Consider the following 57,671-nt stretch of genomic DNA (forward strand, 5'->3'; position numbering starts at 1 on the left):
GCAACTGCTCGAGCCGGGCGATCCGCACGAGGGCCATTTCGACAAGCGTGCGCGTTTGTGTGCTTTGCTTCATCCGGACGAGAGACTGATCTAGGATCTGCGCTGCAGCCAATAGAGTATCGAGTCCGAGCGCTTCGCCGAGGCGAGCCATCTCGGCGGCATCGCTGGCTTCGGTTGTCAAAAACAAATCGGGCGAACAACCGAGATGCGCCGCCATCGCGTCGCGCAAGTAACCAAGCAACTGCTCGGCCAATTGTCCCGCATCGACTCCTTCGCGAATCGCCGTGTCGAGCAACGTCAGCGCTGTTGCCGCGTCGCGATTGGCCAGCGCGCCGGCGATCGCCGCGAGGCGTCCGGCTTGGGCCGTGCCAAGCAACCGATGCACGTCGGCTGCGGTAAGTGCTTTGCCGCTGAACGAAAGGAGCTGTTCGAGCAGCGACTGGCTGTCGCGCATCGAACCGTTGGCGCGTCGCGCCAAGATCTGCAGGGCCTGCGGCTCTGCCGACACGCCTTCCTGCGTGCAGATGTGGGCAAGTCGCTCGACGATGGCCTGCGATTGCAACGGCGCGAAGTCGAAGCGCTGGCAGCGCGACAGTACCGTGATCGGGATCTTGTCGGCTTCGGTGGTGCAGAAGATGAACTTCACATGCTCGGGCGGTTCCTCGAGCGTTTTCAGCAGCGCGTTGAACGCCTGCATCGTGAGCATGTGAACTTCGTCGATGATGTAGATCTTGTACCGCGCCCGGCTCGGCCGAACGTTGACGTTCGATCGCAACTGGCGGATTTCATCGATGCCGCGATTACTCGCGCCGTCGATTTCAATCACATCCACATCGCTTCCCGCCGCGATTCCCTGGCAAATGTCGCACTCGCCACAGGGCTCTGTCGTCGGACCTTTGACGCAATCGAGGGCCTTGGCGAAAATCCGCGCGGTGCTGGTTTTGCCGACTCCGCGAGCGCCGGTGAACAGATAAGCATGGCCAACGCGGTTCGTATGAATCGCCGTTCCCAGCGCCTGCGAGACCTGTGGCTGGCCGACGAGTTGCTGAAAGTCCTGCGGGCGATAGCGACGAGCAACGACGACGTAATTGCCAGCATCGGCGGCGCTAGAGTCGCCTGCCGGATCGTCAGGAAGCAGAGCCATACGCGCCTCGGGCGAGAGAGAAAGAGATCAAGGGGTTAGAGATGAAGCAGAGCCCGGCAGACTGAACGCCGCATTTCCCTAGTCCCTAACCTCTAGCCCCTTCATCCCTTCCAAGCCGCTGCCAGAAAGAGGCCCCCGCACAAGAGTACGTCGCTTATGGCTGCTCCAATTACGGCCTGACCAGGTTCACGCTTCCCCCTCGCGAGGGCCCCTTTCGGGCAGAGGCCCCTCCTTGCTGGTGTTTTCCAACCGTCGTTGGAATGGCCAGCAAGGGAAGCACTCATTTGTAGGCGAACTGGCCCCTTTCAGCAATCGGGCATCGCAGTCGGCGAACCGCTCCGCGGTCGATGAATCGCAACTAGGACAACCGCCGCACCATCGATCGCCGCGGGGTCGACGCTGCGCTCGCGTCGCTATGATCCTGCTGCCAGGCAGACAGAATTTGCAGCAGCGCTTGTTCGTGCAGACTTAACGGCGTGCTGGAGTCACTGGCAGCAGGATCGTGCGCGTGCAACACAACCTTGCTGCTCTCACCGCCGAAGATTTGATCGAGGGCATCGATATTGGCTGCGATGACAACTGCCGGGGCCGTGGGAGCAACATAAACAAAGTCATCGCCGCCCTGCGCGTCGATCGCCACGCCGGTCGCGGCGAAGTCGCCCAAGTGCTGATTGCCGACGCGGACGCGAAGCCGGCCATCGGGCAAGTGACCTACGATGATCCGATCGTTCGCCGCGCTGCCCGTGATGAGAAGTTGCTCGCCAACCAACTGAGCGATGTTCGTCGTCACTGGAGTGGCGACCGAACGGATCGTCACACGGCCGTCGATCGGATCATTGGCGGCGTCGGTGGGCGCGGGGATCAGCGTGAGAAAACCTTCGTTGAGTTGCGTCGACCGCTGGCGCGAGGTAGCCGCCAGATTGATCGCTGAAGCGCCGGGTCGCGCGGCTGCTTTCACCGTGGCTTGCAGTTGGGCGAGTTCTCCGCGGAAGGTCCCCTCGAGTGGTTTCAACCCGGCTAGCGACAGATCGATCCGCCCGGCCAGTGGATTGATGTGCGACGACAGCAGCCAGCCGCGGCTGGCAACCAACTTGCCAAGCGCTGCCTCGGTAATTTCAAGAACCGACGGATCGTAGTAAATGACCAGATCCGCCGAAGCCAAGCCGTTGCCGGTCAGATTCACAATACTATCGATATCGACCGGAATGATGAGCGATTCGCCCGGTGATGCGACGAGGTTCTGCGGAATGCTTAGCTTCGGATCGGGCCCGCCCTGCAAGAACGAACCGGTCGGCAGCGGCGTGGGAACCTCGGCCACAGGAATAGAAACGGCGAGCTGCAACATTAGCGACACATCTTGCGAGGTGATGTCGCCGTTGCCAGTGATATCGCCAAGGATCAAGGGGTCGAGCAATTTGAATTGTTCCAAGCCGCTATCGATGCCGACGGAAAGGCGCGCGAGGTACGACGCATCCTGACCGGTGTAATCGCCGTTGCCGCTCACATCGGCAAAGTACGCAACCAGTTGCACGCCATCGTCATCAATCGCAGCCACCGCGCCGGCGTTGAGCGAGATGTTCGCAATGTCGAGCACTTGCTTCGTTCGATAGGGAGCCGTCGCCGGCACATCGGCTTGCAGATCTACAAACCGAGTTGTCCCTGCCGTGAGCGGCGTGGGGCTGTTGAACTGAATCAGCGCGATGCCCGCCGTGGTCGTATCGAGATTCACCGTCGCACCAACAGGCAAACCCGGAGCAACCGTGGCAGCGGAAATATTGAGGAGCGTGGGATCGTAATGCACTTCAAATGTCGCCGAGGTGATCCCACCGCCGTTGCTGAACGAGAGCGGAATGCCGGTCGTGCCGCTCGCTGGCAGATTCACCGGCTGACCCGGACCGCGTGAAAAATTCGGCACAGTGATCGTCACTGCGCTCGCCGGAGCGGCAGCCACCGTGACGCCGTACACAAAGTCGCCGCCGGCCAGGCCGTCACCATCGCCATCAAGCAACTCTCCAGTCGCGTCATGAAAACCGTTTGCCGCACTCCGCAGCGTCAGCGTGTAATTATCCGCTGGCAATCGACCCGTTGTCGAAACAAACGTCAGCCGCTGCAAACCAGGATCGACCACAAGTGAACCACGAATCACGCCGCTACTCGCCCCTTGAATCACCACATCGGCAGCACCAAAGCGATTCCCTTGCACGTCGTACAGATTGAGTACACTCGGATCGATGGGCTGGCTCAAGTGCACCACGCCGCCGGTTGTCGTCGGCAGAAACGCCAACACCTGCAGCGACTGCGGCGGCGAAACATCGATCGTGAACGTCTGCGTTTCGCTCGTGTCGACACCGCCGAGCGCAGTTCCACCGTTATCGTGCAACCGCAGGGTGACCGTTGCCGAGCCGTACTGCCCCAGTGCCGGAGTGAACGTTAGCGTCCCATTGGCTGCCATGGCTGGCAGTACAGAGAACAATTCAGGCTTCGTGTTTCCCGTGATCTGAAAATCGACCACCTGCGCACTCTCATTGGCGCCCGGCGAAATCGACGTAGCCCAACCCGGCCGCGTTTGCGCAAACGCACTTGTCACGCTGATGTCGGATCCTTTGACAAAGCTCGGTGCATCATTGACGGCGGCGACTGTGATGGTGAACTTCGTCGCATTCGTACTATCGTCGAGCGTGCCGAACACGCCATCGAGTCCGGCATCGCGCACGGTGACATCAATGGTCGACGTGCCATTCCGATTCGGTTCGGGCGTGAACGTTAACGTTCCGGTCGTGGCTGGCGATGCGTAGCTAATCGCCGGATTGGCAATCAGCGTGGTATTGTTCGAAGTCGCCGTTACTTGCAGCGCCTGCGGCGTGATGCCTCCCGACGTGATGCCACTCAAGTTGATCGTCGTAGCCGCGGCATCCTCATTCACCGTTTGATCGGCGAGGATATTGATCGTCGGTCTGTTATTGATGGTGATTTCGACATCGTTGCCATCACCGCCGACATAACTGATCGTGGCTGCCATGCCCGAAGTCAAGAAGTTACCCGTGATTGCAGCGCCTTCGGGCAATACGGTTCCCACGGGCAATGAGCTGCCGAAGCCCGCTGTGAAGAAACCATCAATGGGGTCATTGCCATCGTTTTGCATCAGGATGTATTTGCCGGAAGCAGAAATCGCGAAGCCAGTGCTCCTGATCAGGTCCAAACGCGGATAAACGCCCGCCGAACCAAGCGTAATACTGCCGTTGACGGTCAGCGAGGTGTTGGTGCCTGCGGCAAAAGACGAAGTCAATTTGGCTCCTCCGTTGATCGCCAGTGCAGGCAATCCTGGCCGATTGATTGTCAGCGTTGCATCGAGCGCACCGCCGGAGTTCACGGTCAGCTGATGGTGAATGGTGCCGCTGCCATAGAGCGATGCCGTTGCTTCGACGGTGGTGGGGCTTTTGATCGAACCGTTGATTTGCAGGTAGCCTTCGCGTACGGTCGTCGGCCCATCATAAAGATTGATACCGTTCAGAACGACGGCAGAGCCTCCCGTCTTCTGCAAACCATACGCAAAATTCCCGTCGTCAATGACGCCTCCCACGATAATGGTCCCCATTGGACCACCCATGCTGGCGTCGCCTTCAAGCGTGATCGGTCCATTGAACCTCATCGCGCCCGTGATTGAATTCACGCTCAGCGCCGCATCGGTCAGATAACCCATACCGCTCAGTCGCAAAGGCTCCGACGCAATCGCGACGGAAGTGTTATTCAATCGCAACGAACCACCAGGGAGCACGCGTGTGTAAGCGGTAGAAGACCCTAGCGAGGTGCTGAGCTGAGCGACCAGCACTCCCCCTTCAATTCGTGTGACGGTCTTCAAATCGCTAAGACCACTGATGAGCAGCGTGCTGCCGCCGCGCTTCACGATTTCGAACAAGCCAAGGTTGTAGCTGTTGATGTCGCCCAAATAGGACTTGAGATCATAGGTCCCCGTTTCGCCAGCGATAGTTAGCCGCGGCAACGTCCCTCCTTCGTCCCCCAGATAGCTGGCGATCCTGCTGCCAAGGTCGCCAGCAATGCTGTACACCGTGTCCTGATAGTTGAACGCCAGACCCAGCGTGGCATTCTGCCCAAGATACAAAGAGGTGGTGTCGCTGATCGAATTCGACGCCATCAGTTGAAACACGCCTGAAACCAGGAAAGCCACTCCACCAGCCGATATCCCGAGAGAGCCCGTCGTCATCGAATAGGTTGAAGTGAAATAGACCGAACCAGCCGTCTGTGCATTGAAATAGCTGGCGAGAACCGAGATGGGCGCCGCCTGGCTGCCGATGTTGCCGCTCTCTGCCAAAACCGTGACTGTGTTGGCAGACAGCCCACCGTTCCCCACAATCGCTCCTGTTCCTGTCACGCTGGCGGTCAATAAGGATGTGTTACTTTGGGTCGCCTGCAGGTTGAATCCAAATCCGTTCAAGCCAAAGTTCTTGTTCGTTCCGGGCGACAATTTGATGTTGGCTTTGGAATTGTTCGTATTTGTGACGGTGGCGCCCAGCGTAATGTCGCCGGAATTGCTATCGCCAATTTGGAACGTGCCTGTCGAGACCGCACTCAATTCAGCCGGCCAAATTCCCAACCACTGATCGGGCGAGTCGGCGACACCAAGGTTAATGCGAAACCCGGGAGTGAGCGGCCTGACGACGACCATGCCGGTCTGGCCGGTAGAAATGTTGTTGTTGGTATTCAAGCTCATCGAATCGGCAATCAATTCGATTCCCACCGGAACGTTGGCCGAACCCAAGACACCGCCCGACGCGATAGCGATGCCGAAGTTGCTAGTCGATTTCGTGGCGACGCTTCCAGTCACTCGTACTGTGTTGAATAAGGATTGCGCATAGCCTGTGAACTCAACGCCCATGGAGCCGGATGTTCCAGCGCCACCGGTTCCGTTAAGCATGAGCAAGCCCCTAGTCGACATGCCGCCGAGCAGAATTCCGCTGTTGCCAGATGTGAAGCTGCCCGCACCGCCGCCGGTGCCGGTAATGGTGATTGTCCCCGTCAATGCAGTGACATTGGCAGCAGACAAACGCACGCCGACATTGCGCTGGCCAGATAAGGTGCCGGTTTGATTGCCGCCCGTGCCTGTAATGCTGATCGACGCGTTGCTCACCGCGACAACAGCGCCGCCCGACACACTCACTCCCTCGTTCGTGCCGCTTGCCGAACCCACACCGCCACCCCAGCCTCGCAGCACGATATCACCGCCGCTGGAAGTAACTACTCCCGCGTTGTAGATGCCGGTGTTATCTGATGTCGTCGCCGCTGCGTTGGTCGCTCCCCAACCTTCGACTGTCACACCAGCCAGTCCTCCGGCAGTGATCGTCGCGTTGTTCGTGAGCACAACTCCCCGCGATGATCGCCCCGCGGAACCCGCTCCCGCCATTCCTTGCACCAGCACCGGCCCGCCCCCGGAAGTGACCTTGGCCTGGCTGTTGATCAACACGCCCTCACCGGCTCCGCTGGCCACCGCAGCTCCATTGCCAACAACGGTCACACTGCCGGTTCCCCCCGCAGTGATTTCGGCTTGCGAATTTAGATACACGCCCGCGTTGCTGATCGAAGTGCTGCGACCACCGCCGGTGCCCGCTACCGAAACCGCGCCGCCCCCTGAAGTGATGCGCGAGCCGGAATCGGACAGGTACACGCCGTAGTTAGTGTTGCCCGAGTTGCTGTCGAGATAGTCTCCCTTGCCCATGACGGTGGTAGTTCCCAATCCGCCGGCTGCAATCGTTCCGCCCCCTGTGACCCACACGCCAAAGTTATTGGCAGTCGCCGCGCCGCCGCCACCGCGACCTTCGACGCGCACTTTGCCACCCGCCGAAGCAATACGTGCGAGCGGGCCATTCAAAGCCACACCTACCTTGGTTGGAGCCTCGGCATTGCCCCCCACACCCAGGACATTCACATCGCCGCTGCCACTCGCCGCAATCTCGCCTCCCATCGACAAGATCACGCCGTGATAACCATTACCACCATTACCAGTGACGGTGAGCGAACCATCAACCGAACTAATCCGCGAACCGATGCTTTCCACGCGCACGCCATCGTTGGTGCTGCCGGCTTGGGTTGTCATGCCGCCGCCCGTGCCGTTGATGGTTACCGCGCCGCTGCCGCCGGTAATCGAGCCACCGGCATTGACCATCACACCCACGTTGTAGCCGCTGCCAGTCGATGTTCGACCACCACCCAAACCCGTGACATTCAGCGTGCCGGTCGCGGCTGCAATGCGGGCATTGGCCCCTATCACCAGCACACCGTAATTGAAACTGCTAAATGGCTGCTCGCCTCCCTTGCCGTAAATGGACACGTTCCCGCGCCCTGTCGATTGCAACACCGCGTTGCCGGCCAGCGACACACCGGCCCCAATCGAATTTCCGCCAGTCGTTTCATTGGCAGACAGCAGCAGATTGCCGTCGACCGTGCTGAGCCCAGACGCCGTCAAAAATTCAATCTGCGACAGTGTGGTCAGACTTGCACTCCCGCTGCCATCGAGGGCCAGCTTGATTCCATTTTCGAAGCGAATCCGGTTCTTGGCGAAACCACTCAAATTGCGATCGGTGGCAAAAGTTGTCCCGCCGTTGAAGGTAATCGTTTGCAGCAGATCGCCACTCGCTCCCAAAGTTAGGTTCGCGCCGAATTGCGGCAGCGTACCGACCGTCAGCGCATCTCCCGTCACGTTGGGATCGATGGCCAAGGTGGTGCTCGGGCTGCGAAATGTCGTGGAGACAAAGGTCGCACTAACCGAATTCAACACCAACAGATTATTGTCATCATCGCCATCGTCCTTGAGTTCCAGCGAGTTCGCGCCCGTTGGCATCTTGAACGTCGAGGTTGTCGCCGTGCCGGTATTTGTCAGCGACTCGAGCGCGGTGTAACTCACCGCGCCGAAGTTCTCCAGCTGAACGCTTCCTCCCTCGGCGCTGGTGTAATCGTAGAGAGCCGCGCCTTGATCGCCGCCGAACAAAAGCAAGCTGTCGTTCTCTGCCGACTCGCCCGCGTCGTAGCTCAGTCCCAAATTCGGCACCACGTCGCCGCTGGCCAGGTCAAGCGTCAACGTATCGCCGCCACCGCCGAGATTAACCGCCAAGTTATTGAACAGACTCGCCGGCGCGCGCAGCGTGAGATCGCCATTTTCGAGCGACATGCCAGCTGGCGCAGGCGTGATGAATTGCTCGGCCGCATCGGTGATCAAGAAATCGTTGCCGTCACGAACGATCGTTAGCGCGTTGTTCACGCCCAGTGCCGATGCATCCGAGATGGTCAGCACACCAGCGAGATTGAACGCGCTGAGCGTGGCCAGCATCTGCCGTTGCTCAAGCTCTTCCAGGCGAATGCGCCGTCGTCGCTGCGCAGCAGCCGGCCGCTTCCAAAGACGGGAGAATGATAAGGACATCGGGTGGGCGGTGGCGGCTGAGATGGGGAGATCGAAAGCTTACAGAAAAGCCATCTTGCCCCTCAGAATAGTCACAATCGCCCCAAGCCACAACGGAAATGCGGCTGCAGTGATGCAGTCTTCACAAACCGACGAAGCAATGATTTTTCGGCAGAAAAATGCGTTTTTTACCGACGTTCAGTCTTTGAGCTTGAATAGCCGCTTCAGCGCATCGAGCAAGCCGTGCGGCGCTCCATGTTGGGCTTCGTCACGGAGCGATTCCAGCGGCGGGTGGAGGAGCTTGTTCACCAGGCGATCGAAGGCCTGGCGGATTTCGCTCTCGGTTTTGGGATCAAGTTTGCCGAGCTTGTTGAGGAGGCGGGCCAGTTCGTCGGCTTTCACTTCGTCGGCGCGGAGTTTCAAACGGCGAATCGTTGGCGCTGTTGCTCGGTGATTCAGATCGGTCATGAACCGTTGCGTTTCATCCTCAATGATTCGCTCGGCTTGAGGCCATTCCTTTTCGCGCTCGCGACGGTTGCGAGCGCACGCTTCCTGTAGATCGTCCACGGCGTACAGATACACTCCCTGAAGCTTGCTGATGTCCGGATCGAAGTCGCGAGGAATCGCGAGATCGAGCACCAGCAACGGTCGTTGGTAACGGGCTTCGACAATTGGCTTGAAATTGGCGACCGTCAGAATCGGTTCCGTGGCGCCGGTCGCGCTCACCACCAGATCGGCTTCGGCGAGCAACTTGTGGAGGGACTCCCACTTCTCGGCCCGACCGGTCATCCGCTGCGCGAGTTCCTCGGCGCGGCTGAAGTTGCGATTGCAGATCGAAATCTTCTTTACGCCGGCGTCGATCAAGTAGCGGAGCGTTTCTTCGCCCATCTCGCCCGCGCCGATGACGAGCACGTGCTTGTCATCGAACCGCTCGAAGAACTGACTGGCAAAATCACCGACGGCCACGCTGGGAATGCTCACGCGGCGCTGCTGAATGGTCGTCTCGGTCGCCACGCGCTTGGCCACCTTCAGCGCGGCTTGGAAGGCAGCGTTGGTGAGTGGGCCAACGGTGCTGGTCGCCGTGGCGAGTTCGTAGGCTTGCTTCACTTGCGCGAGGATTTGCGCTTCGCCGACGACCATGCTGTCGAGGCTCGCGGCGACGGTGAACAGATGGCGGACAAAATCTTCGCCAGTTCGTTCAAACAGATCGTTGAAGACCTCAATCGGATCGAGGCCGTGGAACTCCGCCAGGAACGACACCATATCGTGATGACTGGGGCACTCGGCGGGGGTTTCGCTGGCGACGTAGAGTTCGACGCGGTTGCAAGTGCTCAGCAACACCGCTTCGGCCGCGGGATATCGTTCGCGGAGGCGTTGCAGCGCGAGGGCAGCTTGGATTTTGTCGAAAGCCAGCCGTTCGCGCACTTCCAAAGAAGCGGTGTGATGGCTGCAACCGATCATTTGCAGCTTCATGGCGACGCCCCTGCATTCGGGGCCGCGACTGCCGCGTTGGATGCCTGCTTGGGCGCGTGCTGCGAAGCGCCGGTCGCGAGCATGATTAGCACGATGGCGAGGAAGGCAAAATTCGCCACGGTCAAATAAGCAACTTTGCGCCCTTGTTGCGCGGGCTTGTAAGTCCATTCAAAGATCGTCGCCGCCAGCAGCCAGGCCACGAGCACGCCGGAAGAGATCACCACCGGATCGGTCCACGGCACGAAACCTTTACCCGCCGTGCGAATCAAGTTCATCACAATGCCCGCGCCCATGCCGAGCAGAATGAGCAGTAGTGAGTGCAGCAGCATGTGCTTGTTGGCCTCTTGCAGCCATTCGAGCGAGGGCAGACGCAGCAGCGTGTTCGGCTGCATTTTGTGTTTCAAGCGATACGATTGCACGAGATACATCACGCCGGCGACAAATCCGAAAGAGACGACAACCACTCCCAGCATCAGCAGCACACCGTGCGCGAGGCCCCAGAGTTGTAGCGCCTGATCGCGGCGAAAGGCTTGTGCATTTTGCAACGAATAACCCAAACCGATCAGAGCGAGTACTAGCGGCAGCATGAACAGCCCGACCGGCGAGTTCGGCCGGCGAATCGCCCAGCCGAGATACAAAAACGTGAGAATCCAGGCGGCCAGCAGCGACCAGTCGTACCAACTCGACAGCGGCACGCCGGTGGCCAGCCCCGCTTCGGTCCGATGCCACAGATGAACCGTGTGGGCAAACAGCCCGGCAATCGTAAAACCAAGTATCAAAAAGAACCGCACCGGCATGCGAAAGAACAGCCGCGTCACTTCCATCGCCAGCGCGACGGCGTAACTAGCCGTGAAACAAACGATGGTGATGCCGGAGAGCATGGATAGGTGGGGAGGGTTATGGATCGTAGTACGAAGCCATGCTTCGTACCCGTGGGCAAGTGGAGACGGCAATGAGCAAGGAGGCTGATCTTATTGTTGGACGTCACTCGATCCGCTCGAACGAAGCAGGGCTTCGTTCTTACGCGATCCCGCCATCGGCATCCTACTCGTCGGCCTTCTCGTCCTTCTCTTCTAGATTGTACTCGACGAGCTTGCTCCGCAGCGTATTTCGGTTGATGCCGAGGCGATTGGCGGCCTTGGTTTGCACGCTATTGCAGAGCTGCATAACCTGCACAATCAGCTCTTTCTCCACGCGGTTGACGATCTTCTCGTGCAAATGATGCTCGTCCGTGCCGAGCTGGTTTACTCCCTGCTGCACCACTTCGTAAACGAGCGTGTCGAGATCGACACCTCGAATTTTGCCGCCGCGGCGTTCACGCTTGCCCAGCACCGTTTCCGGCAGCAGCTCGACCGTCAGTTCATCGCCATCCGCCATCGCCACGGCCCGCTCGACGTAGTTTTGCAGCTCGCGAACGTTCCCTGGCCAGTGATAATCCTGCAATGCTTCGATGGCTTGCGGCTGAATATGTACGACGTGCTTTTCATTCCGCTCGCTATAGATCCGCAGGAAATGCGCGATCAGCGAAGGGACATCCTCGCGGCGCATGCGGAGCGGCGGGATGACGATCGGCACCACGTTGAGCCGCCAGTACAAGTCCTCGCGAAACCGCTCGGACTCCACCGCTTCGTACAGATTGACGTTGCTTGCCGCGACGATGCGGGTGTCGACGCGAATGGTCGCCGTATCGCCCACGCGCTCGAACTCACGCTCTTGCAGCACGCGCAACAGCTTCACTTGCAGGAACAGGCTAGTGCTGTTGATTTCGTCGAGAAAGATCGTGCCGGTATGAGCCGCTTCGAAACGGCCGGTGCGGTTGTTCACGGCGCCGGTGAATGCGCCGCGCACGTGGCCGAAGAGTTCGCTCTCGAGCAGGCTCTCGCTCAGTGCGCCGCAGTTGACGCGGACGAACGGGCCACTCGAGCGACTGCTGAGGCGATGGATCGCCGTGGCGATCATTTCCTTACCGGTGCCGGTTTCGCCCATCAGCAACACCGAAGCGTTGGTCCGCGCGACTTTGCGCGTAAGCTGATAGACGGCTTCCATCGCCGGGCTGGCCCCGATCAGACCCGGAATCGGCGGGCCGGTATCCGGTGTGGGTTGCAGGCGATTGGGGTACATGGATCCTTCCAGCGCGAGTTGTCGCTGCGAGCCGCATTGGTTGCGAGAACGCAGTAGGAGCTCGCAACCTTCACTCAGGGTTTGGCGGGGGCGGATGTGGGAACAGCGGGACGGCGCGACTCGAGTGCATCGAGCACGCCGGAGAGAACGGCCTGCGTTTCGGAATCGAGATTTTCGCTGGCGTTGTAGCGAGCGTACTGATCAAGGATCTGTTGTTTCGTCAAGCCAATGCCGCGACTCTTGATCGCCACTTGCAGGCCTGCGAGGGCGGCCTGACGATCCGACAGCGGTCGCAACACCTGACTAGCCACATCGACGAGCGCGGTTTGCGCTTTCGGCGAAGCGATCATGCCGAGAACCTCGGCGGCCGGCGCGAGGAGCGTTGGGTTGTTCAACGCGGCGATGAGTGCGGGTTCGGTGCGCAACACGCCGTAGCGATTAAGTGTGTCTTTGTCGCTCGCCAACGTTTTGAGAGCAGCCAGCGCGGCCCGGCCGTTGGCAAGGCGTTCTTCACGCGAGGTCCAATCGCGACCTGCTCGCTTGCGAACTTCGCCGGTCAGGAACGAAACGGTCTCGGCATTGTGTGGCCGTGGCGCAACGTAGGTCCGGCTGTCATTGGCCAGTAGCACGGCGACGTCGTCGACACTGCGCGAACGGATCTTGCCGACGGGATCGCGATAGTTGCGGTCGTGAATGATCTTCGGCACGTCGGCGACCGTGTCGGTGCCTACGATCACGCCGATCGGGAGCAGCGCGGTGCGACGATCACGCCGCAGCAGCTGCACCATTTCGGTAACGGGCAAATCGAGCACGTCGCTGACGAGAATGAATTCATAATCGGTGCCGTTGGTCGCTTTGCGAAACGCGTCATGGCTGCCGACGGCGATCTCGGCCAGGTAACCTTGATCGGCGAGCAGGCCGGCAATCGTCTGGGCATAATCGCCGCGGCCATCGATGACGAGCGCGCGATCGACACCCGCCGTGCGAACCGCATCGCCGAGGACTTCGACGACGTGACTCGAACCGGGAAAAGCCTTCTGTGGCTGATACTTCACAATGGCGAGCGCCGCTGCATTCCGCACCCGGCGATCGGCATGCGTGAGCGCGGTCGACAGCACGCTCATGTACGGGCTGTCCTCACTCAACAACTTGGCATCGCCCGTCAGGCTGAGAATCTCGGTCGCGCCGATGGCAGCTGCATGCATCTTTTGCGTCATCGCCAGCGACAGCACATCGACAACCATGTCGGGCCCGGCTTCTTTGGCGAGCACAACGACCGGCGAAGTTGGTGCGAGAGGCCGGCCTTGTCCGCCGATTGCTTTGGCAAACTCCAGCTGATGCAACAGCCGCAGCCGTTGATACTCCGGGTTCTTAGCATTGATCTTCACCAGGTCAGTAGCCAGCCGCGCGTACAACTGACGCAGCGCGTCCTGCAACGGCAATGTGCTCGCTTTGGGAGCCTTGGAAGCATCGTCCCACTGCCAAACGATAGTGTTGTTATCGGCATCGACCGTGAACGGTTGCTGGCCGTCCTTCAATTGTTCAAATTGCCGCAGTAGATAGAGTTCGCTCTCATGCAGCTTCGGCACGCCACCCATGATCTTGGTCAGAGCGCGGCGAGCAGCGGCTTGCAATGGCGGAGAGGCTTCCGGCGCAAGAGCCGGCGCCAAGAGATGACGAACCGCATCGCGTGAACGGAGTTCACCGAGGACATTGGCTGCAATGATTTGCTGCGCCTCCGGCGCCGCAGCAAGCGTGCCGAGGAGCGGCGCGGTGGTTGTATCCGCGAGATCGATGAGCGCCGCATAGAGTCGCTGATGTTCAGCACTGCGGGCCGGATCGGCAATGGCTTGCAAAACAGGCCCCACGAGGTTGGGACCTGCTTGCTCGAGTTTCGTAAGAGCCGTCGAAGCGGCTTCGAAGTTTGTATCGCTGACAGCTTTCACCAGCGCTGCTAGACGGGCGGGGTCTTCGGAGGCTTTCTTGGCCGCGGTCAAAACTTGCGTTGAGACCTGAGCCCCTTCGGGCTGCAGCTTTTCATTGCTGCCGAGATCGACAAAGAACGCGCTGCCATAAGTTGCCGGCAGAGCGGCGAGTTGATCATCAGGAAATTTACCGGCGACGAACTTCTCAAGATACTTTTTGCACTCGTCAGGACGGCCGAAGTTGAGCACCGATTGCGCGGCGCCAATGATCTGTAGCGCAGTGGTGGGATTCGATTCGCGAATCTGCTGGATGACGATCGATTCTGCGCGGCGGATTTCGTCGGGAGCAACTGGCGGCGCGCCTGGCTTGCGCGGCCCAGCCGGTGGTGCTCCACCCGCGCCGAAAGGATCACCGCCGCCCATCGGTGGCTGTGCGGCTGCGTGCGCGAGCAACAATGCGGTCACCAGCAAGGTGCCGAGCAGCTTCAAGGTCAGCGATCGAGCGAAAGACATGGTCATGGCGAGAGCGAACCCAAGGCCGGGGAAATCGTGCGCGGCAATGGTTCTAGCGTAGTTACTCCGAGTCGTAAGTTCCAAGGTTTCAAAGGCTTTTCGGCCCGCCTTTAGCCGAGCGGCAGGCCTTCCTGCCCATACAATATGCCCCGCCAACGTTCGATCTGACGGCGCACTTCGACCGGCGCGGTCGAACCGTAACTCTTAAAGGCCTCGACGGCGTTTTTCACACCTAAAATCGAGCGCACATTTTCATCGAGATCGGGATGCGCGGCTTGTAGGGCTTCGAGCGGCAATTCCGCCAATGACACGCCCCGCTGCATCGCATCCTTCACCAGCGCACCGACCAAGTGATGAGCCGTGCGCTGGGCGATCCCCTTCTGAAAGATCAGATATTCCATCAGCGTGGTTGCATCGAGGTAGCCCTTCTCGAGCTTTTCGGCGATGCCTTCGCGATTGAGCGTTGCTCCGGCAACCAGCGGCGCGGCGAGTTCCAGGCAGAGTTCGACCGTCTCGAACGAATCGAACAGCGGCGGTTTGTCTTCTTGCAAGTCGCGGTTGTAGGCGAGTGGCAGGCCTTTGATCAGCACCAGCAGGTGCTGCAGATGGCCGATCACGCGGGCGCTCTTGCCGCGAGTGAGTTCGAGCACGTCGGGATTGATCTTCTGCGGCATGATCGACGAGCCAGTGCAGAACTGGTGCGGCAACTTGAGGAAATTGAATTCCACCGTCGACCACAGAATCCACTCCTCGGCCCACGTGCTGAGATGCGCGGCGATGAGCGACAGGACAAACGCCGACTCCACGACGAAGTCGCGATCGCTGCTCACATCGAGGCTGTTGGCAGCGACCTCTGCAAATTGCAGCCGCTCGGCGACGTCATGGCGATCGATCGGCAGGGTCGTTCCCGCAAGGGCAGCCACGCCGAGAGAGCAAACATTGGTTCGTCGGCGGCAATCTCGCACCCGGCCCCGATCGCGCTCGAGTTTTTCGCAATAAGCCAGCCAGTAGTGCGGCGCGAGAACCGGCTGAGCGCGCTGCAAATGCGTGTACCCCGGCAGGATGACATCGGCATCGGCTTCGCAGCGTTCGAAAAAGGCCCGCTGCAGATTGAGCAGCCCAGCATCGATTCGGTCGAGGGCATCGCGGACCCACAGGCGGATATCGGTCGCGACCTGGTCGTTTCGACTGCGGCCCGTGTGCAGCTTTCGCCCGACATCGCCGAGCCGCTCGATCAGCGCGCTCTCGATGTGCATATGAATGTCTTCGAGGGCGATGTTGAACGGGAAGATGTCGTTCTCGATCTCCTTGCCGATCTGCTTCAGCGTGACGCTGATCTGTTCGCACTCTTCAGCCGTGAGAATGCCGACCTTGGCCAGCATTTGGGCGTGAGCGATCGAGCCCTGGATATCGTGCGCGTAGAGGCGGCGGTCGAAGCTAATGCTTTCGGTAAAGCGTTCCACCCGGCGGTCCGTCGCCTGCGAAAAGACCCCGCTACGGGAAGGAGTTGCCAATCGACGACCTTTTACTTGGCCGACGCTGCCAGCGTCGGTCTGGATTTTTGGTTTGGTGAAATCGCTGTTGGCTGCAGCGGACGAACCGGCAAGTCATGCTAGAAACGGCCTGCCGGGTTGTCAATCAACGATTGACGAACAGAGCTTAAAGAATAGGCACGCCATCGCGTCGCAAGGTTCGCGGGCACTGCGACTAGCTCCGTCTCGCCCACCCAATCGAGGCAGGCGGCAATGAATGTCACGCTCGACCAGCTGTCAGCTTTAGAAGCTGACAGCCAGGCGAATTCATCGCTTGCCTTAATGCGGGCATCCGCGGGCGAATGTCAGGCAAGTGAATTACTCTGGCCGGATTAGTGTCCGACCTCCACCGTCGATTCGTCAATGTCCTTCGGCGGATGGAAGAAGAACAACAGCAGCAACGCGGCCACAATCGCAGCCCCCGAGGGAAAGAGAAGGAGCGGGTTGTACTGAATCGTCTGGATAGCGTTGCCCGCTTTGTCGACGACAGGCACCGTGTACATACTCTGCAGCGCCGGCCAAACGTAGCGCGAGGCGATTGGCCCCATGCCGAGAATCAAAAAGTTGAACAACCCCTGAGCGCTGGTGCGAGCGTCCTTCGGAAACACGGCATCGACAAAGATGTAGAGTGTGGCGAAGAAGAACGCATAGCACACACCGTGGACGATATTCACGGCAACGGCGACGTAGGGATTGGGAATCATAGCAAAGACCGCAAACCGCAACGCGTGACCGAGCACGCCGATGACCATCGTGTACCGCCAGCCGAGCGACTTCAGCACGTAGCCGAGAATCGCCATCGTAAGAATTTCGGAAATCTGTCCGACGGTCATGGCCGGCTGAATCCAGTTCGACGGCACGCCGACTTTTTCCAGATACGTAAAGCCATAAAAGAAAAAGCCGTCATGCACCGTGGCATCGATAAAGGTCACGATGAACAGCACGAACAAGAACGGATGCCGCAGCAGCTTCATCGCTTCGAGCCAGGCGAGCGAGCTATCGTTGCTCTTGAGAGGATCGCTCCCCTTGCCGGTTTCGACTCGCTTTGGCGGTGTGTGCGGCAACGCCAGGCTGAAGGCCGCGAGCAGCAGCGAGGCAATGCCCGCCGTGATAAATGCAAAGCTCTTGCCGGCGTTCAGATCGATGCCTGTTTTGCCCGTGCCGAGCGCCATGCCCAGCCATTTCACAAAACCACCTGCCGCCTCGACGCTGGGAATCTTCGCCCAGTCGGCGAGGATGAAAATGAACGGCCAACTTGCGGCGATCCAGCCGATGGTGCCCCACAAGCGCACCGGGCCGAAGTCCTTTTGCGGATCCTTGAGATTCGCAAAGGCCATCGTGTTCGTCACCGAAATGGTCGGCACGTAGAAGAAGCAGTGAACTGCCATGCAGAGGAAGTACAGCCAGAAGCTCTGCACGTGCGCCGTTTCTCCTTGAAACGCCATGTACGACATCACGCCAAAGCCGAGAATCGCGAGGCCGCCAATCAGATGGCTGAAGGCCAGGTAGCGCTCGGCGGCAAAGTTGCGATCGACAAACTGGTTGGCGCCGAACATCGCAATGATGGCCGCAATCGGGAAACAGAAATTCAGCAAGTTCTGCTGCCAGTCCGTAAAGCCAAGAGCGCCAGCGCCAAAGAAACCAAAGCTCGGCGGCAGCCAGGCTCCCCAGATGAAGAACTGGAGGAACATCATCACGCCAAGCTTGAAGCGGATCGAATTCATGGAGCAAAACCAGCGGGAGCAGCCAAGGACCAGAACAACACAAGGCGGATTGTAATCAACCCGCTGTGACGTTCGCCACTGGTTTTGAAATGGCCGTAGCCGAAGCGCGATCGGCCAAGCGCGGGCAGAAAGCAGCTACCCGCTATGCGAGGAGGGAGAGTAGAGAAGAGTGAGTAGATAGTAGATGACTATTCCACTCGCCGAAAATCGAGTACTGCCGAGCCCTTTTGCGACATGAGCCACTGTCGCCACTTCTCTTTGTCGTAGCTGTGATTGACGCCCGGATGCAGGCTAAGCAGAGCGCTCAGCACTTCGTCGTTTTTTTGGTGATCGATGATGACTTGCGTCTTTGAGCCCATGCTCAAGCCGCCCAAACCACCGTTGTCGCCACCGCCGCCGAACGATGCTCCCATCTGGCCGGGGTTGCCTTGCTTCACGGTTTTGTGCGTCGTTACCAGTGCGTCGATCAACGGTTTCGTAGCCGACGTGGCGCCCAGCACCTGCAGGCCGACCGCGGCGCGGCGGACAACCTTGTTGTCTTTATTAGTCAGAGCTTTCACGAAGACTGGAATCGCCAGATGTCCTCCCTGGCGACGAAGCTCGGCCAGGCAGCGCTCGCGGAGGTTTTCGTTGCTGTCGTGCAGCGCGAGCTGAATCAGCTGGCTGGTGGCCATGCCCGGCGGCAACTTGCCGATCACGTCGAGGCACATCTGGCGCACGTCGATGGGATTCTTCTCATCAGCGAGAATATCGGCCAGAGCGTTTGCCGCCGCGGGATCGCGAATGCCTTGGATGCTCTGCGCGGCATCGGCGCCCCGCTTCTCGCTATCGAGATTGCCGATCCAGATTTTCAGCTGCTTTCGCCATTGCTTGTCGGCAAGTTCAAACTCGCGCTCGCGGGCAGCGAGCTCGATCTCCTGCGGCAGCTTCCAAGCGCCGTGATATTTCACATAGCCTTGCCGCAGCATGAACTCGTCCGGCGTCATCCAGCCGCCGGTGGCAAACTTGCCGTAGCCCAGCGCGAGGCGGGCTTCTTCGTGATTGGTGTCGAGTTTCAAAATCTCTTCGAGATGAAACTTTCGTTGCTGCGTCAGCCCGGCATCGCGGCACCACTGGGCCAGTTGCCAATGGCCGGTAACGGTCTGCGGCATTTTGTGCAGCAGATCTTCGTATTGCTTTTGCACGTCCGAAGTGGCCAGCACGCGCTGCACTTGCGGCCCGGCGAGCGAAATCTGCACGCCAGCCAGATTGCGGAGCAGATAGTTGTCGGTCACGGCCCGCTGCGGGTTAAGCCACTGCCCTTCGACGCGGCCGCCGCTGCGGAGCAGAAAAACTTCAGCCGACGCTGAATCAATCAAGGCAAACAGACCGCAGGCCAGCGAAAGCGCACCGAAAAGATGTTTGCGGGTAAGCATGGCCGATTTTCCGCTGCCGCATTGGCGAGCCCTGATTCGCCGTGGCGACTACGCCCTAAGTATAGTCGAGCGTTTCCGACCAGGCGAATTTGTTTTCGGGAAGGGAGGAAGAGAGGAAGAGGTTAGAGATTAGGGGGAAGACAATTCTTAATTCTCTAACCTCTTCCTCTCTTCCTCTCCTCCTCCGATTGTGCGGAAAATGCGGGTCAAACGGCCCAGAGATGGATCTGAGAGCGGTGTTTCTCCCTGATCCCTGGCCCCTAACCTCTGGCCCCTTCTACAATAGGGCAACGGGCTCTGGACGAGCAGAACCGGCCACGCAACCCAAGAGGGACGAACGATGAGCATCGGCGAAGGAGTGGATACTCCGTATGTGACAGCCCGTGGCCGAGGGTTTCCCACGATCCGGCAGTTCACCGTCTTTCTGGAGAACCGCGTCGGCCAACTGATGGAAGTCATCCGCCGCTTCGAAGGAAGCAAAGTGCGGATCGTCGCTCTCTCGATCAACGACGCCACCGAGTGCGCGTTCGTCCGCTTCCTCCTCAGCCATCCCGAGCAAGGGCGAGAAATCTTGGAACGGGCCGGCCTGGCCATCATCGAGAGCGAGCTGATCGGCGTCGAACTGCCGCAAACCAATCAGCCGCTGCTGGAAGTCTGCACCGCGCTGCTGCAAGCCGAAGTCAACATCGTGCAGGCCTATCCGCTGCTGATCCGTCCCCACGGCAAACCCGCCGTGGCGCTGATGGTCGACAATCTCGACATGGCCATGGCCACGCTCAACAACAAAGGCTTCTCGATGATCCACGAAGTGGATCTCGCCGACGAGGATTAAAGAGTCGCCATTGTCGCCGAATATTCCATATTCGGTGGTGGCGGTCGCAGGCCGAGAACCGCTGGAATAAGCGTCAGCGATATTCCAGCAAGTTCGGCGCGTTGAGCGTGCGCAATTGTGCCGCAGCTAAAGCGGATCGACGACTACAGCAAGCTCTCGAGCAACAGCCGCAGTTTGCGCAATTCACCGGCGTGGTCGACCCCTTCGGTCTCGCTGATGTAAACGCTGAGGGCGCGGTTGTACTTCACCTTTTGCAGCTGCGAAATCAGCTTGCCGTATTCCACATCGCCCTGCCCGACGCGAACCTGAAAGCCATTTTTGTTGGTGTCGCGCAGCTGCGTGCTGAACGTGTACTTCATCAGCTTGTCGATGGCGCGGCCCTGGGCATTGCCATAGATGTAAACGCTCGGGTCGAGCGTCAGGCCGAGCCCCTTCACGTTGTCGCAGAGGACGGTGACGGTATCCATGTCTTCGCTCAGTCGGCCGATCTGGCTCTTGAGCGCAACGCGTACGCCTTGCAGCGTGGCGATGTCGACCAGCTTGCGAAGGTGATCGACCTCTTCGTTGAACGGCGTGCCGACCTCAGCCGACGGAATTGTGAGCGTAACCACCTTCACCGCTTTGGCCAGGCGGCAGAGGGCGAGAAATTGTTCGTAGTGCGCTTCACCGGTGGCGGTGATGCGGGTGTCGAAGGCGACGACGTCGAGCCGGTGCGTGTTGCGACAGGTATCGATCGCCTGGTCGAGATTGGCCAGCACGTACGAAGGCTTGAACTGGTCACGATCTTCGAACATCGCGATCTCAACCGCGGTGTACTCGAGGTCGCCGAGGCGATCGAGGGCGCCGCGAAAAGACAAATCGGGAAAGCAATCGGTAGAGGCCGAGACAAACACCTTAACACGCTCCTGACTGAGAACCGTCCGTGACGGAGCCGCCCGCCCGCGCTAGCAAAATCGCGAGCCGACTCCTGCCGCCGTAGCTTAGCTGTTTTGCCTACAAACGAGCAACACCATGTGCCGCAGTGCTAGCGGCGCGGCACGTCAGTTCCCGCCAATCCGTCCACTCAGGGCATTGGCCGATCGCTGGGGCGTGGGTCACCAAAATCTCCCGCGGCGATCTTGCGCCAAGCCCTGTCAATTCTCTCGATGTTCGTCCGAAAGGGCAGGTCGCGGTTGATCTCGTAGGCAAGCAAGGGCTCCGCGAGATTTGCGCGGCGATGATGTTTGTTGCCCAAGCAGTTCTCGATAATCCCGGCAGCGAGCTTGATCTCCAGGTCAGATACTTTATCGGGCGGCGTCTCGCGGTAATGTCCCAGCAGCGCGCTGATTGCAGGCCGGCTCCACAGGGCACGGCAGTAGGGATACTCTTGCCACGGATTATCGCTCATGGCGATCGGACAGGCCGAATATGTTGAGACGTTCCTGACCAGCATCGTGATTTCCTCGTCTTCTGGCGACATCTTGCTCAGCACGGCGAGGGAAATCTGCTGCTTGTTATTCATGCTCGAAACAATCGGCGCAGCGGCTGTTTTCACGAGTTGGGACTTCCAATCTTCCAATACGGAAATCATGGCGTCGCCAGCAGACGTACGCGCCAGATTGACCGACTTGTCGGGAGCATCCTCCTGAGAAATCCTTTCCATCAATTTTGCGATCGCAATCTTGGCGTCTCTGGCCAGCTCAGCCGCCGTGGGTTCGGCCACAGATTGGGACTGTGCGAGCAGCGAGGAAATCCCCGCCGCGCAGATCAGAACCACCGCCAGACCAACGATCGCAGCCACACTTGGTCGCAAATTTATCTTCATCAAACAACCTCCGTGCCGTTGCGCCGCGGGCGCTCCATACTCATCCGCAGGGCAATCCTAGCCACTATTCTTTGTCATCATCCAGATCAGTTTCTTCTTCATCCCAACGGACTCGTCGTGGCGGCGGCGACTGCGGCATATAGCGGGCGACGTTCATCAGCACGATGCCGGTGCCACCCAGGATCATCGCCGACCAGCGCGTGCCGGTGAGGTCAATCCCCCAAATTTTGTTCAGCGCCACGTCGGCGATTCCCAGCAACATCAGGATGATGCCGAGGACATAAAGGAAGCGGGCGGTTTGACTGGACATGAAAATTCGGCGGAGAGGTAATGGCGAGTGACGGGGCTCTTATCATATCCTCATTGTCATCGAGATTCACACGCCATGGCCGAACGCCTCACTACGAAGATCCGTCGCTACTGCGAAACCAACGGCATTGAAATCCCCATCGGGTTCGGCCGGAACTCCGCTAGCCGATATGCGATTGTGGAGTTGTCGAACCCGCCCAAGCTCATCGCGCGCACTTGGTTCAAACAGGCCGATGTGACCTACTACCTCGAAAACCTGGCCGACAGTACGCCGCGGCGGATTCTCGATTTTCGAGAGCTGGATGAGTTGTCGTTCGACGGCCAGCGATTGGAACGCCTCGGCAAGTTTGCAGTTTGAGCGGTTGACGAGTCGCATGATACGATAGGCGTCCCGCATTCACCTCCCACCAACTGCCTAGGCTTTTTGCATGTTGTCACGCTTTCCTCTCGCCACTACCGTCTGGAGTGTGATCGTTCTGCTCGAGGCCACAGCAGGCGCTCGGGCACAATCGGTTGAGAATCAAACACCGGAGAAACAGACTCTCGAAAAGCAACTGCTTGCCGAAACGCATCCAGTGCTGGCTGCCGACGCCCGGAAGCTGGGCGATCCGGTTCGTGGCGCAGCGATTTTTTATGCTCGGGCGCTGGCCTGTGCGACTTGCCACAGCGTGGGCGATCGGGCCGGAGCGATCGGCCCCGACTTGGCTCGGCTCGATAAGAAGACAACCGATGCTGCTCTCGTGGAGTCGCTGCTGGAACCGTCAAAGGTCATTGCGCCGCTGTATGCGACGGTCGTTTTGGAAATGAACGATGGGCGGATCATCACAGGGCTGCCGGTCGAAGAATATGGCGAGCGGCTGGTGCTCCGCGATCCGGCTCAACTGGAAAAACTGATTACGCTCCGGAAGGCCGATATCGCCGATCGAAAGAAGACCGAGCAATCGATCATGCCGGCCGGGCAAGTCAATCAACTCGCCAATCGGCAGCAGTTCCTCGACCTCGTGCGGTATCTCATCGAACTGCGCGACGGCGGCGCGCAGCGCGCTCGCGAATTGCAGCCGCCGAATTCGCTCGATGTGCCCGAGCGGCCGTTGCCGTGGCAACCTGTGGTGCAGCGCGGCGAAGTGGAAGTCGACGGCGACTCGAAATATCCGCATGCCGTGGCCCTTGGTTTCGACGGCGGCACGGTGCTCTTCGATGCCAATCGCCTGGGCATAGTGGCGTGGTGGAGCGACGGCTTCGTCAAACCACGGCCGCAAAACTACTTCGGCCTGTGGTGGAATCGCGAAGGGAATCTGCTGGAACAACAGAAGCTCGCGACGCCAGAATTGAGCTTTCAATTGACCGAACAAGGTGAGTGGCAATCGTTCGAGCCGGCCGCCACAAGCGATCCCAACACAGGCACGCGGTTCGACGGTTATCAAATCGGCAAGTCGGCCGTGCGTCTGCATTACCGCGTCCGCGTCGGCCAGCAACGAATCACGGTGACGGAAGATGTGCGGGCAGAACTTCGTCCTCAATGGCATTGCTACGTGCGCGAACTCCGCTTCACGGGTTTGCCGGCAGGTGCACGAGCTGGGCTCACGTTGTCAGGCAAAACAACGTGTTCAACCAATGCTGTCTCAATAACTGAACTGGAAGCGAAAACGTTGGAACAGCGTTTCGTTTCTGCGGCGGCAGCGGATGACAGACCAGTAGTGCTGCGCGTCGACCAATGCATGTATCGCGGCACGAATCCCGCGCCAACGGTACTCGATCGCGCTCGGCTGTTGAAAGCGCCGGTACTCGACGACAAGTTCGATCGACCCGTGACGCCGCCGAAGCCGTTGCCCGAGTTGGCTGCGAACGAGCCTGCCCCGCCGCCCGTTTCATTGCGGTCCGGCGTGACTCCCAAAGAAAACGTCGATGAGTTTCCTGCCGCGACGGCGAGGTTCCTGCGCTTTGTCGTGACGCGCACCAACGACGGCTCGGCGCCGGGTGTCGATGAACTCGAAATCTACGGCCCCGATTCCAAGGACAACTTGAGCCTGACTGGCAAGGCAACGGCATCGAGTGTGATCTCGGGACACGCGATTCACCAAATCCCGCACCTCAACGACGGCAAGCTAGGCAACAACCACAGCTGGATCAGCGCCGAGAACGGCGGCGGTTGGGCGCAAATCGAATTCGAACAGCCGACGAAAATGAACCGCATCGTGTGGGCTCGCGATCGCACGGGCGTTTGCCGAGATCGGCTCGCCGTGGCGTATCGCATCGAAGTCTCCGACGACGGTAAAACGTGGAAGAAGGTCGGCGATGAAGCAGGACGCGCCGCGCCGGAAAATCTGGTCGGAGCAGTGCGCCGCGATGCAGCGCCGGGGTACGTGCTCGAATCAATTCCCACGCCGTTCTCGAGTTGCCGGCCGTCGGATGTCGCGTTTCGTGATGACGGCGTGATGTTTGTCACCGCGATGACGGAAGGTCAGATCTGGGCGTCGCGCATTCCGCCGCCCGGCCAACCGGAGCGCGTGAAGTGGCAGCTCTATGCGACCGGCCTGTATCATCCCCTCGGCCTGGCCATTGTCGACGGCCGGCTGTACGTCGCGCAGAAAACGGAAATCACCGAGATCATCGACAGCGATGGCGACCTCCGCGCCGATCACTATCGTACGGCGGCGACCGGCTGGGGATTGTCGACGGGCTGGCACGAGTACTGCTTCGGCCTGGCCGTCGATCCGCAGAAGAATCTCTGGTTCGCGCTCAACACGGGTTACTTCTGGACGAACCCGGGCTACGTGAATCCGGGGCGTTGGCGCGGCTCGATTCTGCGTGTCGCTCACGGCAGCGAGAAACTCGAAGAGATGGCGAAGGGCTGTCGCGTGCCGAACGGCATCGCGCGCGGGCCGGAAGGAAACATCTTCTATACCGACAATCAAGGCGACTGGATTCAAGCCTGCAAGCTCGCGCACATCGTGCCGAACCGTTTCTATGGCCATCCGGAAACCAAGGCCGATGCGCTGCCGCAGGGAACTTATCCCGACGGCAGGAGCGCGATCTGGTTGCCGTATGAGCGCTCGCGCAGCACTTCCGGTCCCGTGCATGATGCCACGCAAGGCCGCTTTGGCCCGTACGCCGATCAAATGTTCGTCGGCGACGTCGGCTACGGCGCGAACGCGGGGGTCATGCGGATCGCGCTCGAAAAAGTGAAGGGCGAATATCAGGGCGCTTGCTTCCGCTTCATCGACGGTCAGCCGTCGGGCTGTGAGCGGATGAAGTTCGGCCCCGACGATCAGCTGTACATGGCTTCGCTTTCAACGGGCCTGACGCGCTTGAAGTACGAAGGCAAAACGCCGGCGGCGCTGCAAGCAATTCACATTCGGCCGCGCGGCGTGGGCTTTACGGTGAAGCTCACCCAGCCGCTTGCCGAAGATGCGAACCTCGCGCCCGAGCGCTTCAAAGTTCGTCGTTACCATTATCTCTACACCGGCAACTACGGCTCGCCCAATGCGGACGAAACCAACGTGCCGGTGGAGAAAGTCGAACTCAACGCCGAACGAACCGAGCTCACGCTGACGCTCCCTGTCGAGACCTACCCGATCGGCATGGTCTACGCGTTTCAGTTCGGCGAGCTGAAGTTCGCCAGTGGCGACCGCCTCGCGCAAAACGAGGCGTGGTATACGGTGCAGCAGATTCCGGAGTAGTGCCTTTTTTGTCTTGCTCCCCTCGCCCCGCTTCGGGGAGAGGGGCTGGGGGTGAGGGGCGAACTGAAGTGAGATTTTGCCTTTGAGCCTGCGCTGCACAAGGCCAAGCAACTTCACCAGAAAATTAAGTTCAAACTCGCTTCACCCCTCACCCCCGCCCCCTCTCCCCGAGGCGGGGCGAGGGGAGAAAAATAATCGCACAGACTAGCCTTACAACCGCGGCCCGGCAGCGCACACGTCAGGCGAGACATCGGCTGCGTACTTCTTAAAGTTCTCGGTGAAGAGGCCGACGAGCTTCTTCGCCGTGGCATCGTAGGCAGCGGGATCGGCCCAGGTGTTGCGCGGCTGAAGAATTTCCGTCGGCACATTTGGGCAGGAAGTCGGCACGGCGATGCCGAAGACGGGATCGATGATCGTCGGCACTTTGGCCAAGCTGCCGTTGTGAATGGCGTCGACGATGGCGCGGGTGATCTTTAGTTTCATCCGTGCGCCGGTGCCGAACGCGCCGCCGCTCCAACCGGTGTTGACCAGCCAGACGTTGGTTTGATGCTCGAGCATTTTTGCCGCGAGCAGATGCGCGTAGCGCGACGGATGCCAGACCAAAAACGGCCCGCCGAAGCAGGGCGAAAACGTCGCCGTCGGTTCAGTCACGCCCATTTCCGTGCCGGCGACTTTTGCCGTGTAACCGCTGATGTAGTGATACATGGCTTGGGCTGCCGTTAGTCGGCTGACCGGCGGCAACACGCCGTAGGCATCGCAGGTCAGAAAGATCGCATCGGTGGGATGACCCGCCACGCACGGAATTTTCGCGTTCTGAATGAACTCGATCGGATAAGCGCCGCGCGTGTTCTCGGTGATGCTCGTATCGTGAAAATCGACGTGATGCGTCTTCGTGTCGAAGACGACATTCTCGAGCACGGCGCCGTAGCGGAGAGCTTGAAAAATTTCCGGCTCGCTTTGCGGCGTCAGATCGATGGCCTTCGCGTAGCAGCCACCTTCGATATTGAAGATGCCGTTGTTCGACCAGCAATGTTCGTCGTCACCGATCAGCAGGCGATTCGGATCGGCAGACAGCGTCGTCTTGCCCGTGCCGGACAAACCAAACAGCAGCGACGAACGGCCCGTGGCCTTATCCGCCGTTGCCGAGCAATGCATCGAGAGCACCCCCTGCTTCGGCATGTAGTAGTTCATGAGCGTGAACACGCCCTTCTTCATTTCACCAGCGTATTCGGTGCCGAGGATCACCATCTCTCGCCGCGCGAGGCAGAGGTCGACGCTGGTCTTCGAGGTCATTCCTGCGGTGTGGCGATTAGCGGGAAATTGCCCGGCGTTGTAGATGACTGCATCGGGTTCGCCGAAATTGGCCAGCTCTGCCGCCGTCGGACGAATCAGCATGATGTGCATGAAGAGCGCGTGATATGGCCGGCTGCAAACAACCCGGATCTTGATGCGCGTCTCAGGATCCCAACCGGCAAAGGCATCGACGACGTAGAGCTTTTTCCGCGTGTTGAGATAATCCTTGGCCCGTTCGAGATTGATGTTGAACGTGTCGTCGTCGATGGCGATGTTGATATTGCCCCACCACACATCGTTTTCGGACGCCGGCTCGCGGACGATCCGTTTGTCCTTCGGCGAGCGGCCCGTTTTTTCGCCCGAGTAAGCGATGAGCGCGCCGCTGTCGGCCATGGCGCACTTGGGATCTTCGCGAATCGCCAGCGTGTAGAGTTCGGCCGGCGCCAGGTTGCGGCGGATGTCTTCGACGGTGATGCCGAATTTTTTGAGATCAAAACCGCTGGGGGAATTCCCCGTCTCGACGACCGACACCACCGAATCCTGAGGCATGGAAGCAACGTCCCTGGGGCGCATGACAATGAAGCGAAGCGCGGAATCACCCGAATCCGCGCGCAAGCGCCCTGCGCGAAACGAACCTCCGCCTCAGGTGGTTCGCACGACGACGCGCGGTCATTTTCGCACGCGCGCGAGAAATCGGAAAGAGCGGGTTTACTTTCCGTTACGGACCAATGCGCAGAATTGATTGAAGTCAATCGTTTCGAACTTTTGATCAACCAGGTAGCCGCACGCCGTGTCGATGCGCTTGCGGTCTTCTTGCGATAGCTTCCACACCACCAGATGCTGCGTGCGAACTTCGCTTTTTCCAAACCGGGTTTCTTGAATGATGCGTTCGACTTCCGTCGGCAGCAAACCGTGCTTGGCAATTTCGGCATTCACTTCCAATCGAGCCCCGGCTGGCAAACCGCCGACGCGCAGCGAACTAAGGCGGGCCGAAAGATCGCTAAAGTAACGATAATCGTTGGCCGCGCCCGGAGTATGGGCCTGTTGTCCGGTCACGGTGTACTTCAGCGTGTTGCCGGTGAACACCAGCTTGGTGAAGTCGCTGTTGTTCTGTTTGAACTCGCTGCTCTTCACTTCAAACGCAGGCTGGGCCGCGGCAGCGAAGACAGGATTGCTGCCGGCCGCGGCAGCCGCTTGCATGCTGATGGCGGCGTTGATTAGTTCCAGCGTTTCGACGACGGCTTTCTTTTTGTGCTCGACATTGAGCAGCGTCACCACTCCTCGCCGCGGCTCAAAGATGGTGATCTCTTGCGGCCCGGCCAATTGAAAGTCATAGACGTTGCCGCTCTGAAAGATTGTCAGGATTTCGGCAATCGGTTCTTTGCTGTTGCCGCGAAAGACTTCGGTATCGACCCGAAAATCCTCGCCGTGGGCAGACTGCCGCGCAGCAGTCAAACCAACGAACAGCAGTCCCACGATCAGCCACGCCAGATTGCGACGCATGACAGCATCCTTGCCAGAAAAGACAATCCACCCATTAGCGCGGGGAGAATAGAAAAAGGGAATCGGCGTGACCAGAGGAAAATGGGCGAAATTTGCACAAAGAGCCACGCACGCGGTAAGTGGAATCGCGGCGAATTCGCCAAATGCCGGCACCGTATGTATCCACCGCCGTGCCACTTACTGCGTGCGTGGCTCTTGGCGGGCTATTTCGCCCCCTTCCTCCGCCTTGACCGCTCCAGCCTCGCCCGTCAGAGTAATATGTTTGCCATCAGCTTTCGGGGCCTCGAATCGGCCTGTCTGGAGGGTTGCTGGCCGGGTATTTCGCTTTTTGCAAAGGTGCCTCGCGTGGCTGGGACGTGCGTGATTGGGTTGCAGTGGGGTGACGAAGCCAAGGGCAAACTCGTCGACTTGCTGACTTCGCGGTTCGATGTGGTGGTGCGATATCAGGGCGGAGCCAATGCCGGTCACACGGTGGTGGTGGGCGATAAGACGTACAAATTGCACCACATTCCCAGCGGCATCTTGAACGCCAACGTGATGAACGTCGTCACCCCCGGCGTGGTGATCAATCCGCCGACCATCCTGCAAGAGCTCGACTCACTCGCTTCGCAGGGTGTGAAGGTTGCCGAAAATCTGATGTTGAGCGACCGCGCCCACGTCGTCTTTCCGTGGCACATCGCCGAAGACCGCCTGCGCAACGAAGGTGGCAGCGGCGAGCGCGAAAGCATCGGCACGACCATGCGCGGCATCGGACCCTGTTATGGCGACAAAGTGGGCCGCATGAACGCCGTTCGCCTCGGCGATATGTTCCGTCCTGATTTCCGCGAGCGCGTGAATATCATCACGGCTGGCAAGAATCGCCTCCTTTCGGCGCTCGGCAGCACTGCTGATCAGCTCGATGCGGCAGCGATCTTCGATCAATACAGCGGCTACGCGGCCCGCCTCAAGCCGTTTGTGACCGACACCACGCATTACCTGCTCGACCAGGTCGAAGCCGGTAAGAAGATGCTGTTCGAGGGGGCGCAAGGTTCGCTTCTCGACATCGATCACGGCACGTTCCCCTACGTAACGAGCAGCAATGCCTCGGGCGTAGGCGTGTCGGCTGGTTCGGGCGTCCCCGGCAAGTGGATCACAAAAGTGCTCGGCGTGTGCAAGGCGTACACGACGCGCGTCGGCGGTGGACCGTTCCCGACTGAGCTCAACAACGAGATGGGCAACAAGATCCGTGAACTGGGCCGCGAATACGGCACGACCACCGGTCGGCCGCGACGCTGCGGCTGGTTCGATGCAGTTGCCGTACGTTACACCTCGCGTCTCAGCGGCATTGATGCCATCTCGCTGATGATGATGGACGTGCTGAGCTTGCTCCCTGAAATCAAGATCTGCACGGCTTACGAAATCGACGGTGAGCGGACGAACAAATTCCCGAGTCATGTCGACGACCTGCGGAAGGTCGTGCCCGTGTACGAAACGATTCCCGGCTGGGAAACCGACGTGACGAAGGTTCGCAAGATCGCCGACCTGCCAACCGGCGCTCGCAAGTACATCGATCGCGTTGCCGAGCTCGTCGGCAAACCGGTCGAGGTCGTCTCGGTCGGTCCCGATCGCGCACAGACCATGTTCGCTGGTTCGTTGGCACAATAAGCAGTGACGTAGTCACTCGCAGCAAAAGCATATGCCCGGCACTGAAGTTTTCGATCCGTATCTCCAGTGGCTGGGGATCGAGCCGTCGGCCAGGCCGGCGAACCATTATTCACTGCTGGGTCTGCAACTCTTCGAAGGCGACCCGGCCAAGATCGCCGCCGCTGCCGACGAGCGGATGGGTTTGATCCGGCAGTTTCAATCGGGCCCGCGCGGCATGCACACGCAGCGGCTGTTGAACGAACTTTCGGTAGCAAAACTTTGTTTGCTCTCGGAAGCCAGCAAATCCGCTTACGACGTCGAGCTGCATCGGCAAATGTTTCCGGCTCGGTCTGCTCCACCGCTGAATGCAGCCGCCCCGCTGCCGCGACGCGCGCCGGTCCCGTATGCGACTCCCGCACCGGCCCCGGCTGCACCTGCCAGAGCTGCCGCTAGACCAGCAGTCCCTGCGCCCGCCGAGCGCCGTCGCATTTTCACGCCGTTCAACATCGTCTTCTGCGGCGGCCTGCTGGTCCTTATTGGCGGCTTTGGTGGTTACTCGCTCTATCAGCAGAAATTTGCAAAAGTTCGCCAAGTCGCCGTTGAGACCGAAGAGCCAGAAGCAGCGCCAAAACCGAAGACCAAGCCCAAAGCGAAGCCGACCAAACCAGCCAAGCCCGCCAAACCGAACCCGGCAGCTTCCGTAGCCGTCGTGATTCTGCAAGAAGGTTCCGGCGAAGTGAACCTCACTCCTTCCACTGCGCAAGTGACGCCGAACCTGGTTCGCGAAGTGATTGGCACTCAGGAAGTTCTTTCCGGTTGGCGATCGTCCGAAGACGTCGCCGAATGGCAATTCAAACTAGTGAAGCCCGGCTTCTTTGAGCTCGAGTTGCAGTACTTCAGCGAGTCGGGAATTTCAGGCCAGCGTGTGAAAGTGGATTGGGGCGCCAACAGCCAGATCGTACGCCTGAAGAATCAAATCGAAGTCAATCGCGACCGGCACGCCATCGTCATTCAAAACGACGGTCAGCACACCATCACGGTCAGCCCTGCCGACAAATGGCCGAACGACAACTTTCGTCTGGTCAGCGTCCGCCTCATCCCCGGCCAATCGCCGTAGATATTTCTCGGCGAGTTAGCGCGACAGCGAAGTGATCCGCTGGCAATAGGCAGCGCCGCGCTACCGTCGCTCGCCAAAAGCGGAACTTCGCGGGGCTCGTTCCTTAGGACGCTTCAGGTCAACCTTAACCATTGTTTTCGGAGAAAACGACGACAGTGGGGCTAAATGCCGATTTGACCCAGCATGTCGATGAAGCGGGCGAGGGCAGATGACACTTCTGGGTGCGAGGCTTCGAATTCCAGCACCTTTTGTTCGATCAAGTTTCGCGAGGCGGCTGTATCGGCGGGCTTGGCGTCGGGCTTTTGCAGCGCGAGCGAGAGGTCGGAGGCAGCGCCGTGAAGACTAGCGCGGGTTTCTGGATCTGATTCCTCCAGCTGACGAAGTTCTCGTTCGAGTTCGGCAATCGCGGCCCGGAGACGTTCGGCTCGGTCAGTCATGGTCGCGATCCTTGTGAAGAGAAAGAGGAGACAAGGGAAAATAAAGCGGCCCGGTCCATTCTAACAGCGAATGGCCGGGCCGTTTTGGTTTGTGGATGTTTGTCGTCGAGCGAAGGCGAACTTACTGGGTCTTCGTTGCTTCCGAAGGAGCCGAAACGTCGGTCAGTTTTTTCTGAGCGGCATCGGCTGCCGTTTTCAGTTTGTCGACCACCTGGCGGACGAGCGAAGCCGGTAGGAAGTAGCTTTCGACGCGGCCGGCGCGAGCGATGTTGATGCCCAGGCACTTGCCATCGAGATCGACAATCGGGCCGCCGCAGTCGGTCGGCTTGAGGACGGTGTCGTGTTGAACGGCCGACGAGAAGCCGGCTTTGCGTTCGCTCAACTGACCGCCGAGGTTATTCTGAAAGTCGGCCCGGTCGTGACCACCGCTGAAGAGCTGAGCCAGATTGCCGAGCGTGACCGTGAGCGTCATCTCTTTGTCGCCCCGTTTGACGAGCAGATTGATCCGTTCGCCGGGCATGAAATTGCGGACCGTTTCGATCAGGTTTTGGCGACCCTTGATCTCTTTTTCATTGACCTTCAGCACGGTGTCGCCGGCCAGCACGCCGGCACGCTCCGCGGCGCTGTCGGGCATCACCTTTTCGATGCGAGCAACGTCGTCTTTTTGATCGAGTTGCACGCCCATCGCGCCCGAGGGAGCAGCGATCTTGCGAGCGCCAACGCTTACCACACCGATCGCAACCGGATCCACTTCGAGGCCGGTCGTGATCAACCAGCTGCCGACAGTCGCGTCGGACGAGTCGGCCCAGTTGATGGTGTGCAGTTTGTTGGCATCGATCTTGAGCAGCGCGAGATCGACAGCGGTGTCCTTGCCGACGATGTCCGCCGCCACGCGACGGCCGTCTTGCAACTGGCACTCGATCTTTCCCTTCAGTTCGCTGGCCTTGGTGATCACAAAGCCCTGCTGATCTACCACCGCGCCGAGAGCGGCTTTACGGCCGTCAGCAAAAATGCGAACGGTGCTTTGAGCGGGGTCCTTTACTACGTCGCGAAACGCAGCCAGCACCTTGGCGTGCGACCGTTCGGCTGCGGGAGCGGCAACCGCTCCGAGCAACATCACGGGCATCACCAGGGGAATCAACACAGTCCATCGCCACGATCCGCCGGCTGACAACTTCATATTCTTGTTCCCGAAGATCTACTTAACTGCGAACTGCTTTCTACTATCGATGCTCTTTCGCATCACCAGATCATCTTGCGCAAACTATCGTCCTTTGTTTCAAGAAGGACTAAGCCAATCATACAGTGCTGGGGGATGCAGGTCTAATTTTTCGTGGTTGGCGGCTTTTGTCACGCTAGCGAGCTGCCGTTGCGATTGACAACGGCTTCGTTCGCCGCGCGGCGCAGGTGCCGAGCAAGCTCAACACCGAGGCTTATTCCCCCTTCTTTCCCAGCACCAAACGAAGTTCGACGCTCTCCTCGCCCCGCTTCACTTTTACTTTGATGCGGTCGCCAGGCTGGCGCTCCTGAACGTGCGTGGAAAGAGATGGAAAATCCGTAATGTCGTGCTCGCCAAACTTCTCGATCACGTCGCCCACCTTTAAACCCGCTTTGTCTGCCGGAGAGCTCGGAAAGATGTGAGCGATTTTGGCATTTTTGGCATCCTTCTCGCCACGGACGCCCAGATAAGGCTCTTGTCCGGGAAAATGCCCCCAGGCCTCACCTTTGTTCAGACGGTCCCAGGTTTCCTTGAACGTATTGACCGGCACATGCATGTTGGCCGTCAGCGGCGTGGCGATGCGGCTGTTGATACCGATGATTTTGCCTTCCATATCGAACAGTGGGCCGCCCGAATCGCCGCCGACGAGCGTGCAATCGGTCGTCAGCACTGTGCGCTCAACGAGCAGCAATCGCCCCAACCGCAGCACCGGCTGACGATCGGATTGAAAGCCGCCGGGATGCCCGGTGGCGAGCACCCATTGGCCCTCACGCAAGGCCGCCGAGTCGCCCATGTCGAGATGTGGAAAATCTTTGCCCTCGGTGATTTTCATCAGCCCGCCGTCGGTGCTGCGATCGAGACCGAGCGTTTCGCCCGACAATTTGCGGCCATCCGCCAGCTGAAAAATCACTTGCCGCTTGGGCTGACCCGACACGTGGGCCGCCGTCAGCACAAAGCCTTCTTTATTCATGATCACGCCGCTTCCTTGCGCATTGCCGACAGTCACGCCGACGGTGGCGGCTTGCAGCTTGGCGGTGATCTTACGGACGTGGTCCTGCATCAACTTCAGATCGGCCGTGCCGGTCGGATTGCTGCCGGCAAAGATTTTGGCCAGCTTGGGATCGATGACCTCTGGCGCCGCAGCATCGGCCGGTTTGACTTCGGCGGCCACCGGTTGCGGCGGCGCTGCCGGCTTCTCTTGAGCCAAGAGAGCGGAATGAAAGGCCGGAATCGCGAGCAAAGCCCAGCAACCCAGCAACCAACTGCGGCACAAGGGCCGCGACATCCATTTACCTGCCGTCATCGGCGTGAATCCAATTGGAGCGCGAGAGAACAAAGGAGAAGTGTGCCAGGCTGGCTCCTGGAGAAGACTTCTGCATCATATCCGAAGCAAATCCGGAATTCCTCTATCTCGTGTTAAATTTGCTTTTGGATGGCCGCGTCTTCCTGTCCCTCCCCTCCCACCTCCCGCCCCTGTCCTGTGTGGGGACTGGCCGAACGGGCCGCTGTGAGCAACGATTGAGAGGTACCCCAACCGCAACTCTCTCGGCAATCTGACCTGGGAACACGATGGCACTGGAATTTCGTAAGCAAACGCTCGACAACGGACTCACCATCGTCGCCGAATGCAACCCGCAGGCGTACTCGGCTTCGTATGCTTTCTTTGTGAAGACCGGCGCCCGCGACGAAAACGATGCCGTCAGCGGCGTGAGCCACTTCCTCGAACACATGGTCTTTAAAGGGACGCCGACCCGCACCTCGCTCGACGTGAATCGCGAGCTCGACGAACTCACCAGTTCGAGCAATGCCTTCACCAACGAAGAGCAAACTGTCTACTACGCCACGACCCTGCCCGAAGATCAGCCGAAGATCGTTGCCCTCCTCGCCGACATCCTCCGCCCCTCGCTGCGGCAGGATGATTTCGATACCGAGAAGCAAGTCATTCTCAAAGAAATCGCCAAGTACGAAGACGAGCCGCCGTTCAACGCTCATGAAAAGTGCATGGCCCTCCACTTTGGTCAGCACCCGCTCGGCCGCAGCGTGCTTGGCACGGTCGAGAGCATTGAGAAGCTGCAGCGCGATCAAATGCTGGCTTACTTCGAAGAGCGTTACAGCCCGCGGAACATCGTGCTCTCTGCCGCCGGCAATGTCGACTTCGCCGGTCTGGTCGCCGCAGCAGAGAAGAACTGTGGCAGTTGGAAAGCCTTTCCCACGCAGCGCAAGCTCGAAGCCGCCGTGCCACAGCAGCGCTTTGCCATCTATGAAAAGAGCACTGCCGTTCAGCAGTACGTGATCCAAGCCGGCAGTGCCCCCGCCGCCGAAGACGATGAGCGTTACGCCGCCCGCCTGATGACCACGATCATCGGCGACGACAGCGGCAGCCGACTCTTCTGGGAACTCGTCGACACCGGTGCCGCCGAGTGCGCCGCCATCAGCGCCGCCGAGTATCAAGGGTCCGGCATGTATATGTCGTTCCTCTGCTGTGCTCCCGATGAAGCGCAAGACAATTTCGATCACATGACCGAAGTTCTCGCCGAAGCTCAGGACGGCGGCGTAACCGAGGAGGAACTCGAGCAAGCCAAGAACAAAGTCTGCGCCCAAATCGTCCTGCAAGCCGAACGCCCCGCCAGCCGCATGTTCAGCGTCGGCAACGGCTGGGTGCAACGCCAACAATACAAAACCGTTCGCGAAACGGTGGCTGCCTATCGCAACGTCACCGTCGCCGACATCCGCCGCATTCTCGACCGCTATCCGCTCAACAAAATGTCGACGGTCGCCATCGGGCCATGCAAGACGCTTAAAGTTTAGTCATCGCCGCATGCCCCGCCATTATCGTCGCGGGTGACGAGCCGTTTCTGGATATACAGGTCAGTCTGCTTCGAAAGCAGCAACGTGTGGCCATCAAGAAATGCCACCATCACGCCCCCCGCATGCGCCGAGACGAGTGGATTGTTTGCGCCGTGATCTTCGGCAATGCCCGTGTCGCCGCTGCCGATCCGCGGCGAATTCAACGCCGTCCCATCGGTGCCGACCGGAAACCGCAGCGCAGTGAGATTGTAGGCCTTGCCGGGAAACTTACCCTCACGAAACTCAGGCCGTCCCGGTAAGTTCGTTCCCGACATCCAGTGCGCGCCCCGTGCGCCATCGATCCGATAATTCTTTCCATCTTGCTGATACCAGTTCGATGTCTCGCCGAGCACGACCGTATTCGCAATCCCATCGATGCAAGCGGCGAAGGTGAAGCTCTCGTTGATCGTCAGCATGCCGCCAGAGCTGAACTGATCGCCGTTGCTCACGCCTCGTGCAATCCGCCCTTCCGTGAAGGCTTTGTCTCCCATGCTTGGCGAAAGCTCCTCACTGCTGGGCAAGCGCGGATCTGCGCCCATCAAACCAACGTACGAAGGGATGGTGGCCTCGACTCCCTGCACCAACTCGAGCGCAGGGAGTGGACTCGACGGGCAGAGGAAGATGCCGATCTTGGGCCGGTCGAGCGCACGCAGCACGGCTGCGCTGGCATAGTCGTTCTTCACATCCGCCACTTCCGCGGCAACGGCCTGGTCATAAATCTTGCGGTTGCCATCCAAGAACGGCGAACTGGCCAGCAACCACGATTTGCCCATGCTCAACTCTTCACCGCTCTGGCGCGACTGCGCCCCGTACGGCAAATATAAAAACGTGTCGTGATAATTCTGCAAACCAATCATGAGCCCTTTGAGATTGTCGCCGCAGGCATTGCGGCGCTGTAGCTCGCGAGCACGCAGGATGAGCGGCGGGCTCAGCGCGAAGAAAACCAACACAATCAAGCCAATGACAACCCATTCCCAGCGCCAAGAAGTTGCGCGTTGCATGAGAGAACTCCCATGATGATGAAGAAAACAGTATGAAAAGATGAGAACTGCCGGTCGGGAGAGATGAGATATAAAATTCCCGAGCCAGCAATTGCCAGCATCTCTCCGCGTGCTGCGGTCTGTCAAGAAGAAACTCGCTGCACCTCGCTCCCATCGAGATCAGTACCGAGCGCCAGTCAAAACTGCTACAACAGCAGGCTGCAAACCGTCCCTTCCCGCCTGCGAGATCATTGCCATGTTCTCCCCTCGTTCACTTCATCGCCTTGCGGTGATTGCTATCTGCTGCCTGCTCCCCATCGCAGCCGTCGCGCAAGACAAATCTTTCCCCGTCGCCGTCATCAATCTCGATAAGGTTTTCAACAACTACAAGAAGCACGCCCTGCGTTTGCAGCCGCTGCGTGAGAACGCCAAGGAACTCGACGAGTCGGTGCAAGTGCGCCAAGTCGAAATCGAAACCACGCTCAACCAACTCCGCAAAGCCATGCCCGGCTCGCAGGAACAAGTTCGCATCCAGCAGACGCTCCTCAAGCTGCAAAACGACCTCCGCATCTTTGTCGAAACCGAACGGGCAAAATTGCAAAAGCGAGAAGTCGGCATCCTTATCACCACGCAAAAAGACGTCGACGAACAGATCAAAAAAATCTGCCAGGACCGCGGCCTCAAGCTTGTCCTCCGCCAGAACAGTGCAGCCGACGAGAGTCAGCCGCTGCCGGAGATCCTCAAGAATCTCAATCGCGACGTCGTTTATCAGGACGGCCTCGACATTACCGACGACGTCCTCAATGCACTAAACGAAAAGAAGCCTGACGGAACTTAATTCGGAATCGAATACTCTCGCGCAAGGAGGTTGCCATGCGTCAGTTATCCTGGAAGGTTCTGTGTCTGGCTGCGCTCGCAGCCGCTGTTGCCTGGAAGCTCGCCGATCTGGCGCAGGCCGCGCCCGAGGGCGCCGATACAGTGAAGTTGCCGCCTTCTGTGGTCGCGGTCATCGACGTCGCCAAGGTCTTCGAAAAGGCGGACAGTCAGATCACGAAGATGAAGGAACTCAAAGCGGACGTCGACACCTTCGACGCCGCCGTAAAAACCGCCGCCGCTGAAATCAAAGAGTCCGAAGAGAAACGCAAGTTATTACCGGCCGGCAGCGACGAAGCGGCGCAGGCCGAATTGCAGAACAAGCAGCAAGTCCTGGCGATGCAATCCAAGATCGCACAAAAAAAAGCCGAGTTTCTCAAACGCGAGGGCGAAGTCTATTTCGATACTTACACCGAAATGGAACGGGCCATCAAACTGGTCGCCCGCAAGCGTGGCGTGACCATGGTCATTCGCCAGGGGAACGAAACCATGAACCGCGGCGACCGCGACAGCGTCCTCAAAGGAGTCAACCGCGCGATCGTCTATGCGCACGAAGACAACGATGTGACCGAAGCGGTTATTGCTGCCATGAAGCCGTAAATGTTTGCTTGCTGCGGCCGAAAATCTTCGCGAATTGCCGCAATCAGCCTCTACTGCAAACGTTCAGAGAAACCCGTGTGAAGTTCTCGCGAAGAACGATTCGCGCCCCTGGCCACTGCGCCTAAAGTGGTCGGCATGTTGAATGCCACCATCAATCTGACCGTCGCTGTTCGCCGCTTTTCGCTCGTTACTGCGCTGCTTTTGTTAGCCGGTTGTGGCGGCTCAACGCACCCCAAAACCTACCCCGTTCGCGGTGAACTCTTTGTCCAGGGTCAGCCCGCCGCTGGCGCTCGCGTGATTCTGCACCCCGAAGTGGCCGGCGACCAAACACTCTGGCCCCATGGTTTTCCGCAAGCGGTGGTAAATCCCGAAGGCAAATTTCAGTTTGGTTGTTTCGCCGATGCCGATGGTGCTCCGGCCGGCAACTATAAGCTCCTCGCGCGCTGGGACGAAGACAACGGCGGCGCTACGGAAGATTCGACGCGACCGCCCCCCAAGAATCGCTTGGCCGATTCTTTTTTTGATGCCGCCCGCTCTCCCTGGTCGGTGACGGTTGAACCCAAAACCAATCAACTCACCCGCTTTGAGGTCCCCTAATGTCTCGCCCGAATTTGTCTCGCCGCGCATTCACGCTGGTCGAGTTGCTTGTCGTCATCGCCATTATCGGCGTGCTGGTCGCGCTGCTGCTTCCCGCCGTGCAATCGGCTCGCGAAGCCGCGCGGCGAATGCAGTGCAGCAACAACGTCAAGCAGATCATGCTCTCGATGCACCATTTTCACGATACGTACCTGGTGCTGCCGCCCGGCGCCGTGCGCGGTGCGTCGATTACTCCTGCACACAGCAAGTTCAACATTCCGGTGAACATCAAGCACGGCTGGGCGCCGTTCATCTTGCCGTTCATGGAACAGAAGAATTTGTCCGACAAGTATCGTTACGATCTCGATTGGACCGACGCCGGCAACTTGCCAGTTGTCGAAACGCACCTCAAAGTTTTCATCTGCCCCTCGACCCCCGACCAGAAGCGCTACGATGTGCCCCGCTCGTCAGTTTCGGACTACGGCATTTTGAACGGCATTGATGCTGCTGGCCTGAATCCTTACGGCCTGGTCGATCGCGGCACGGTGGCCGTGAGCGGCCAAGGCGTGATGAAGGTAAATGAAATGATCCGCTTCGCCGAGATCACCGACGGCTTGTCGAATACCTTCTGGCTCGATGAAGATTGCGGTCGGCCGAAGCGCTATCGCCGCGGCTTGAAACTGCAGCCCACCCTGCAAAACGGCAACGGCAGCGCCTTTGCCGACACCAACGAGCACATCATTCACGGCGCGACGGTCACGGGCAGCCCACAAACCGGGCCCTATGCCATCAACGCGACTAACGAAGACGAAATGTTCAGCTTTCATCCTGCCGGCGTGATGGCTGGCTTTGGCGATGGCTCGGTTCGGTTCTTGCAAGACTCCATCGACATAAAAGTGGCCGGCGCGATGGTCACTCGTGGCGGCGGCGAAATCATCCCGTAGCCAAAACTCAAGGGCTCTGCTTTTCAATCAGTAAGGGATGTCGCCGCTGGGCTTCATCCCGTTTGAAGATCGGTCCTACTTCCACCACGCAGGCATCGCCGACGGCCTTTACGTTCGCGCAGTCAGGCGAGCCCGGTGAGCCCTTGGTGGGATCGGGATAATATGCCGACGCTTTCTTCACTGCCGCGGGCTTGTCGTTGAGTCGCGGCCAACCGAAGGTAATGTTCACTAGCGGAATGTTCGAGCGGGGAATCTTGCTCGTCGAATAAACTTCGACAAACGCCGAGTGCCGGTTCCAGAACTGAAACTTTTCTCCCTCGAACAGCAGGCTGCCGATGTCGGTCGTCGTGCCGGTCGCATGTTCTTTCACGCGGCAAGTGAACCACGTCGCCCGGGCATCTTTGTGATCGATCGTGTCACCCTTGGTGATGCTCCAGGTGTACTTCCCTTTCTTCCAAACATACGGCCGCCGCACGCTGGCGAACTCTCCTTCGTAGCCAGCGCTTTCCATCAGGCAGTCATCAGCAGCGACTCGCACGTGCTCGAGGCCAATCTTGGTCTTCTTATCGGCTGACCAGCGCGAGAAGATCGCGCCGAGCCCACGATGCACGCGAGTGCGACTTTCCTTGTCGGCCCAGCCGTTGATATTGGTCTGCAATCCACCATAAAACTGCAAGCCGTTGATCTTGGCAATGCCGCAGGGCGAGACATACAGGTTGTATTTCTCGGGCACGTCGCGATCGATCGTCACATCCATTTCGAGCGACGTGAAATCATCGGTGGGCATTTCAAAGTCCCACCAAATATTGGCGACATGCCAAGGCGACGGCGGCAACTTCACGCCAACCTTATCGGCCATCTCCTGCGGTGTGGGTTGTTCGCACGGATCGTCGGCGGCGGTGATCAGCAGCAACGACAGGAAAATGACTCGCAACATATTTCTCATTCCTCGTAGGTCACTTCATTCAGAAAGCCCGACGCGTTAGCGAGGGATTTGGACGCGAGGACATCAGATCCGCCAACGTGCGACAGCACCAAGGACAGCGGGAACGAACTCGAAATCGCTTACCAATCCTTGCACAACTCAGCCGCCGCGAATGGTGCTACCGCACGTTACCAAAAGTTGCGTCCACACGCCCAATCCCTCGCTCACGCTGCGGGCTTCCTACTTCGCCAACGGCGGCAGCTTCGCGCTGTAATGCACGGCCCGATGCCGGTTGTCGTCGAAGGCAAAATGCAACCACTGTTTATCCGCACTCACAAAGCCATCGGGATAATTCATGCGCCCCTTCGGCCCATCGACGCTCTCGGCTTGCAGCACGCGCTGATACGGCCAGGTCTTCATGCCGTCGAAACTGATCCACAACGCCATCGGACTGCGATGTTTCGAGTTCGGGTTGTGCAACAGCGCGACAGTGTCGCCGCCGAGTGAATAGAGCGTCGCCTTGCTGCCGGGATTCGGAATCTTCGTCGCGCTCGCGTACTCCGGCCATGCCTTACCGTCTTTTGAATATGCGGCGTAAAGAAATCCGCCGAGACCATCGCCGCGAATGATCATGCCGATCTTGCCGCTGGCGAGTTCGACGAGATTACTCTCGGCCCAGCCGAAGTAACGATCGTTGGGCGTGAGTCGCACGTTGCCATGCTCGCTCCAAGTCTTCCCGCCGTCGCTGCTCAGCAGTACGCCGTTGCGCGGGTTGGTGAAATCGCGATCCAGCGGCGGCCGATCCTGCTGATCTTCCGGGCCGATGTAATGCTGAAACGGCAACAGAATCCTGCCATCGCGTGTGACGATGTGATTTCGAATGAATGTTCGCTCTTTCAATCGACCCGGCACTTCAAACGGCTTGCTCCGAGTCTTAAACGAATCGTCGCTCGTCAGAAACCAACTTCGCCAATCGCTGTTCCAGTGCTTCGAATGCGTCGAGAAGAACAAAGTCGCCCGACCATCGCGAATCATCAGCTCCGTTGGACCCTGGCCGATCGTTTTTCCTTCGCGTGGAAAGCCAACGTCGAATCGCTCCAGCTTCGACCACGTTTTGCCTTTGTCATTGCTGCGCGTCACGCCGGTGTAGTTATCCGGCGACGGCTCTTTGTCGCCGCCGGCGAGCATAAACAGAATCCACGAGCCATCGGGCAGCTCGCGCAGCGTCGTGTCGCACACCATGCTATTCGGTTTCACGCCGTCGTACGGGATGCTCGAGAAATCTTCCTTGGCATCGATGGCTGCCTGCGCAGTCCACTTCGGATCAGGCACAATCTCCTTCGGCGCGTGCGGCGAATGGGCTTTGTTGACGAGCATCTTCGCCTTCGCGCCCGGTGAAGAAAACTTGCCAGCCACGATGTCTTCCTCGCGGAACTTGGCGAGCAGAATCTCCGCATCGGTGTGACGGTTCCAGTCGTAGAGAATATGGATCTGTCCATCCGGCGCCTGAAAGCCATCGGGGTAACTCACCAGCCCGCGGTCATCGAGCAGCAGCGGCTTGCTCCAGGTCTCGCCGTCGTCGCTCGAAAGATAAGCGCACATGTTCGACCGTCGCGTCAGACGCACGTCGACAGGACCATTCTTCACCAGCAACAGCTTGCCCGACTGTAATCGGCGAATGAAAAAACGCGCACTTAGATTCTTGATCTCCGATTGCTGCGGCGCGCTCCAAGTTTTCCCCTGATCGCTGGAAAAACTTTCGTGCAGTCCTTCTTTCGTCCGCGCAAGCATCCAGAGTTTGCTGTCGTTCTTTTCGACGATCATGTGCTCGTCGAAATGCGATTCCGGAAACGCCACGCCGCCGCGTCGCGTCCAAGTCTTTCCCTGATCGGCCGAGGCATAGACGTTGGCCATTCGAATGACATCGAGATCGCGATGCGATTCTTTAAACAGCTCCGGGCCGATGCGATCGCGGGTCCAGAGCGAAACGGGCAACAGCCAATCGCCATTTTTCAGCACCGTGGGTTTGCAAAGCGTGCAGCCATCGGCAAATCGCACCGGCTCGGTCCACTTCGGCTCGTCGGCATCGGGATTATCACAGCGAATGTACCAATCACCGCCCCGGCCATCGAAGTAACCGAGGCTTTGATCGAAGAACAACCACAACCGCCCCTGCGGATCGGTCCACAGATTGCCAACCAGCGCTCGTCGCTGCGGCGCGTTCGGCGGATCGGTCGGATCAATCACGAGTCTGGGCTTTGACCACGTGCTGCCGCCATCATCGCTGGTGGCGAGCATGAAGAAGCCATTCGGATTATCGCCATTGCCGACCCAGCACGCCCACAACCGCCCCTTCGGCGTGCGATCGATGCCGATGATCATGTTGCCCGTTCGCACCTGATCGTCGTACTGCGGCCCAGGCTTGTAATTGAGTTCGGGCGGCACGAGCGAAAGATCGAGCAGAGCCTTATCGGGCTCCGCGGCAACGAGTGACGAAGTTGCAAGCAGCAATGCGCAAAGAGCGATATGAATTTTCATAGTCCGCTCATCATAACCGGGTCGGCGCGCATCGCGTTCCGCCTAGATACAGCGTCGATGCGAGTTCCACTTCACTTCGTCAGCTTCGTAAACGCTTCCGCATAACGTTTGCCAAACTCACGCAGACTGGCGCTGTCGAAGTGGACTTTGTCTCCCTTGTGCTTCAGGCCGGCAGCGGAGACGTAAGCCGCGTTGACGACGTGCTTGGACAAGTTCTGGTGGGCCTGGTCGACCTGGCGGTTGTATTCGTCCCACGGCACGTCTTCAAATTGGCCAATCTGACCGACGAGGAACGGCACGTCGCTGCCGAGCTCGGCGCGGAAACGTTTCACCAAGTCCTGCAGCTTGGCATCGTAGGTCGGCGCGAGTTTGGCATTCGAGTCCGATTCGCCTTGATGCCAGAGAATGCCCTTGAGCGTTCCCTTCTCCACGGCAAGCTTGGCGCGCTTGATGGCGTCGTCCCAGGGATGGCTGTTGGTCGGTTTGTAAAACTCCCCCGGCTTCCAGCTGTCGATAGGCGAGCCGCCGACCGCGCAGGGAATGAGACCAATCGTAATGCCGGGGTTGGCCTCGGCGATCTGCAAACCGAACGATTTCCCCAGACCGACGCCGGCGGCGCCTTTGTCGAAATGGATCGGGTCGACGGCGGGAACCCATTCGCCCGCTTTGTTCAACGCGAGGACGCGCGGGTCCGGCCGTTTGTCTTCATCCTCGACCTTGCCGCGGCCGGCCATGTTCGATTGACCAACGAGCAGAAAGAGGTGGAACTTGTCCTTGGCGGGAAGTTTCGTTTCAGCCGAGGCGAAATTGGCGGCGGCGATAACGGCTAGGGCGGCGAACGCAGCGAAGAAGCGGCGGGTGAGCATGGTAACTCCGAGGGAAATAGCGTGGGAGAGTTAGCCGTGATTCTGCCGCATGCCGTAGCCGAAAACAACTTGCGCTCTGCGACCCATTCGATGCGGCGCGACGTTTGCGATCTATCCAGGCCGATGGACCGAGTTGGAAAAGCCAGATCCGCGGACATCTTGAAACCTCCCCAATGCAGAGCCTGAGAGTTTAGGAGCAAGTCGATGAGAACGCGGGAGTTAGAACAATATCGTCAGCAATTGCACATCCTCCGCGAGCGATTGCTAGGGGTTGTAACTGCGGTTACCGCGCAAGCAATGCAGCCGAGCGGCGGCCAGGGTGAATCAGAATTGTCCAATGCCCCCATGCATTTAGCCGATATGGGAACCGAAGAATACCTGCACGATTTGAACGCGACGTTGCTCGAAAACGAAGAAGACCTCGCTGCTGAAGTACAAGCTGCCATCGAGCGCCTCGACGATGGCACCTTCGGCGTGTGCGACAACTGCGATCAAGACATTGTTCCCGAGCGGCTCCAAGCCATGCCGTTTGTGCGACATTGTGTCGTGTGTGCCGAAGCCATCGATCATCGCGAGCGAAGCAACTTTAATCTCGGCCGGCCAATGTCGCCGCGCGATACGCTCGCGCCCGAAGGCGAGATGCACGAGAATCGCTCGGGAATTGCAGCCACGCTAGCAGACTTCGATTCGCAGGATGCTCAAGAGTATCTCGACGACATCCACGCAGCAGGAACCGCCGGCGGCGGCACTGCAGTCGGCGGCTTGGCCGGTACGAACATCGGTCGCGGTGAACCAAGTATCAGCGATCTACAAGAAGCGACCGGCAGTGGCGACTTCGATCGTGTCGATGCACGTGATGAAGATGATGACGCACCACTTGCCGCGCGGAATGGCTCTGCGATTCGTGGAGCGCCGAAGAATCAACGGCCGCGGTGAACTCGGCAGCAGAGAGCGAGTTACTTCAGCCAATACTCCAGAAACGCCAACTCGAGTTCCAGCGCTTCCGTCGTCGGAATATGTCCCTTGCGCGCCGTCATCGCCACGCGGTTTTCGGCGCCGAGGAGTTGATTCACCGCGATGAGATGTTGCAATGGTTGCCAGTTGCGCGGCGGATCTTCCGTTCCTCCGGAAACGAGGACAGGCCGTGGCGCCATGAGGGCGTGCAGATCGACGAGATCTTCGTGAGCGTCTGCCATTCGCTTGTATAAACCCGTGCGTGGATTATCAGCCGAGGGAACTCCCGGTTTGCGTGTCGTTTGCGGATCGTAGCCGAGGTACCAAGGCTCCCAATAGTTGACGTTCGAATTCTTCTCATTGAAGACGATGCCCGGGTCGGACCAAACCGCGCAGGCGAAGGGTTCGTGCAGGCAGGAGGCGAACATCGACCACTTGCCGCCATAGGAAAGGCCGATCACGCCGATTCGTTTCGGGTCGACGTTTGGCAGTTGGGCGAGCGCGGTGTGACAGTTGGCTGCGACGTAGGCGAGCAACGTGAGTGGTTGCCGACGTTGTTCTTTGCCGGCTTGGGTGAGTAGCTCGCGCGTTTCGACGCCGATGTTTTCAAAACTCCCCGGCGTGCCGATTGAGAGCGTGACGAAACCGCGCTTCACGAGCTGCAAACCGTAGTCGTGCGTACCTTGCCCTTTCTTTCCTTCACCGATGCTTGTCTGCGGTTCGTAGAAAGGTACGAACACCGCGGGGAACGGACCGGCCCCGTTCGGTGTGAGCAAATACCCATCGGCCTGTTTGCCGTCGGCAGAGATTTGCACGTTTACGTGCTGCTGCGTGTAGCCATCTTTCTCAACGGTTTCTAGTTTTTTGAGAACCGGCTTCTCAAGCAGCGGCGGCCACGGCCCGAGTCGCTCGTGCCACTGCTGGAGAATCTCCGCGCGACGTTTTTGCCAGACCTCTTTCGTCTCCACGCGCGAGCCATCAGCAAACAGCAACGGCGAACGATAGTCGCCAAGCTTCCCCGCGAACTCAGCCGGTGGTTTGGTAAACGGCTCGAGTTGTTTCCAGAGTTCGTCCTTCTCTGCGGCGCAGAGGAAAGACACCGTGAACAGAAAGATGGCAGAGGCGAGGAGAAGAATGCGCATCGGAAGTCCTCCGTAGGTGAGACCGAATATAACCAGCGGCGTGAAAAGTGCGAAATCGGCCAGAGCGCGTACCGCATCGCCACAGAACTGCTGCGCAGCACGATGCAGGAGCGTGAGGAGCGCAAATGCTGTAGCGAGCGCGATGTAAAACAACTGATCGACAGAGAACATCGCCAGCGCAACGGCTGTGATGGTGAGAAGTACTCCTCCGATCGCCAAATCGCGCGCGAGCGTCGGCCACCAATTCGACGCTGCGCCGCCGTCATTCAAGCGATCGCTGTCGGCATCGCGAGCAGCAATCACCAGGCAATTAAAAGCCACGACAAGCGCAATTGAAATCAGCAACGGCAATGAGCGCGCGGTTGCTCCCAAGCAGGCAAACGCGCCAAGCGCGAAGAATATCCCCACACCAAATTCCTTGCCGGGAAGTTTGCGCGGGAGAATCGGAGTAATGAAGAGGAGTATGTGGAGCAGCATTCCGAACGCCACGACGACCCCACGTCTCCAAACATCGCGCGGAAGTCCTCGCCAGAACAGCACATCGATTAGACACGCGGCGCCAACGGCGAGACAGACTAAAAAGAGCCAGCGATAGTCACGCCCGAAGCGGAGTCTGCCGGTCGCGCGCGACCAATCGCGACAACGGGCCACGTCGACGAGTCGGTCGGAAAGGTAGATACACCAGACGACCAAAAACATCGCCGCAGCAACTTCGGGGAGCAACGATTGCCCCAGCGATCGGCTGAGCGCCCAGGTCCAAGTCGTCACCACGCATGGCGCGTCGAGCCCCAACCAACTCGGCAAGAACCACCAGCGAAAGCTTGCGCGGTCGTCGTTCGTCACATCACCACCCCAGTCGCACAAGCACCTTCGGCACAAAGATCAATCCACCAATCACCGCAGCAGTCATGGCGGCCACGAGCACCGCAGCCGAACTGCAATCCTTGGCTTGGCCAATGAGGGGATCCTGCTCGCGCGTTATGCGATCGGCGAGGCACTCGAGCGCAGTATTGAAACACTCGAGCGCGATCACAGTTCCCACGCACCCGACGACGGCAGCCCATTCCCAAGTTGCCAACTGGAAATAAACGGCAGCGGCAAGGACGCCGATCGCGGCCACCAGATGCAGTCGCATGTTCTGCTCGCGATGGAGCGCGTGGAAGAATCCGGTGGCGCCAATTCGAAAGCTCCGCAGAAATTTTGAGACGTTCATGAAGGCGGTTTCCGACGAATCAACAAATTTGGCTAACTCACTTACGTCAAATGACCATTTCGAGCATGGATAATACCCCCATCCAACATTGAATGCGTTCCCGCAACCAAAACAGCCGTTATTCCCGGCATTGGCTGCAGTAGTTGTCTGGCGAGGCGATCTATTTATGGACATTTTGGCCGTCAGTGACAGCGGCCGGGATTGGAACAGTGAGACGTAAGTGTCGCTACGACTTGCCGGTGAATTCTTCTCAAAAAGATTTTCCAGGAATCCAAGCAACTCGCGGCGACAAGTCCAGAGAATAGTGTTGTAAAGCCCAAGCTGAAACCAACAGGGGATTCGAAGGGCGAACCAAACTCACACGATTGCAAGCACAGGGAGAACGATCATGGCCGTTGACATGTTTTTGAAGTTGGAAGGTATCAAGGGCGAATCGAAGGACGACAAGCACAAGGACGAAATCCACATCGAATCGTTCAGCTGGGGCGTGACTCAGCAGGGTGGTTTCAACGTCGGTGGTGGTGGTGGCGCCGGCAAGGTCAATGTCCACGACATCTCGATCTCGAAGTACCTCGACAAGTCGTCGGCCCTGCTGATGTCGCACGTCTGCACCGGCAAGCACATCCCCAGCGGCCTGGTCACCTTCCGCAAAGCGGGCGACAAGCCGCTCGAATACCTCAAGATCAAGCTGACCGACATTCTGGTCTCGAGCGTGCAACACAGCGGTTCGGGCCACGGCGACGCCCTCAGCGAAAACCTGAGCCTCAACTTTGCCAAGTTCGAAGTCGAATACTACGAACAAAAGCCAGACGGCAGCGGCACGAAGGCCGGTGCGATGAACTACGACATCAAGGCCAACAAGGGTGGCTAGTCGAATCGTCCTCACTCCCTCTCCTCGGTACTCCGGGGAGAGGGTTGGGGTGAGGGGCCGAACGGCGAGTGGTGCGACCATTCAGTGCGGCCCTTCACCCCAACGTAGCGATCAAGGCACAGGGGGCGTGATTGCCCCCTGTTTTCGTTTTTGCGACATTGATTCCAAATCATCTAAAAACTTCCCCCGCGGAATCTTGCACCATGGATGCCAAACAAGCCTTCGACGCCGGTGATCTGCAAGGAGCGATCGATGCTCAAATTCAATTCGTGAAAGCCAACCCCGCCGATACGCGCGGCCGCACTTTCCTCTTCGAACTCTATTCCTTTGCCGGCCTGTGGGACAAAGCCGACAAGCAGCTCGAAGTGCTCGCCGTGCAAAAAGCCCAAGCCGCGTGGGGTGTTTCGGTTTATCAAAACATCGTCGCTGCCGAACAATCGCGGATCAAAGTCTTTCGCGATGCCGCCAAGCCCGAGACCTTCATCGATCCCCCGGCCTGGTTTCAGCTGCATCTCGATGCCATCGCCAAATTGCGATTGGGCGAAGAAGCCGCCGCCATGCAACTGCTCGAACAATCGGCCGCTCAGCAAACGAGCGTCGACGGCGAACTGAACGGCCAACAAGTCACCGGTCTGAAAAACGCGGATGAACTCCTCGCGCCGTTTCTCGAAGTGGTGGTGATGAAGGATTACGTCTGGGTCCCCTGGGAACAAGTCAAATCCCTTTCGGTCATGCCGCCGCAACTGCCGCGCGATTTGATCTGGGCTGCGGCGAAACTCACGCTCACCGACGGTGTGCAGCGGAGTTGCTACCTCCCCGCGCTCTATGTGAATTCAAGTCAGTCGGCCAACAACGATGCCAAGCTCGGCCGTTTGACCGATTGGGCCACGACCGAAAACGGCCCGGTCCGCGGCGTGGGGCAAGAATTGCTCGTCGCTGGCGATGCCGATTTTGGTTTGCTCGACGTGCGAATGTTCACGCGGGCGTAACAAAGCTCGCGATTGTGCGCTCTTCACTTCGCTCATTCATTTCAGGTCGAAGGAGAAGTCCGATGGTCGACGCAACGGCTCAACCGCGCACCCAAGAACTCGCCACCGCAGACATCGCGCTCCGCATAGGCGATCACACGCTCAAAACCAAAGTCACCGTTCCCACGGCGAACGTCAGTCTCAAAAGTCTGCTGCCAATGATGCAGTCGATCAGCAGCACCATCGTGCAGATCGGCGAAAAGAACGTCGAAGAAAAAGGTCTGACAATCTCGTGTCAAAAAGGTTGCGGCGCGTGCTGTCGCCAACTCGTGCCGATCGCGCCGGTCGAAACGCACGGCATTCGCGACCTGGTCGACGCCATGCCCGAGCCGCGCAAGACCGAAATCCTTCGCCGCTTTGCCGATGCCAAAGAAAAGCTGACCACGGCCGGCATGTGGCAAACGCTCGACGAGCGCGCCGAGTGGCCTGAAGACGAAGTCCTCAAAATCGGCGTCGACTATTTCCGCCTCGGCGTGGCTTGCCCGTTTCTGGAAGACGAATCCTGCTCAATCCATCTCGACCGCCCGATGGCCTGCCGCGAGTATCTTGTCACTTCGCCGGCTGCCAACTGTGCAAACCCGACTCCCGAAGGCGTCGAATGGGTCCCGATCCCCACCAAAACCTGGCCCGTCGCCTCCAAGATCGAACAACAAGGCCCGCCGCAGCGCTACCTTCCCTGGGTCCCTCTGATCCAAGCTCTCGACTTCGCCGCCGAACACGAAGAAGGCCCCGAACGTCCAGGAACTGAATGGGTGCGGGATATTTTCAATGGGATTGCGCGCGAGAGCACGACGCCGGCGAAGAAACAACCGGCTCAATAGTTGTCTTCTCGCATTTCCCCAGCCCCCAGCCCCCAGTTCCCAGCCCCTAGCCCCCTTCCCCCCATGAACACCTCCTACGAAGAAGTCCCCTACGAAAGCAAGCCGCACTATCCGATGCATCCGGATGGTTTGAGTACGCTCGGGCTTCTCTTCGGCATGCAGCCGGCGAAGGCGAGCAGCTGTCGCGTGCTGGAACTTGGCTGCGCGACGGGGATGAACGTGATTTGTCTCGCCGAAGCGCTGCCGAACAGCGAGTTCGTCGGTATGGATCTCTCGCCGTCGCAGATCGCGGCCGGCAATCGCCTGGTAGAGCAAGCCGGGCTGAAAAATGTGACACTCCGCGCGGCGAGCATTACTGATGTCGACGACTCCTGGGGAAAGTTCGACTACATCCTCTCGCACGGCGTGTTTTCCTGGGTGCCGGAGTTCGTGCAGGAGAAAACGTTCGCTGTCTGCCGTCAGTTGCTCAATCCGCAGGGCATCGCCTACATCAGTTACAACGCTTATCCCGGTTGGCATCTAAGGTCGATTGTTCGCGACCTGATGCGATACTACGGCAACTCTTTCAGCGATCCGAAGCAACGCGTCGAACAAGCCCGCGCGCTACTCAGCTTTATGGCCAAGAGCACGCCCGATGCCAGCAGCCCTTACTCGCAGCTTCTCGCCGGCGAAGCCGAGGGCCTGAGTCACGCCCCGGACAGCTACTTGTTTCACGAGCATCTCGAGGATGTGAACCAGCCGCTCTATTTTCATCAGTTCGTCGAGCGGGCGGCGAAGCACCATCTGCAGTTCATGAGCGAAGCCTGGCAGCACACGGTTCTCGACGATCTGCCGGAAGAGACGCAGAGTGCGTTGCAAGGTATTTCTCAGGATCTCATTCAGCTCGAGCAGTTCGCCGATTTTCTCACCAACCGCACCTTCCGCCGAACGCTGCTCGTGCACCACGAAGTTGAACTTGATCGCGCACCGAAAGAAGCGGCCATCGCTTCGCTTTATGTTTCGGCGCTCGCGGAACCCAAAGATGCCGAGCCCGATGTCCGCTCCACCGAGCCGATTACTTTTCAGCTCGAGAAGGGGCTGTCGATCAAAGTAAACTATCCGATCGTGAAAGCCGCGCTAGCTCGCGTCTATCGCGAGTGGCCTCGCGCGATTCCGTTTGAAACGCTCTTTGCGGCAGCGCTACAAGACATTGCCGATCCGGCCGCGAACGTCGCCGAGCAACGGGCGATTCTCGCGACGCTGCTCTTGCGGGGGCATCTGTCGCACTTCGTCGCGCTTCATCGCGAGCCATTCAATCTGCAATCGCGAGTTACCGAGCGGCCGACGGCAAACATCCTGGCACGAGTGCTCGCGCGGCAAAATCATCTGCTGCCAACGCGTCGACACAAACTCGTGCCGCTGCAACCCGCCGAGCGCGCACTCCTCACATTGCTCGATGGCAGCCGAACCGAAAGCGAGCTTGTCGAAGCATTGCTCACGCAATCGAGTGAACCGTCTGCCGAAGCGCGCAACGCGATCACCGGCTTCGTCCGCCAAACCCTGCCGCAATTCGCGCGGCAGGGTTTGCTGACTCAATAAATCGCTCGCGAAGACGACTTTCTAAAAATCCGCCACCACATTGCCATCTTCCCGATCAGCAATGGCAGTAAGAGTGGCAAAGTCGACGGTTTGATTGACCATTCGCACCGAGCCATCAACGAGGACGCACATCACGCCGCCTGGATGGGCCGAGAAGAGCGGAATGTTCGATTCATAGGGGGCTGTGTTGCCGGCCGCCGCATAACCGCCGCGGATGGGGTAGCGAATGGTTGTGACGTTTTGCGTCCAGTTTCGCGCGCCCGCGCCGCAGCTCCACGCTCCGCCCCAGTGACCGCTCGAACGGCGATCGGTTTTAACGCCGAGCGCATCGCGCTGAAAGTCGCTTTGCTCGCTGGCCATCATCACGTTGCTCGTCCCATCGGTCACAGTTTGAAAGCCTACAGGAAATTCGGCGATTTGAATCACGCCGTTGTAAACCGTGCGGCCGTAGTAATCGACGTAGGTTGCCGTCGAAGCCACCGTGGCCGATCCGCCTTGAAAGTACGAGCCTTCGATGCCGACATAGTGCGGCGTTTGCACGGTCACATCGCGGAGCAATTTCGTTTTTGGAATTGGCGCCGACGGGCACCACAGTGTGTTCACGCGCAGCGTGTTCATCAGCTCGGTGTTCGGCGAAGGGCCGTCCTGATAGGACCAGTCACCCGAGAACACGGCTTTGTTAAAGGCTGGCTGCTGCTCCATAAAGGGCAGCAGGCGAAAGAACCACGAGACGCCGCGCTGCATCGTAGCGCCGCTTCCCGCCTGCGGCACGCCGTTGTACGGCAGGATTTGGTACGTGTCGTGATACATGTGAGCGGCCAGGCCGATCTGCTTGAAATTGTTCGAGCACTGCGCGCGACGAGCGGCTTCGCGCGCGGCCTGCACGGCGGGCAACAAGAGCGCGACCAGCACACCGATGATGGCGATCACGACGAGCAATTCGACCAGAGTAAAGCCCAATTGGCGGGCACGCGACGACGTCATAGCACCACTCCTCTAACAGAGAACCGAAAGACTGCGTCTGTCTGAACTGCGCCGAGCGCAGCCAGGGCAAACAATAGGCGGGACCGATGGCGCTGCCCGATCCCGTCAACGACAGGTCGAACGCGCGGAGAGGTTGGTGATTGGCGGCAGGTTGCGAGAGAGGACAGGGAGAGGATTGAGGCGAGGTGGGGAGGCGGATTACTGGCTGACTTACTAGCGGGTGGTGAGCGGAAAATCGACGACATTCACGCCGGAATTCACCGCGGCGGTTAGTTTCGATTGCACGTTGTATTGCGGAGGCAATGGTTCGACAAATGGTCTTTCGGTGCCGGGATTCTCCGGCGCTTGATAGCGGGTGGTGATGGCTACTGTGTGATCGCCTAACTGCGCGCCTTTCACTTGCGGCAGATACACGAGTTCGAATTTTCCTTCGGCATCGGTCACACCTTCGGAAGGACGACCTTGCGCGGGCGTGAAGGTAACCTGCGCGTTCGGATAGGGCATGCCGTTGAGCGTGACCACGCCGTTGACCTGCGCGAGGTCGGGGATATTCGAGCCAGAACAGCCGCTGAAGATGGTCGCGACTGCCGCGACCGAAGCGAATAACAACCGGTGAGCAAGGTTCACAGGAGTCTCTCCCAAAGCCAGAGGGCGAATCGTTTGCGGGAGAGACAAACGAACTACTAAATCTACATATGTCCCAAACGTGAATTTTCGGCAAGGGGATTTGCGCTGTGGCAATCCGCCAAATGCTCAGGAAGTGCGCTCGCGTCAAAAAACGCCTGAAATCAGCGACTAAATCTGCCTGAGGAGCAAACCGACACTCTCAGGGGAGATTACATACTGAGTGCGGTAGGTGCCGTGCGCTCAAGCGACAAAGTGTCGCAATGAAAAAAATTCTCAGCTGTTTTTTTGTGAGTCACTTCTTCGGCAACTGCAACTGCCGGCGCGCTTGCATCAGCGCGCTGAGCATCATCCGGCCGATGTCGTCACGGCGTTCGGCGTATTTCGCCGATTCGAGCAGGCTGTTGTCGTAGGCTTTGGGATCGAAGTAAGGCGCCGAGATGCGAATGCTCGCGCCCTTCACGGTGGGGCACGCTTCATCGGCTTCATCGCAGACGAGGATGGCGGCGAAGTCTTTTTCGGGGAGTGGCGAATCGGTGTAGCGCTTCGAATATTCTTTCACGGCCGGAAAGGTTCCCCAGCTGACCTGATAAATCAGATTCGCTTCGCCACCTTTGCCGCGTGGCGCTTCTTCAGTTGTATTGGCGACTTCAATGCCGACTTTTTTGAGGGTTTCGATCGTCCGTGCGTTGAGCGCAGTGGGGGTCGTTCCAGCGCTATAGAACTTCAGATTGGACAGGCCCCAATAGGCTGCGGCGACGTTCCCCATCGTGGCGCCCATCACGCTACGCCGAGAGTTGCCTGTGCAGATCACGCTTACCCCTCGCTCTTCTTTGGCGGAATAATTCTTGGCGATCCAGCCAGCGAACTCGTTCGCAGCGCGTTGATGCGGCTCGTCAATCATGTCGAACTGAGTCGTGAGCAAATCGGTGTGGTCGACCAGAGCTGGAAAGATCTTGCCCCGTGATTTAGGCAGGGCCTCAGTGAGCAGTACATCCATTCTCGCAATCGTCAACTGATCTTTTGCGTTCCATTCGGCGAACTCTTTCTCGTCGAAAATATCTTTCACTTCCGCGAAAGAAATCACCGGCGGTTTTTCCTGCAATGCTTTCAGGATTGTGGCCTTCAGCTGGCGATCATTTTCGGGCGTGAGCGCAGCCGGCTTGGCGAAGTGCTGAGCAAACGCGAGTGCTTTGAGAAAATCCGGCCCCGACGGCGTAGACCGCGGCGCGTTCTGGGCGAAAGTGACGTTCGTTGTCATAGCGAGGGCGAGTAGTAATGCAAGACGCATAGGGATTTTTCTGAGTGAGTTACGTCAGCTCCACTGCTTCCTGATAGTGCGGCACGTAAGTGTGATGACCGAGCTGCTTTTCGGCGTGTTCCGCAAAGGCCAGCGCGACGGCTTCTTCGCCGTGCGTGAAGAAGACGCGTTTGGGCTTCGGCTCGAAGTGCGTCAGCCACTTCAGCAAGCCGTTGCGATCGGCGTGGCCGGAGAGGCCGTAGACCTGTGCAATCTTGGCGGCGACACGAAAGTCCTGGCCGTGGATCCGCGCAAACGGTGCGCCGCTCAAAATGTGATGGCCCAGCGTGCCATACGACTGATGGCCGACGAAGAGAATCGTGTTGGCTGGATTGCTGATGTTTTGCCGGAGGTGATGCTTGATCCGGCCGGCGTTGCACATGCCGGCGCTTGCCATGATGACGCAGGGCTCGCGCACTTCGTTGATCTTTTTCGACTCTGCCGTTGAGCGTACCATGGTGAGCCCGGGAAAACGGAGCGGCGGCTCGGGGCCGGTGATGAGGGCCCGCATCTCGTCGTCGTAGTACTCGCGGAACCGCTCGAAGACGGCCGTCACATCGACGGCCATCGGGCTGTCCATGAAGACCTTGATGTTCGGAATGCGGTTCGCGCGGACGAGTCGCGCGAAGTGATACATCAGCTCTTGAGCGCGCTCGAGAGCAAACGTGGGGATGATCACCTTGCCGCCGCGCCCGATCGTGGTGTTGATCACGTCGGCGAGTTGCGATTCAACATCGCCGGCATCCGGATGCAACCGATCGCCGTAGGTGGTTTCCATCACCAGGTAATCGGCTTGTACGAGGAGCGTGGGATCTTGAATGATCGGCTTGTTCCACTGGCCGATGTCGCCCGAGAAAACGAGCCGCTTCATCTGGCCGTTCTCGGTCACTTCGAGCGTAATCATCGCCGAGCCGAGAATGTGCCCCGCGTCGTGAAAGATCGCGCGCACGTTGGGAAAGATCTGCTGCGGCTGGTTGTAATGCACCTCGCGAAACAACGGCACGCAGCGATCGACGTCTTCATCGACATACAACGGCTCCGGCGCAAACCGGCCGCGTCGGTTTTCGCGGGCGTGCCGCTTCTTTTTGTAGTCGGCATCTTCGGTTTGAATTTTCGCCGCATCGCGGAGCATGATTTCGACGAGTGCAGCCGTCGGACGCGTGCAGTGGATCGGCCCGGCAAAGCCCTCGCGCACAAAGCGCGGAATCAAACCGCTGTGATCGATGTGCACGTGCGTCAGCAACATCGCATCGACCCGCTCGGCAGGAATCGGACACGGGTCCCAATTGCGATCTTGAAACTGCCGCTCCTGAAAGAGCCCGCAATCGATCAACAGCTCTCGCCCCTCGGTCTCCAGACAATAACGACTGCCCGTGACCTGGCGATTGGCTCCGAGGAAGTGGAGTTTCATTTGAATGCAGAAGGGAGAAGGCAGAATGCAGAAATGAAGAGGCAAATGGGATTAGAGGGTGCGGGTGGGGCGGCGTCTATTGGGTAAGATTGTTGTCACCCAACCACAAGGAGGCTCTATGGGCTATTCAGCAAATGTGGAGATTCGACTCGAGGTCGAGGGCGTGATCCTCGACGTAGCGCAAGTAGGGCGAGATTCGCTGATCCTCCGCGAACCCTATGAATCTCCCATAACTGCCGGCGCTCGCGTGGTCATCACGGTTGACGGTCGAGAACATATACATCCCATCTTTCTGCATCAAGGAATCAGCAAGGATTCGCGCGAAGTAAACTTCTGCTGAACGCCGGTCCTTGAGCCCTTTTTCCTTGCGGCTTTCCGTTTGTAACGATCTTGCGGCTTCTCCGCCTCTCGGCGGATTGGCGGGAGGGATTAGACTGAAGGTTTAGTCCCAAGCTCCGTTCGCAGCGCCGCCGCATGTCCACTGGCCCATCCATATCCGCCAAGCCCACACCGCTGGGGCAATTGTGGTGGCTCAACCCTTCGTGGGTGTTTGGGATGGGAACGGTCGGCACGTTCTTTCTCGCACTCATGCTGTCGAATAAGGCGTACGACCTTTACGAGTCGCCGAAGTATTTGAAGTTTGAGCATGTCTGGATCCCGCTCACGGCCTGGCTGGCGCTGGAGATCGGCCGGCGGATCGGCAGCAGTTGGCAACGGGGACGCGGCGACACCGGTGAGGGGATCATCGAAGATGTGAACTGGTGGTTCTTTGCGACGTTCAGCTTGACGCTGGCGGCCTGTTCGCTGCTCGTGCTGAACGGCTTGCGGAATGGCTTGTCGCTGGGGGTGATCAAAGAGAACCTGCTTTCAGCACCTGAAGATGTGTCGAAGGAACTCGTCGGCGAAGTGGTGGTCTACATTCCCGGCGTGACGACGGCCACGCAGTTCGGCATCATTTGCGTGCTGCTCGGACTGTGGCTCGATCACTATGGCCGAAAGTATGTGCGCAAATACATTGCCGTGATCGTCGGCTTGGCCGTCATGCGGGCACTACTATTTCATGAACGCTTGGCGCTGATCGAAGTCATGCTGCCGATGGGGCTGATGATTTTGCGATTTGCCTGGCTGTCGCGCCCGCTCAGTCCGAATATGAAACTATTGTTTCGCGTCGGCCCCGTCGTGGGGCTGATTTCGATGATGCTGTTCTTCGGCACGTTCGAATACTTCCGCAGTTGGAAGCATTATCGAAATCAGTTCGACTCAATCGCGGAGTTCACGGTCTGGCGGCTCGGCGGCTATTACAGCACGAGCGTGAACAACGGCGCACTCGGCTGGGAACGGCAGGGACAACGGCCGTTGCCGTTTGCGACTCTCAATGCCCTGTGGGAATTTCCGCTCGTTGAAAAATCGCCCTACTCGTACGAAGAGCTGACTGGGCTCAACCCACCGAAGTCGCACGAGCTGATGCTGAAGCAGTATGGCAACTACGAATACAACAGCCTGGGTGGCCTGTTTGAACCACTG

44 protein-coding genes and 1 other RNA gene (2 of these 45 cut by a window edge) are annotated in these 57,671 nt (G+C 58.9%); 17 read left to right on the forward strand and 28 right to left on the reverse strand.

Features of this window, described 5'->3' with window-relative positions; all coding sequences use genetic code 11:
• From dnaX to M9Q49_RS27495, 10 genes are all read right to left on the reverse strand, one after another.
• Positions 1-1,144, reverse strand: partial view of a DNA polymerase III subunit gamma/tau gene (gene dnaX, locus M9Q49_RS27450; protein WP_254512506.1) — the 5' portion only. The gene continues 746 nt to the left of window position 1, outside the view; only the first 1,144 of its 1,890 coding nucleotides appear in the window; its start codon is at positions 1,142-1,144; its stop codon lies beyond the left edge, outside the window.
• A gap of 121 nt (positions 1,145-1,265) precedes the next feature.
• Positions 1,266-1,360, reverse strand: an RNA gene (gene ffs, locus M9Q49_RS27455) — signal recognition particle sRNA small type.
• Between the two features lie 142 nt (positions 1,361-1,502).
• Positions 1,503-8,573, reverse strand: coding sequence for a cohesin domain-containing protein (locus M9Q49_RS27460; RefSeq protein ID WP_254512507.1), 7,071 nt, complete (start codon positions 8,571-8,573; stop codon positions 1,503-1,505).
• 177 nt (positions 8,574-8,750) lie between these two features.
• On the reverse strand, positions 8,751-10,025 hold the full coding sequence (gene hemA / locus M9Q49_RS27465) for a glutamyl-tRNA reductase (RefSeq protein ID WP_254512508.1): 1,275 nt from the start codon (positions 10,023-10,025) through the stop codon (positions 8,751-8,753).
• Positions 10,022-10,906 (reverse strand): cytochrome C assembly protein, encoded by an 885-nt coding sequence (locus M9Q49_RS27470; RefSeq protein ID WP_254512509.1) that lies wholly within the window; start codon positions 10,904-10,906, stop codon positions 10,022-10,024. The genes hemA and M9Q49_RS27470 overlap by 4 nt, the downstream gene beginning before the upstream one ends.
• 163 nt (positions 10,907-11,069) lie before the next feature.
• Positions 11,070-12,146 carry a sigma-54 interaction domain-containing protein gene (locus M9Q49_RS27475; protein WP_261365325.1) on the reverse strand — a complete coding sequence of 359 codons (1,077 nt, stop codon included), beginning with the start codon at positions 12,144-12,146 and terminating at the stop codon, positions 11,070-11,072.
• A 74-nt stretch (positions 12,147-12,220) separates the two neighbouring features.
• On the reverse strand, positions 12,221-14,584 hold the full coding sequence (locus M9Q49_RS27480; protein WP_254512510.1) for a hypothetical protein: 2,364 nt from the start codon (positions 14,582-14,584) through the stop codon (positions 12,221-12,223).
• A 110-nt stretch (positions 14,585-14,694) separates the two neighbouring features.
• Complete coding sequence (argH, locus tag M9Q49_RS27485) at positions 14,695-16,098, reverse strand: argininosuccinate lyase (RefSeq protein ID WP_254512511.1); 1,404 nt, start codon at positions 16,096-16,098, stop codon at positions 14,695-14,697.
• A 350-nt stretch (positions 16,099-16,448) separates the two neighbouring features.
• Positions 16,449-17,840 carry an MFS transporter gene (locus M9Q49_RS27490; RefSeq protein ID WP_254512512.1) on the reverse strand — a complete coding sequence of 464 codons (1,392 nt, stop codon included), beginning with the start codon at positions 17,838-17,840 and terminating at the stop codon, positions 16,449-16,451.
• Between the two features lie 188 nt (positions 17,841-18,028).
• The gene (locus M9Q49_RS27495; RefSeq protein ID WP_254512513.1) at positions 18,029-19,255 is read right to left on the reverse strand and encodes a HEAT repeat domain-containing protein; all 1,227 of its coding nucleotides are present in this window, start codon (positions 19,253-19,255) and stop codon (positions 18,029-18,031) included.
• A gap of 340 nt (positions 19,256-19,595) precedes the next feature.
• Between M9Q49_RS27495 and M9Q49_RS27500 the strand changes: the two genes are divergently transcribed.
• Complete coding sequence (locus M9Q49_RS27500; protein ID WP_254512514.1) at positions 19,596-20,087, forward strand: acetolactate synthase; 492 nt, start codon at positions 19,596-19,598, stop codon at positions 20,085-20,087.
• 143 nt (positions 20,088-20,230) lie between these two features.
• Here the strand turns inward: M9Q49_RS27500 and M9Q49_RS27505 are convergent, their stop codons facing one another.
• From M9Q49_RS27505 to M9Q49_RS27515, 3 genes are all read right to left on the reverse strand, one after another.
• Positions 20,231-20,980 carry a sugar phosphate isomerase/epimerase family protein gene (locus M9Q49_RS27505; protein ID WP_254512515.1) on the reverse strand — a complete coding sequence of 250 codons (750 nt, stop codon included), beginning with the start codon at positions 20,978-20,980 and terminating at the stop codon, positions 20,231-20,233.
• 170 nt (positions 20,981-21,150) lie between these two features.
• Complete coding sequence (locus M9Q49_RS27510) at positions 21,151-21,891, reverse strand: hypothetical protein (RefSeq protein ID WP_254512516.1); 741 nt, start codon at positions 21,889-21,891, stop codon at positions 21,151-21,153.
• A gap of 64 nt (positions 21,892-21,955) precedes the next feature.
• On the reverse strand, positions 21,956-22,201 hold the full coding sequence (locus tag M9Q49_RS27515; protein WP_254512517.1) for a hypothetical protein: 246 nt from the start codon (positions 22,199-22,201) through the stop codon (positions 21,956-21,958).
• Positions 22,202-22,276: 75 nt separating this feature from the next.
• Here M9Q49_RS27515 and M9Q49_RS27520 point away from each other — a divergent pair, with 75 nt between their 5' ends.
• A complete protein-coding gene (locus M9Q49_RS27520; RefSeq protein WP_254512518.1) occupies positions 22,277-22,558 on the forward strand; it encodes a hypothetical protein in 282 nt (93 codons plus the stop codon).
• A gap of 70 nt (positions 22,559-22,628) precedes the next feature.
• Complete coding sequence (locus M9Q49_RS27525) at positions 22,629-25,880, forward strand: discoidin domain-containing protein (RefSeq protein ID WP_254512519.1); 3,252 nt, start codon at positions 22,629-22,631, stop codon at positions 25,878-25,880.
• Between the two features lie 210 nt (positions 25,881-26,090).
• On the opposite strand, the gene pckA is transcribed toward M9Q49_RS27525, so the two are convergent.
• Both pckA and M9Q49_RS27535 read right to left on the reverse strand, forming a co-directional pair.
• On the reverse strand, positions 26,091-27,722 hold the full coding sequence (gene pckA, locus M9Q49_RS27530; RefSeq protein WP_254512520.1) for a phosphoenolpyruvate carboxykinase (ATP): 1,632 nt from the start codon (positions 27,720-27,722) through the stop codon (positions 26,091-26,093).
• A gap of 159 nt (positions 27,723-27,881) precedes the next feature.
• Complete coding sequence (locus M9Q49_RS27535; RefSeq protein ID WP_254512521.1) at positions 27,882-28,676, reverse strand: hypothetical protein; 795 nt, start codon at positions 28,674-28,676, stop codon at positions 27,882-27,884.
• Between the two features lie 345 nt (positions 28,677-29,021).
• Between M9Q49_RS27535 and M9Q49_RS27540 the strand changes: the two genes are divergently transcribed.
• A complete protein-coding gene (locus tag M9Q49_RS27540; RefSeq protein WP_254512522.1) occupies positions 29,022-30,320 on the forward strand; it encodes an adenylosuccinate synthase in 1,299 nt (432 codons plus the stop codon).
• 31 nt (positions 30,321-30,351) lie between these two features.
• Positions 30,352-31,416: a hypothetical protein gene (locus M9Q49_RS27545; protein ID WP_254512523.1), complete on the forward strand. Its 1,065-nt coding sequence runs from the start codon at positions 30,352-30,354 to the stop codon at positions 31,414-31,416.
• Between the two features lie 161 nt (positions 31,417-31,577).
• Here M9Q49_RS27545 and M9Q49_RS27550 read toward each other — a convergent pair whose 3' ends face one another.
• From M9Q49_RS27550 to M9Q49_RS27560, 3 genes are all read right to left on the reverse strand, one after another.
• Positions 31,578-31,853 carry a DUF4404 family protein gene (locus tag M9Q49_RS27550; RefSeq protein ID WP_254512524.1) on the reverse strand — a complete coding sequence of 92 codons (276 nt, stop codon included), beginning with the start codon at positions 31,851-31,853 and terminating at the stop codon, positions 31,578-31,580.
• 121 nt (positions 31,854-31,974) lie between these two features.
• Positions 31,975-33,033 carry a S1C family serine protease gene (locus tag M9Q49_RS27555; RefSeq protein WP_254512525.1) on the reverse strand — a complete coding sequence of 353 codons (1,059 nt, stop codon included), beginning with the start codon at positions 33,031-33,033 and terminating at the stop codon, positions 31,975-31,977.
• Positions 33,034-33,286: 253 nt separating this feature from the next.
• Positions 33,287-34,357 carry a S1C family serine protease gene (locus M9Q49_RS27560; protein WP_254512526.1) on the reverse strand — a complete coding sequence of 357 codons (1,071 nt, stop codon included), beginning with the start codon at positions 34,355-34,357 and terminating at the stop codon, positions 33,287-33,289.
• Positions 34,358-34,641: 284 nt separating this feature from the next.
• On the opposite strand from M9Q49_RS27560, the gene M9Q49_RS27565 reads away from it, so the two are divergent.
• Entirely contained in the window at positions 34,642-35,880 is a 1,239-nt protein-coding gene (locus M9Q49_RS27565; RefSeq protein WP_254512527.1) for a M16 family metallopeptidase, read from the forward strand.
• Here the strand turns inward: M9Q49_RS27565 and M9Q49_RS27570 are convergent.
• Entirely contained in the window at positions 35,877-36,920 is a 1,044-nt protein-coding gene (locus M9Q49_RS27570) for a DUF1559 family PulG-like putative transporter (RefSeq protein ID WP_254512528.1), read from the reverse strand. The two genes, M9Q49_RS27565 and M9Q49_RS27570, sit on opposite strands and share 4 nt — an antisense overlap.
• Before the next feature lie 235 nt (positions 36,921-37,155).
• On the opposite strand from M9Q49_RS27570, the gene M9Q49_RS27575 reads away from it, so the two are divergent.
• The 4 genes from M9Q49_RS27575 to M9Q49_RS27590 all read left to right on the forward strand — a co-directional run bounded on the left by M9Q49_RS27575 (position 37,156) and on the right by M9Q49_RS27590 (position 39,892).
• Positions 37,156-37,737 carry an OmpH family outer membrane protein gene (locus tag M9Q49_RS27575; protein ID WP_254512529.1) on the forward strand — a complete coding sequence of 194 codons (582 nt, stop codon included), beginning with the start codon at positions 37,156-37,158 and terminating at the stop codon, positions 37,735-37,737.
• A gap of 35 nt (positions 37,738-37,772) precedes the next feature.
• Entirely contained in the window at positions 37,773-38,372 is a 600-nt protein-coding gene (locus M9Q49_RS27580; RefSeq protein ID WP_254512530.1) for an OmpH family outer membrane protein, read from the forward strand.
• A gap of 135 nt (positions 38,373-38,507) precedes the next feature.
• Positions 38,508-38,969, forward strand: a complete 462-nt coding sequence (locus tag M9Q49_RS27585) for a hypothetical protein (RefSeq protein WP_254512531.1) — start codon at positions 38,508-38,510, stop codon at positions 38,967-38,969.
• On the forward strand, positions 38,969-39,892 hold the full coding sequence (locus M9Q49_RS27590) for a DUF1559 domain-containing protein (protein WP_254512532.1): 924 nt from the start codon (positions 38,969-38,971) through the stop codon (positions 39,890-39,892). Before M9Q49_RS27585 ends, M9Q49_RS27590 begins: the two co-directional genes overlap by 1 nt.
• 7 nt (positions 39,893-39,899) lie before the next feature.
• On the opposite strand, the gene M9Q49_RS27595 is transcribed toward M9Q49_RS27590, so the two are convergent.
• The 3 genes from M9Q49_RS27595 to M9Q49_RS27605 form a co-directional block, all read right to left on the reverse strand.
• Positions 39,900-40,829, reverse strand: coding sequence for a hypothetical protein (locus M9Q49_RS27595; RefSeq protein ID WP_254512533.1), 930 nt, complete (start codon positions 40,827-40,829; stop codon positions 39,900-39,902).
• Between the two features lie 228 nt (positions 40,830-41,057).
• A complete protein-coding gene (locus M9Q49_RS27600; protein WP_254512534.1) occupies positions 41,058-43,355 on the reverse strand; it encodes a sialidase family protein in 2,298 nt (765 codons plus the stop codon).
• Between the two features lie 71 nt (positions 43,356-43,426).
• Complete coding sequence (locus M9Q49_RS27605; protein WP_254512535.1) at positions 43,427-44,221, reverse strand: sialate O-acetylesterase; 795 nt, start codon at positions 44,219-44,221, stop codon at positions 43,427-43,429.
• A 204-nt stretch (positions 44,222-44,425) separates the two neighbouring features.
• On the opposite strand from M9Q49_RS27605, the gene M9Q49_RS27610 reads away from it, so the two are divergent.
• Entirely contained in the window at positions 44,426-45,157 is a 732-nt protein-coding gene (locus M9Q49_RS27610; RefSeq protein WP_254512536.1) for a TraR/DksA family transcriptional regulator, read from the forward strand.
• 20 nt (positions 45,158-45,177) lie between these two features.
• Here M9Q49_RS27610 and M9Q49_RS35835 read toward each other — a convergent pair whose 3' ends face one another.
• A complete protein-coding gene (locus M9Q49_RS35835) occupies positions 45,178-47,160 on the reverse strand; it encodes an alpha/beta hydrolase family protein (protein WP_254512537.1) in 1,983 nt (660 codons plus the stop codon).
• Between the two features lies 1 nt (position 47,161).
• Positions 47,162-47,530 carry a diacylglycerol kinase family protein gene (locus tag M9Q49_RS27620; RefSeq protein ID WP_254512538.1) on the reverse strand — a complete coding sequence of 123 codons (369 nt, stop codon included), beginning with the start codon at positions 47,528-47,530 and terminating at the stop codon, positions 47,162-47,164.
• Between the two features lie 388 nt (positions 47,531-47,918).
• Between M9Q49_RS27620 and M9Q49_RS27625 the strand changes: the two genes are divergently transcribed.
• From M9Q49_RS27625 to M9Q49_RS27640, 4 genes are all read left to right on the forward strand, one after another.
• The gene (locus M9Q49_RS27625) at positions 47,919-48,401 is read left to right on the forward strand and encodes an Hcp family type VI secretion system effector (protein WP_254512539.1); all 483 of its coding nucleotides are present in this window, start codon (positions 47,919-47,921) and stop codon (positions 48,399-48,401) included.
• A 203-nt stretch (positions 48,402-48,604) separates the two neighbouring features.
• Positions 48,605-49,390: a type VI secretion system accessory protein TagJ gene (locus M9Q49_RS27630; RefSeq protein ID WP_254512540.1), complete on the forward strand. Its 786-nt coding sequence runs from the start codon at positions 48,605-48,607 to the stop codon at positions 49,388-49,390.
• 62 nt (positions 49,391-49,452) lie between these two features.
• The gene (locus M9Q49_RS27635) at positions 49,453-50,250 is read left to right on the forward strand and encodes a YkgJ family cysteine cluster protein (RefSeq protein ID WP_254512541.1); all 798 of its coding nucleotides are present in this window, start codon (positions 49,453-49,455) and stop codon (positions 50,248-50,250) included.
• Between the two features lie 63 nt (positions 50,251-50,313).
• A complete protein-coding gene (locus M9Q49_RS27640; RefSeq protein WP_254512542.1) occupies positions 50,314-51,828 on the forward strand; it encodes a methyltransferase regulatory domain-containing protein in 1,515 nt (504 codons plus the stop codon).
• A 21-nt stretch (positions 51,829-51,849) separates the two neighbouring features.
• Here the strand turns inward: M9Q49_RS27640 and M9Q49_RS27645 are convergent, their stop codons facing one another.
• From M9Q49_RS27645 to M9Q49_RS27660, 4 genes are all read right to left on the reverse strand, one after another.
• Complete coding sequence (locus M9Q49_RS27645) at positions 51,850-52,812, reverse strand: DUF1559 domain-containing protein (RefSeq protein ID WP_254512543.1); 963 nt, start codon at positions 52,810-52,812, stop codon at positions 51,850-51,852.
• A 213-nt stretch (positions 52,813-53,025) separates the two neighbouring features.
• Positions 53,026-53,439 carry a carboxypeptidase regulatory-like domain-containing protein gene (locus tag M9Q49_RS27650; RefSeq protein ID WP_254512544.1) on the reverse strand — a complete coding sequence of 138 codons (414 nt, stop codon included), beginning with the start codon at positions 53,437-53,439 and terminating at the stop codon, positions 53,026-53,028.
• Positions 53,440-53,731: 292 nt separating this feature from the next.
• Positions 53,732-54,727, reverse strand: coding sequence for a hypothetical protein (locus M9Q49_RS27655; RefSeq protein ID WP_254512545.1), 996 nt, complete (start codon positions 54,725-54,727; stop codon positions 53,732-53,734).
• 19 nt (positions 54,728-54,746) lie between these two features.
• Positions 54,747-56,147 (reverse strand): MBL fold metallo-hydrolase RNA specificity domain-containing protein, encoded by a 1,401-nt coding sequence (locus M9Q49_RS27660; RefSeq protein WP_254512546.1) that lies wholly within the window; start codon positions 56,145-56,147, stop codon positions 54,747-54,749.
• A 118-nt stretch (positions 56,148-56,265) separates the two neighbouring features.
• On the opposite strand from M9Q49_RS27660, the gene M9Q49_RS27665 reads away from it, so the two are divergent.
• Both M9Q49_RS27665 and M9Q49_RS27670 read left to right on the forward strand, forming a co-directional pair.
• Positions 56,266-56,487 carry a hypothetical protein gene (locus M9Q49_RS27665; RefSeq protein WP_254512547.1) on the forward strand — a complete coding sequence of 74 codons (222 nt, stop codon included), beginning with the start codon at positions 56,266-56,268 and terminating at the stop codon, positions 56,485-56,487.
• A 134-nt stretch (positions 56,488-56,621) separates the two neighbouring features.
• Positions 56,622-57,671: the 5' portion of an O-antigen polymerase gene (locus tag M9Q49_RS27670; RefSeq protein WP_254512548.1), read on the forward strand. It continues 297 nt past the right edge of the window; the window shows 1,050 of its 1,347 coding nt (coding positions 1-1,050); it begins with the start codon at positions 56,622-56,624; the stop codon falls past the right edge of the window.

It is taken from the genome of Anatilimnocola floriformis (genome assembly GCF_024256385.1).
GTDB classification, from domain to species: domain Bacteria; phylum Planctomycetota; class Planctomycetia; order Pirellulales; family Pirellulaceae; genus Anatilimnocola; species Anatilimnocola floriformis.

Coding starts and splice junctions, on each gene's coding strand:
- M9Q49_RS27625 (WP_254512539.1), top strand. CDS start 47,919: ATGGCCGTTGACATGTTTTTGAAGTTGGAAGGTATCAAGGGCGAATCG.
- M9Q49_RS27610 (WP_254512536.1), top strand. CDS start 44,426: ATGAGAACGCGGGAGTTAGAACAATATCGTCAGCAATTGCACATCCTC.
- M9Q49_RS27525 (WP_254512519.1), top strand. CDS start 22,629: ATGTTGTCACGCTTTCCTCTCGCCACTACCGTCTGGAGTGTGATCGTT.
- M9Q49_RS27620 (WP_254512538.1), bottom strand. CDS start 47,530: ATGAACGTCTCAAAATTTCTGCGGAGCTTTCGAATTGGCGCCACCGGA.
- M9Q49_RS27590 (WP_254512532.1), top strand. CDS start 38,969: ATGTCTCGCCCGAATTTGTCTCGCCGCGCATTCACGCTGGTCGAGTTG.
- M9Q49_RS27560 (WP_254512526.1), bottom strand. CDS start 34,357: ATGTCGCGGCCCTTGTGCCGCAGTTGGTTGCTGGGTTGCTGGGCTTTG.
- M9Q49_RS27575 (WP_254512529.1), top strand. CDS start 37,156: ATGTTCTCCCCTCGTTCACTTCATCGCCTTGCGGTGATTGCTATCTGC.
- M9Q49_RS27565 (WP_254512527.1), top strand. CDS start 34,642: ATGGCACTGGAATTTCGTAAGCAAACGCTCGACAACGGACTCACCATC.
- M9Q49_RS27515 (WP_254512517.1), bottom strand. CDS start 22,201: ATGTCCAGTCAAACCGCCCGCTTCCTTTATGTCCTCGGCATCATCCTG.
- M9Q49_RS27470 (WP_254512509.1), bottom strand. CDS start 10,906: ATGCTCTCCGGCATCACCATCGTTTGTTTCACGGCTAGTTACGCCGTC.
- M9Q49_RS27635 (WP_254512541.1), top strand. CDS start 49,453: ATGGTCGACGCAACGGCTCAACCGCGCACCCAAGAACTCGCCACCGCA.
- M9Q49_RS27490 (WP_254512512.1), bottom strand. CDS start 17,840: ATGAATTCGATCCGCTTCAAGCTTGGCGTGATGATGTTCCTCCAGTTC.
- M9Q49_RS27600 (WP_254512534.1), bottom strand. CDS start 43,355: ATGAAAATTCATATCGCTCTTTGCGCATTGCTGCTTGCAACTTCGTCA.
- M9Q49_RS27595 (WP_254512533.1), bottom strand. CDS start 40,829: ATGTTGCGAGTCATTTTCCTGTCGTTGCTGCTGATCACCGCCGCCGAC.
- M9Q49_RS27460 (WP_254512507.1), bottom strand. CDS start 8,573: ATGTCCTTATCATTCTCCCGTCTTTGGAAGCGGCCGGCTGCTGCGCAG.
- M9Q49_RS27555 (WP_254512525.1), bottom strand. CDS start 33,033: ATGAAGTTGTCAGCCGGCGGATCGTGGCGATGGACTGTGTTGATTCCC.
- M9Q49_RS27645 (WP_254512543.1), bottom strand. CDS start 52,812: ATGACGTCGTCGCGTGCCCGCCAATTGGGCTTTACTCTGGTCGAATTG.
- pckA (WP_254512520.1), bottom strand. CDS start 27,722: ATGCCTCAGGATTCGGTGGTGTCGGTCGTCGAGACGGGGAATTCCCCC.
- M9Q49_RS27495 (WP_254512513.1), bottom strand. CDS start 19,255: ATGCTTACCCGCAAACATCTTTTCGGTGCGCTTTCGCTGGCCTGCGGT.
- M9Q49_RS27535 (WP_254512521.1), bottom strand. CDS start 28,676: ATGCGTCGCAATCTGGCGTGGCTGATCGTGGGACTGCTGTTCGTTGGT.
- M9Q49_RS27480 (WP_254512510.1), bottom strand. CDS start 14,584: ATGTCTTTCGCTCGATCGCTGACCTTGAAGCTGCTCGGCACCTTGCTG.
- M9Q49_RS27605 (WP_254512535.1), bottom strand. CDS start 44,221: ATGCTCACCCGCCGCTTCTTCGCTGCGTTCGCCGCCCTAGCCGTTATC.
- M9Q49_RS27550 (WP_254512524.1), bottom strand. CDS start 31,853: ATGACTGACCGAGCCGAACGTCTCCGGGCCGCGATTGCCGAACTCGAA.
- M9Q49_RS27500 (WP_254512514.1), top strand. CDS start 19,596: ATGAGCATCGGCGAAGGAGTGGATACTCCGTATGTGACAGCCCGTGGC.
- M9Q49_RS27580 (WP_254512530.1), top strand. CDS start 37,773: ATGCGTCAGTTATCCTGGAAGGTTCTGTGTCTGGCTGCGCTCGCAGCC.
- M9Q49_RS27475 (WP_261365325.1), bottom strand. CDS start 12,146: ATGTACCCCAATCGCCTGCAACCCACACCGGATACCGGCCCGCCGATT.
- M9Q49_RS27660 (WP_254512546.1), bottom strand. CDS start 56,147: ATGAAACTCCACTTCCTCGGAGCCAATCGCCAGGTCACGGGCAGTCGT.
- hemA (WP_254512508.1), bottom strand. CDS start 10,025: ATGAAGCTGCAAATGATCGGTTGCAGCCATCACACCGCTTCTTTGGAA.
- M9Q49_RS27510 (WP_254512516.1), bottom strand. CDS start 21,891: ATGAAGATAAATTTGCGACCAAGTGTGGCTGCGATCGTTGGTCTGGCG.
- M9Q49_RS27520 (WP_254512518.1), top strand. CDS start 22,277: ATGGCCGAACGCCTCACTACGAAGATCCGTCGCTACTGCGAAACCAAC.
- M9Q49_RS27630 (WP_254512540.1), top strand. CDS start 48,605: ATGGATGCCAAACAAGCCTTCGACGCCGGTGATCTGCAAGGAGCGATC.
- M9Q49_RS27655 (WP_254512545.1), bottom strand. CDS start 54,727: ATGCGTCTTGCATTACTACTCGCCCTCGCTATGACAACGAACGTCACT.
- M9Q49_RS27665 (WP_254512547.1), top strand. CDS start 56,266: ATGGGCTATTCAGCAAATGTGGAGATTCGACTCGAGGTCGAGGGCGTG.
- M9Q49_RS27570 (WP_254512528.1), bottom strand. CDS start 36,920: ATGCAACGCGCAACTTCTTGGCGCTGGGAATGGGTTGTCATTGGCTTG.
- M9Q49_RS27545 (WP_254512523.1), top strand. CDS start 30,352: ATGCCCGGCACTGAAGTTTTCGATCCGTATCTCCAGTGGCTGGGGATC.
- M9Q49_RS27640 (WP_254512542.1), top strand. CDS start 50,314: ATGAACACCTCCTACGAAGAAGTCCCCTACGAAAGCAAGCCGCACTAT.
- M9Q49_RS27585 (WP_254512531.1), top strand. CDS start 38,508: ATGTTGAATGCCACCATCAATCTGACCGTCGCTGTTCGCCGCTTTTCG.